Annotated in this window: 43 protein-coding genes and 1 pseudogene (1 of these 44 cut by a window edge); 25 read left to right on the top strand and 19 right to left on the bottom strand. The window is 68.6% G+C overall.

Annotation, left to right across the window (positions count from 1 at the left end):
• Nucleotides 1-104: 104 nt before the first annotated feature.
• Nucleotides 105-908: a hypothetical protein gene (locus Acor_RS17560; protein WP_155337742.1), complete on the top strand. Its 804-nt coding sequence runs from the start codon at nucleotides 105-107 to the stop codon at nucleotides 906-908.
• A complete protein-coding gene (locus tag Acor_RS17555; RefSeq protein ID WP_155337741.1) occupies nucleotides 905-1,978 on the top strand; it encodes a glycosyltransferase in 1,074 nt (357 codons plus the stop codon). The genes Acor_RS17560 and Acor_RS17555 overlap by 4 nt, the downstream gene beginning before the upstream one ends.
• Nucleotides 1,979-2,287: 309 nt before the next feature.
• Here Acor_RS17555 and Acor_RS42250 read toward each other — a convergent pair whose 3' ends face one another.
• Together Acor_RS42250 and Acor_RS17550 are read right to left on the bottom strand one after the other, a co-directional pair.
• Nucleotides 2,288-2,449 carry a hypothetical protein gene (locus Acor_RS42250; RefSeq protein ID WP_170316977.1) on the bottom strand — a complete coding sequence of 54 codons (162 nt, stop codon included), beginning with the start codon at nucleotides 2,447-2,449 and terminating at the stop codon, nucleotides 2,288-2,290.
• A gap of 220 nt (nucleotides 2,450-2,669) precedes the next feature.
• Nucleotides 2,670-4,007 (bottom strand): hypothetical protein, encoded by a 1,338-nt coding sequence (locus tag Acor_RS17550; protein ID WP_174876159.1) that lies wholly within the window; start codon nucleotides 4,005-4,007, stop codon nucleotides 2,670-2,672.
• A gap of 205 nt (nucleotides 4,008-4,212) precedes the next feature.
• Between Acor_RS17550 and Acor_RS17545 the strand changes: the two genes are divergently transcribed.
• Nucleotides 4,213-5,376, top strand: a complete 1,164-nt coding sequence (locus tag Acor_RS17545; protein ID WP_170316976.1) for a mannosyltransferase family protein — start codon at nucleotides 4,213-4,215, stop codon at nucleotides 5,374-5,376.
• Here Acor_RS17545 and Acor_RS17540 read toward each other — a convergent pair.
• Nucleotides 5,351-5,884, bottom strand: coding sequence for a gamma carbonic anhydrase family protein (locus Acor_RS17540; RefSeq protein ID WP_422664814.1), 534 nt, complete (start codon nucleotides 5,882-5,884; stop codon nucleotides 5,351-5,353). The two genes, Acor_RS17545 and Acor_RS17540, sit on opposite strands and share 26 nt — an antisense overlap.
• 188 nt (nucleotides 5,885-6,072) lie before the next feature.
• On the opposite strand from Acor_RS17540, the gene Acor_RS17535 reads away from it, so the two are divergent.
• Nucleotides 6,073-7,065: a hypothetical protein gene (locus Acor_RS17535; protein WP_155337738.1), complete on the top strand. Its 993-nt coding sequence runs from the start codon at nucleotides 6,073-6,075 to the stop codon at nucleotides 7,063-7,065.
• 201 nt (nucleotides 7,066-7,266) lie between these two features.
• On the opposite strand, the gene Acor_RS17530 is transcribed toward Acor_RS17535, so the two are convergent.
• From Acor_RS17530 to Acor_RS17520, 3 genes are all read right to left on the bottom strand, one after another.
• A complete protein-coding gene (locus Acor_RS17530) occupies nucleotides 7,267-7,485 on the bottom strand; it encodes a hypothetical protein (RefSeq protein ID WP_155337737.1) in 219 nt (72 codons plus the stop codon).
• Nucleotides 7,486-7,651: 166 nt separating this feature from the next.
• Nucleotides 7,652-8,404: a GntR family transcriptional regulator gene (locus Acor_RS17525; protein ID WP_155337736.1), complete on the bottom strand. Its 753-nt coding sequence runs from the start codon at nucleotides 8,402-8,404 to the stop codon at nucleotides 7,652-7,654.
• Between the two features lie 151 nt (nucleotides 8,405-8,555).
• Nucleotides 8,556-9,107 (bottom strand): VanZ family protein, encoded by a 552-nt coding sequence (locus Acor_RS17520; protein ID WP_155337735.1) that lies wholly within the window; start codon nucleotides 9,105-9,107, stop codon nucleotides 8,556-8,558.
• Nucleotides 9,108-9,468: 361 nt separating this feature from the next.
• Between Acor_RS17520 and kynU the strand changes: the two genes are divergently transcribed.
• Entirely contained in the window at nucleotides 9,469-10,686 is a 1,218-nt protein-coding gene (gene kynU, locus Acor_RS17515) for a kynureninase (protein WP_155337734.1), read from the top strand.
• Here kynU and Acor_RS17510 read toward each other — a convergent pair whose 3' ends face one another.
• Nucleotides 10,687-11,094: a ClpX C4-type zinc finger protein gene (locus Acor_RS17510; protein ID WP_155337733.1), complete on the bottom strand. Its 408-nt coding sequence runs from the start codon at nucleotides 11,092-11,094 to the stop codon at nucleotides 10,687-10,689.
• A 186-nt stretch (nucleotides 11,095-11,280) separates the two neighbouring features.
• On the opposite strand from Acor_RS17510, the gene Acor_RS17505 reads away from it, so the two are divergent.
• Complete coding sequence (locus Acor_RS17505) at nucleotides 11,281-11,565, top strand: YiaA/YiaB family inner membrane protein (RefSeq protein ID WP_155337732.1); 285 nt, start codon at nucleotides 11,281-11,283, stop codon at nucleotides 11,563-11,565.
• On the opposite strand, the gene Acor_RS17500 is transcribed toward Acor_RS17505, so the two are convergent.
• On the bottom strand, nucleotides 11,562-12,581 hold the full coding sequence (locus Acor_RS17500) for a polysaccharide deacetylase family protein (RefSeq protein ID WP_155337731.1): 1,020 nt from the start codon (nucleotides 12,579-12,581) through the stop codon (nucleotides 11,562-11,564). The two genes, Acor_RS17505 and Acor_RS17500, sit on opposite strands and share 4 nt — an antisense overlap.
• A gap of 456 nt (nucleotides 12,582-13,037) precedes the next feature.
• Here Acor_RS17500 and Acor_RS17495 point away from each other — a divergent pair, with 456 nt between their 5' ends.
• From Acor_RS17495 to Acor_RS17485, 3 genes are read left to right on the top strand one after another with little or no spacing between them, the layout of a single operon-like run.
• Nucleotides 13,038-18,656: a non-ribosomal peptide synthetase/MFS transporter gene (locus Acor_RS17495; RefSeq protein ID WP_155337730.1), complete on the top strand. Its 5,619-nt coding sequence runs from the start codon at nucleotides 13,038-13,040 to the stop codon at nucleotides 18,654-18,656.
• On the top strand, nucleotides 18,657-19,019 hold the full coding sequence (locus Acor_RS17490) for an acyl carrier protein (RefSeq protein WP_155337729.1): 363 nt from the start codon (nucleotides 18,657-18,659) through the stop codon (nucleotides 19,017-19,019).
• Nucleotides 19,007-21,130, top strand: a complete 2,124-nt coding sequence (locus Acor_RS17485) for an AMP-binding protein (protein WP_155337728.1) — start codon at nucleotides 19,007-19,009, stop codon at nucleotides 21,128-21,130. The genes Acor_RS17490 and Acor_RS17485 overlap by 13 nt, the downstream gene beginning before the upstream one ends.
• Before the next feature lie 78 nt (nucleotides 21,131-21,208).
• Here the strand turns inward: Acor_RS17485 and Acor_RS17480 are convergent, their stop codons facing one another.
• Both Acor_RS17480 and Acor_RS17475 read right to left on the bottom strand, forming a co-directional pair.
• The gene (locus Acor_RS17480; RefSeq protein ID WP_155337727.1) at nucleotides 21,209-22,369 is read right to left on the bottom strand and encodes an NAD-dependent formate dehydrogenase; all 1,161 of its coding nucleotides are present in this window, start codon (nucleotides 22,367-22,369) and stop codon (nucleotides 21,209-21,211) included.
• 90 nt (nucleotides 22,370-22,459) lie between these two features.
• Nucleotides 22,460-23,383: a LysR family transcriptional regulator gene (locus Acor_RS17475; RefSeq protein ID WP_155337726.1), complete on the bottom strand. Its 924-nt coding sequence runs from the start codon at nucleotides 23,381-23,383 to the stop codon at nucleotides 22,460-22,462.
• Nucleotides 23,384-23,516: 133 nt separating this feature from the next.
• Between Acor_RS17475 and Acor_RS17470 the strand changes: the two genes are divergently transcribed.
• The 4 genes from Acor_RS17470 (at nucleotide 23,517) to Acor_RS17455 (ending at nucleotide 26,691) form a co-directional block, all read left to right on the top strand.
• On the top strand, nucleotides 23,517-23,915 hold the full coding sequence (locus tag Acor_RS17470) for a TOBE domain-containing protein (RefSeq protein ID WP_155337725.1): 399 nt from the start codon (nucleotides 23,517-23,519) through the stop codon (nucleotides 23,913-23,915).
• Between the two features lie 23 nt (nucleotides 23,916-23,938).
• The gene (modA, locus tag Acor_RS17465) at nucleotides 23,939-24,751 is read left to right on the top strand and encodes a molybdate ABC transporter substrate-binding protein (RefSeq protein ID WP_155337724.1); all 813 of its coding nucleotides are present in this window, start codon (nucleotides 23,939-23,941) and stop codon (nucleotides 24,749-24,751) included.
• 105 nt (nucleotides 24,752-24,856) lie between these two features.
• Nucleotides 24,857-25,663, top strand: coding sequence for an ABC transporter permease (locus tag Acor_RS17460; RefSeq protein WP_155337723.1), 807 nt, complete (start codon nucleotides 24,857-24,859; stop codon nucleotides 25,661-25,663).
• Complete coding sequence (locus Acor_RS17455; RefSeq protein ID WP_155337722.1) at nucleotides 25,660-26,691, top strand: ABC transporter ATP-binding protein; 1,032 nt, start codon at nucleotides 25,660-25,662, stop codon at nucleotides 26,689-26,691. The genes Acor_RS17460 and Acor_RS17455 overlap by 4 nt, the downstream gene beginning before the upstream one ends.
• Before the next feature lie 280 nt (nucleotides 26,692-26,971).
• Here Acor_RS17455 and Acor_RS17450 read toward each other — a convergent pair whose 3' ends face one another.
• Nucleotides 26,972-30,247, bottom strand: a complete 3,276-nt coding sequence (locus Acor_RS17450; RefSeq protein ID WP_155337721.1) for a discoidin domain-containing protein — start codon at nucleotides 30,245-30,247, stop codon at nucleotides 26,972-26,974.
• Between the two features lie 31 nt (nucleotides 30,248-30,278).
• Nucleotides 30,279-32,354 (bottom strand): ThuA domain-containing protein, encoded by a 2,076-nt coding sequence (locus Acor_RS17445; protein WP_246238703.1) that lies wholly within the window; start codon nucleotides 32,352-32,354, stop codon nucleotides 30,279-30,281.
• 278 nt (nucleotides 32,355-32,632) lie between these two features.
• Here Acor_RS17445 and Acor_RS17440 point away from each other — a divergent pair, with 278 nt between their 5' ends.
• On the top strand, nucleotides 32,633-33,823 hold the full coding sequence (locus Acor_RS17440; RefSeq protein ID WP_155337719.1) for a multidrug effflux MFS transporter: 1,191 nt from the start codon (nucleotides 32,633-32,635) through the stop codon (nucleotides 33,821-33,823).
• Nucleotides 33,824-33,828: 5 nt separating this feature from the next.
• Here the strand turns inward: Acor_RS17440 and Acor_RS17435 are convergent.
• Nucleotides 33,829-34,847, bottom strand: a pseudogene (locus tag Acor_RS17435) (LacI family DNA-binding transcriptional regulator).
• A 43-nt stretch (nucleotides 34,848-34,890) separates the two neighbouring features.
• The gene (locus tag Acor_RS17430; RefSeq protein WP_155337718.1) at nucleotides 34,891-37,164 is read right to left on the bottom strand and encodes an alpha-amylase family glycosyl hydrolase; all 2,274 of its coding nucleotides are present in this window, start codon (nucleotides 37,162-37,164) and stop codon (nucleotides 34,891-34,893) included.
• Between the two features lie 211 nt (nucleotides 37,165-37,375).
• Here Acor_RS17430 and Acor_RS17425 point away from each other — a divergent pair, with 211 nt between their 5' ends.
• From Acor_RS17425 to Acor_RS17400, 6 genes are all read left to right on the top strand, one after another.
• Nucleotides 37,376-38,674, top strand: a complete 1,299-nt coding sequence (locus Acor_RS17425) for a sugar ABC transporter substrate-binding protein (RefSeq protein WP_170316975.1) — start codon at nucleotides 37,376-37,378, stop codon at nucleotides 38,672-38,674.
• A gap of 28 nt (nucleotides 38,675-38,702) precedes the next feature.
• Nucleotides 38,703-40,262: an ABC transporter permease subunit gene (locus Acor_RS17420; RefSeq protein WP_246238702.1), complete on the top strand. Its 1,560-nt coding sequence runs from the start codon at nucleotides 38,703-38,705 to the stop codon at nucleotides 40,260-40,262.
• Entirely contained in the window at nucleotides 40,259-41,110 is an 852-nt protein-coding gene (locus Acor_RS17415; protein WP_155337716.1) for a sugar ABC transporter permease, read from the top strand. The genes Acor_RS17420 and Acor_RS17415 overlap by 4 nt, the downstream gene beginning before the upstream one ends.
• Nucleotides 41,107-42,897, top strand: coding sequence for a glycoside hydrolase family 13 protein (locus Acor_RS17410; protein ID WP_155337715.1), 1,791 nt, complete (start codon nucleotides 41,107-41,109; stop codon nucleotides 42,895-42,897). The genes Acor_RS17415 and Acor_RS17410 overlap by 4 nt, the downstream gene beginning before the upstream one ends.
• Nucleotides 42,898-43,019: 122 nt before the next feature.
• Complete coding sequence (locus Acor_RS17405) at nucleotides 43,020-44,102, top strand: amidohydrolase family protein (RefSeq protein ID WP_155337714.1); 1,083 nt, start codon at nucleotides 43,020-43,022, stop codon at nucleotides 44,100-44,102.
• A gap of 126 nt (nucleotides 44,103-44,228) precedes the next feature.
• Nucleotides 44,229-45,119, top strand: a complete 891-nt coding sequence (locus tag Acor_RS17400) for a helix-turn-helix domain-containing protein (RefSeq protein ID WP_155337713.1) — start codon at nucleotides 44,229-44,231, stop codon at nucleotides 45,117-45,119.
• Nucleotides 45,120-45,223: 104 nt separating this feature from the next.
• Here the strand turns inward: Acor_RS17400 and Acor_RS17395 are convergent, their stop codons facing one another.
• Nucleotides 45,224-45,421, bottom strand: a complete 198-nt coding sequence (locus Acor_RS17395) for a DUF397 domain-containing protein (RefSeq protein WP_155337712.1) — start codon at nucleotides 45,419-45,421, stop codon at nucleotides 45,224-45,226.
• Between the two features lie 186 nt (nucleotides 45,422-45,607).
• Between Acor_RS17395 and Acor_RS17390 the strand changes: the two genes are divergently transcribed.
• The 4 genes from Acor_RS17390 to Acor_RS17375 are packed head-to-tail and all read left to right on the top strand — an operon-like array spanning nucleotide 45,608 to nucleotide 49,794.
• Nucleotides 45,608-46,630 (top strand): AfsR/SARP family transcriptional regulator, encoded by a 1,023-nt coding sequence (locus Acor_RS17390; protein ID WP_170316974.1) that lies wholly within the window; start codon nucleotides 45,608-45,610, stop codon nucleotides 46,628-46,630.
• On the top strand, nucleotides 46,627-48,759 hold the full coding sequence (locus tag Acor_RS17385) for a P-loop NTPase family protein (protein ID WP_155337710.1): 2,133 nt from the start codon (nucleotides 46,627-46,629) through the stop codon (nucleotides 48,757-48,759). Before Acor_RS17390 ends, Acor_RS17385 begins: the two co-directional genes overlap by 4 nt.
• 15 nt (nucleotides 48,760-48,774) lie before the next feature.
• Nucleotides 48,775-49,593 (top strand): hypothetical protein, encoded by an 819-nt coding sequence (locus Acor_RS17380; protein WP_155337709.1) that lies wholly within the window; start codon nucleotides 48,775-48,777, stop codon nucleotides 49,591-49,593.
• 6 nt (nucleotides 49,594-49,599) lie between these two features.
• Nucleotides 49,600-49,794 (top strand): hypothetical protein, encoded by a 195-nt coding sequence (locus tag Acor_RS17375; RefSeq protein WP_155337708.1) that lies wholly within the window; start codon nucleotides 49,600-49,602, stop codon nucleotides 49,792-49,794.
• 113 nt (nucleotides 49,795-49,907) lie between these two features.
• Here Acor_RS17375 and Acor_RS17370 read toward each other — a convergent pair whose 3' ends face one another.
• From Acor_RS17370 to Acor_RS17355, 4 genes are all read right to left on the bottom strand, one after another.
• Nucleotides 49,908-51,089 carry a zinc-dependent alcohol dehydrogenase gene (locus tag Acor_RS17370; RefSeq protein ID WP_155337707.1) on the bottom strand — a complete coding sequence of 394 codons (1,182 nt, stop codon included), beginning with the start codon at nucleotides 51,087-51,089 and terminating at the stop codon, nucleotides 49,908-49,910.
• Between the two features lie 48 nt (nucleotides 51,090-51,137).
• Nucleotides 51,138-51,695 carry a hemerythrin domain-containing protein gene (locus Acor_RS17365; protein ID WP_155337706.1) on the bottom strand — a complete coding sequence of 186 codons (558 nt, stop codon included), beginning with the start codon at nucleotides 51,693-51,695 and terminating at the stop codon, nucleotides 51,138-51,140.
• Nucleotides 51,696-51,831: 136 nt separating this feature from the next.
• Nucleotides 51,832-52,602: an AfsR/SARP family transcriptional regulator gene (locus tag Acor_RS17360; protein WP_155337705.1), complete on the bottom strand. Its 771-nt coding sequence runs from the start codon at nucleotides 52,600-52,602 to the stop codon at nucleotides 51,832-51,834.
• Between the two features lie 26 nt (nucleotides 52,603-52,628).
• On the bottom strand, nucleotides 52,629-53,507 hold the full coding sequence (locus Acor_RS17355) for a metallophosphoesterase family protein (protein WP_155337704.1): 879 nt from the start codon (nucleotides 53,505-53,507) through the stop codon (nucleotides 52,629-52,631).
• Between the two features lie 151 nt (nucleotides 53,508-53,658).
• Here Acor_RS17355 and Acor_RS17350 point away from each other — a divergent pair, with 151 nt between their 5' ends.
• Nucleotides 53,659-54,273: the beginning of a WD40 repeat domain-containing serine/threonine protein kinase gene (locus Acor_RS17350; RefSeq protein WP_170316973.1), read on the top strand. It continues 1,395 nt past the right edge of the window; the window shows 615 of its 2,010 coding nt (coding positions 1-615); it begins with the start codon at nucleotides 53,659-53,661; its stop codon lies beyond the right edge, outside the window.

Here is a 54,273-nt window from a genome sequence, read left to right as displayed (position 1 = left end):
CGTGAGACCCAACCCAACACAATCCTCACAAAAACCTTTCTCCACATAACGGAGAAATCACGGTAACCTCAACGTTGGCTCAATCAACGGGGAGGGGGCTACCGGTGGGTGTGGTCGTCACCGATGCTGAAGTGACGCTGGCCGACGTCCTAGCCCTGAAGATGGCGATCGAGGAACCGCTGGCCGCGGGCACCCAGCTGGTGCTGCGGCATCGGGGGAGCGGGGCGGAGCGCCGGGTCATGCTCGGCACGCCGGGCCGCCGGGCCCGGGAGGCCAGTGTGGCCGTCTCGCTCGGGCCGCTCGCGCTGGTGCCCGGCCGCTGGGACGCCTACCTCCAGCAGGACGGGCCGCGCACCCGGATGCAGAGCGTGGACCCGGGCTTCTCACTGGACCGCCTCGACGCGTACGCGCTGGACCGCCGCACGATGGCCTACCGGGCCTACCGGACCCGCAACGGCTTCCTGGCCATCAAGATCGCCGAAGCGGAGCCGGTCGCCGACGTCCGGGCGGTCTGGTTCCGGGAGGGCCGCTTCGAAGTCACCGGGCTGCTCGCGTACACCGGCTTCACCGACGACGACCAGCACCACACCGCCCGCCTGTCGCTGCGCCACAGCGACGCCGAGGTGGTCGCCATCGCGACCGTCCAGGGGGTCAGGTTCCACGCCGCGCTGTCGCTCTGCGACGTGCTGGCCGCCACCCCCGACTCGCAGGGCATCTGGGAGCCCTCGCTGGAGGTCGAGGGCCTGGACGCGCCGCTGGCGCTCGGCGCGAACCTGGACGACGTGGAAGGCAAACGCCGCCGGGTGCACTATCCGGCCACCCGGATCGACGGCGTGCCGATCAAACCCAGTTTCACCGCCGACGACCAGCTCCGCCTCGAAGTCGGACCGGGGATGAGCGCGGCGTGAAGATCACGTTCCTGGTGCCCTCGGCCTACGGGATGCGCGGCGACGTCCGGGCCACGCTCAACCTGGCCGCCGCCCTCGCGGAACGGCAGGACGTCGAGATCATCAGCGTCAAGCGCACCAGGGACACCCCGTTCTTCCCGATCGACGGCCGGATCAAGCTGCGCTGGCTGGTGGACGCCCGCCCCGGCCGCCACCTGCTGCCGCGCGGCCAGGTCCGCACCGACGTCTCCCTCTGGCGGGCCATCCGCGCGGTCCGCGCCGACGTCCTGATCACCGCCCGCCCGGGGCTGAGCGTGCAGTCCGCCCGGTACGCGCCCCGCGAGATCATCAGGATCGCCCGCGAATGGTCCAGGCCGGCCGTCCCTGGACCGGTCCGGCGGTTCTACCCCCGCCTGGACGCCGTGGTCACCAGCACCGAGACCGGCCGCGACGACTGGTCCCGCCTGCTCGACGACGAACTCTCCGTGCACACCATCCCGGACGCCCTCCCGGCGGGCCCCTGGCCACGTTCCAGGATGGACAACCGCATCATCTGCGCGGGTGGCCGCTGGGTCGCCCCCAAGGCCTTCGACCGCCTGGTCCGCGCCTTCGCCGTCGTCGCCGACAAACGCCCGGACTGGCGCCTGCGCCTGTACGGAGCAGGCTCCGAGGAGAAACGCCTGCGCGCCCTCGTCGCCGACCTGAGCCTGCACAATCACGTCTACTTCATGGGCACCACCCCCGACCTGCCCGGCGAGTTCGCCAAGGCGTCGATCGTGGCCGTGCCGTCCCGGCACGAGGTCCTCGGCATGACCGTGGTCGAGGCGCTCGGCTGCGGGGTCCCCGTGGTCGGCTTCGACGGCCCGCGCGGCCCGAGCGAGTTCGTCCGCCCCGGCCGGGACAGCATCCTGGTCCAGGAGGGCGACGGCGAGACGGAGGCTTACGCGGCCGCCCTGCTGTCCCTGGTGGACGACGAGCGCCGCCGGATGACCCTGGCCGCCGGCGCGCTGGAATCGGCCGCCGCGCACGCCGCCCCGGCCGTCGCGGCCCGCTGGCAGGAGCTCATGTACGGGCTGCGCTCGCGCGTGTGATAGGAGCTGTGACATTGGCCGATCCTTCGGATCGGCGGGCTTGGCCGCTGGGGAGCCTGTGTCTTCCCTCGTCACTCCGGGCCGCTCCGCGACCCTGCGTTCCTCAGTCCAGACACAGGCGCGGCCAAGCCGGGATACGACTTATGGTGCGGAGATTGCCTTGGGTGGCCTTCGGGCGGGGTTTGGGGGGGCCTAAGGAGGTCGGAGGGTTCAGATACAGGCGCGGCCGAGCTGGGGACTAGTTCCTGGGGGGCCCAAAAACTATCCCGGACCCCACTAAGGAGTCCGGGATCAGTTCCGTCAATGACTTCAGCGGCTCGCCGAAGTCCGCAACCCGAGCGCGTTGTCGAGCTCGTCCAAGGTCAGTCGGTCATCCGTGTAGTTCACGGCCGCCAGAACCTCGGCGTAGAGCGCGATCTCGTCCAACGCGACACGGTCATGGACCCGAGAGTCCAGGTCGTCGTGCCCCACCGCGTCGTCCTTCCTTCCGCAGCCCACACCCACTTCGAGGTTACGTCCGTGTGTCTTGGCGCGACATGGCCCATCGGGACCATTCCTGACGCCGGGCGTCCCTCCACTGACCATTTCCCGGATTCTGAGATCACAATTCGATGAATTCTCCGAGGTCATCGGGGCAGTATTGCTAAAGGATGAAATATCCGTATTTGTGGGGTAAGAGTGACCTATCCGGTTAGCTGGAGTACAGCCAGTCGGAAGTGGTCTCCGTGACTCGTTTGCGCGGGGTCGTGGTGGGCTCGCGGGGGAGATCGTCGCGGTCGTTGACGAGGCACTGCCCGACCGCTCCGCTGACCGGGAAACCGGTCGGCGGCGGGACCGCTCCGGCCAGCTCACACCAGGCCAGACCGGTCGCGTAGGCCGCGCCGAGCAGGGCGGCCGCGGTGGACCGGTCCGGCGGCGTCAGGCCCGCCGGCAGGCGCCCGTCGACCGGCCAGCAGCCGCGCAGCGGATGATCGGGATCGGCCAGCGTCACGTACAGCGCCTGCCTGATCCCGTCGTCCATCCACGGATACAGATATGTCACCGCATCGGTAGTGACCGAGGCCACATCCGCCGCCAGCAGCGAGGCGGCCACCGCCCGTGGGTCGGCCCCCGTGTCGGCCGTGAACGCCAGCGCCTCCACCAGATCGTAGAAGACGTGCCGGAAGTGGTCGCCAGGCGACACCTCGGCCAGCGCGGCGGCGGCCAGGTTGGGCGGGCAGCGCAGCAGCCAGGTGTGCGCCACCGCCCCCGACTGGAGCGCGGTGTGGTCCAGCCAGGGCTGCGTCAGCAGCGGCTCGATCATGCCGATCAGCGCGCTCGCCCTGGGCCGGAACCGGGGGTCGGCGCGGAGCACGTCGGCCGTCCGCGCCATCAGCTCGGCCAGCCGCAGCCCGGCGTCGTGGGCGCCGGCCCGGCAGCGTTCCGCGTACAGATCGACCAGGTCGGTGAGGCCGACCGGGGGGAGCCAGCGGACGAACTCGTCGCCGGGCAGCGGCCGGGCCAGGAACTCGCCGAACATCGACAGGATGACCTCGTTGCCGTCGAACGCCGGCGCGTACGCGCACCACATCACGGTGCCCCAGACGGTGGCCACCGTGCTGGGCACCTCGGCGGCGAACACCTGCCGGAACGGGCCGCCGGTGAGCGGGAAGTCCTCCCGGCGCAGCCCCCGGTGGGCCACGATCAGGTCCCGGATCCGCTCGGTCACCTCGGCCGGCACGTCGGGCCCGACGAACGCCTGGGTGGAGCCGCGGTCGACCGCGTGGTCCGGCCCGGTCGGCACCACCCAGTACGGGATGGGCACGGTCACCGGCCGGGTGGCCGCCCGGATCGCCGGCGCGGCCGGAGGAGCCGACAGGTGCCACTGTCCGTCCGGATCCAGGCGATACCACCGGGCGTATGCCCCGAAGAGCCAGCAGACCCCGTCAGGGGTCGCCAGGGCGCGCCTGGCGATGGCGTCGGCCCTGCCCTGGGCGGGAGTCAGCGGCCAGCGTGGATCGGCGACCATGGCGCGCACGTCGCGCTCCATGGCAGCGAAACCATCCCACCCCGCCCCGTACTCCACCTGCCAATCGTAGAACTTCCGCCTGACTTTTCCTGTCCCAATATCCGGACCAGACCTGACCGGACGTGTGAAACATTCACCTTAGTGACCTGCGGAAACGCCAGGGATCTGGGATTGGTCGGGCCTACACTCTTGGCATGGTTCGGCGCTATCTACTTGCATGTCCCTCGTGACCGAGATCCAGCAGACCGTGGCCGCACCGAAATCCGAGCCGGCGTCGCCGCGCCCCGAGCCGCGCTGGCTGGGGTCGGCGAGCGACAGGGCGGCGCTGCTGGTCTGGCTCTTCTGGCACGTCGGGACCTACATCTACCTGGTCCTGGCCGCGCCGGGGCGGACCGAGGCCCCGCTGCTCGACCGGCTCACGCCGTGGGACGCGGACAACTTCATCATCATCGCCGAGTGGGGCTACGACGGCTCGCCCGGGATGACCGACGCGCCCAAGCTGGCGGCCTTCTTCCCCGGCCTGCCGTTCGTGCTGCGGATCCTGCATCTGGGGATCGCCGACTGGAGCCTGGCCATCGTGCTGGTCTCGCTGGTGGCCAGCGCGGTGGTGGCGGTGGCGCTGTCGCGGCTCAGCGACTCCTACCGGGAGGGCACCGGCACCTGGACGGTGATCGCGTTCTTCCTCAGCCCGTTCGCGGTGTTCCTGCTGGCCGGCTACTCCGAGGCGCCCTTCCTGGCGCTCGCCATCCCGGCCTGGCTGCTGGCCAGGCGCGGGCGGTGGGAGCAGGCGATGATGGTCGCCGCGCTGGCCTCCTGCATCCGGATCTCCGGGCTGTTCCTGGCGCTGGGGCTGGCCGTGATGTTCCTGACGGCCGAGAACGGGCTGCGGGAGCGCGGGTGGCGCACCCTGCCGTGGCTGGTCGTGCCGGGGCTGCCGGTGGTGGCGTACATGGTGTTCCAGTGGTCGCGGACCGGCGACTGGATGGAGTGGAAGAACGTCGAGGCGGAGTACTGGGGGCGGACCGCCGAGTGGCCCTGGCAGACGCTGATCAACACCTGGAACCGGTCGCTGGAGGAGGGCGCGCTGCAGACCTCCTACCGGGAGGAGATCCTGGCCGCGTTCGTCCTGGTGGTGCTGATCGTCTGGCAGCTGGCGCGCCGCCGGTGGGCGGAGGTCGGGTACCTCGCGCCCCAGGCGGTCGCGCTGCTGGCGATGTCGTCGTTCTACATGTCGGTCGGGCGGGCCTCGCTGCTGTGGTGGCCGCTGTATCTGGCGGTCGGGCTGACGGGTTCCCGCCGACCGTGGGTCTACATGCTGTACGTGGCCATAGCCGCACCGGTGATGGCCATCAATGTCGGAAATTTCACCACCGGGGCATGGGTCGGCTAGCGCGGTGGCGCTCCGCCTTCGCCAGATAGCGCTCGGCGGTTCCGGCGAAGTTCGCCCGGTCGACGTCGGTCAGCTCGCGTACCACCCGGCCGGGGACGCCGGCCACCAGAACGCCGGCCGGGATCTTGGCGCCGGGCGGGATCACCGCGCCGGCGGCCACCACGGTGCCGGCGCTGATCCTGGCCCCGCCCAGGACGATCGCGCCGATGCCGATCAGGGCGCCCGACTCCACGTACGCGCCGTGCACGGTCGCCTTGTGGCCCAGGCTCACCCGGTCCTCCAGGATGGCCGGTTCGCCGGGGTCGGCGTGCAGGCAGCACAGGTCCTGGATGTTGCACTCGGCGCCCACCTCGACCCGTTCGTCGTCGGCGCGCAGCACCGAGCCGTACCAGATGTTGGCGGAGGGGCCGATGCGCACCTGGCCGACCACCACCACACCGGGGGCGAGCCAGGCCGTTGGATCGATTGAAGGAGTGTCGTCGTGGTCAAGCGCGGCGATAAAGGGCATGCCATACATGATTCCACGCCCCGTTACGTAGCCGACACGCCCTGTATCGGATATTTCCCCAAGCAGCATGGGCGTTCAGGTTGCGATGCGAGTCGGATAGCAGGAAAGTCGTGTCCTGACGTGTCGTTCCGCCTTTCGACTCCCCAGGGCCCTCCATGACGAACCAGACCGATAATTTCCCCGACCTCATGAGCGACGACTCTTTCGAAGTCGTCATGCGTGGCTACAGCCGTCGCCAAGTCCACGACTACATGATCCGCACCCGCAACCAGATCCGTGACCTCGAAGAACGCCTGGCCCGGACGATCGACCAGGCTGAGCAGAGCCGGTTGGAGCTGGCCGACGCGCGGCGCAAGCTGACCGAGTCGCCGCAGAACCCGGACGAGCTGGGCGAGCGGTTGAGCCAGATCCTCAAGCTGGCGCACGAGGAGGCCGCCGCCAACAAGGAGGCGTCCCAGACCGACGCCTCCAAGACCAGGGACCAGGCGGCCGCTGAGGCGGACCGGCTGGTGAACGCGGCCCGCGAGCAGGCCGAGTCGATCAGGACCGCCGCCCAGGAGGAGGCCGAGCGCCGCGTCCACGACGCGACCACCTCGGCCGAGCGCCTGCTCTCCCAGGCCGGCGCCGAGGCGGATGAGAAGGTGGCCACCGCCAGCGCCGAGGCCGAGGACACGCTGCGGGACGCCAGGGCCGAGGCCGACCGCCGGGTGACGGCGGCCAAGCTGGAGTCCGAGCGCCTGGTGTCGGACGCGCAGTCGCTGTCCAACTCCACGCTCACCTCGGCGCAGCGCCGGGCGACCACGCTGGACGAGCACACCGGCCGCCGGGTGGTCTACCTGACGGACACCCACACCGAGGTGGTGCGCCGGCTCAACGAGATCGGCGTGGTCCTCGGCGACCTGCTGCAGCGGGAGACCAGCGCCGGCCCGCTGATCGACGAGGCCTCCGTGCTGCCGCCCGCGCCCAAGATCGACGAGGAGTTCAACGAGGCCCTGTCCAGCGAGGGCTTCAACGACGAGGGCTTCAACGAGCAGGAGGACGCCGCCGCGACCAACTCGGTGCGGCAGACCACCCCCGGCTCCGAGCAGCCGGCCGAGGCCGTCCAGCCGGTCCGCTCGCTGGAGGACTCCGCTCGGCTCCGCCCGTCCGGCGACGACGACGCTCCGACGTTCCGCGCCTGATCCTGCGGTCCCGCGGTGACGCACGTCAAAAGAACGCCCGCCGCTTCAAGGAAAGCGGCGGGCGCTCTGGTTTGGTGCCCGTGGAGGCGCCTTTTGGTTGGCACCAGCGGCAGCGCCCCCACGGGGGCTATCGGGAGAACCCTTGAAAGCGGAAGCCCCCGCCCCCGATCGGGTCGGGGGCTTCCGCGCTCAAGGGTTGGGTCAAGGGTCCGCGGACTTGGCACGTTCCTCCTGTTCGCGCAGTTGCTCGCGGAGCCCTTCCGGCTCGTCCGCGTCGATGGTCATCGCGCAGCCGGCTTCCCGCTGAGCGGAGTTGAGGGGGTGGTGCCGGGTGGCCCACCACCGCCCCGCGTCACTCCGCCAGATCGTCCATTCCGGATATTCGCGGGCAATCTCGGCAAGATGCCGGTCAAAGGACATCCGCCCACCTTTCCCTCGCCGAGCCGCCCGGGGTTATTTCTCCCGTGACCCATGCCGATCTGGGCCGCGAGAACTTGACGTCTCAACCTCAAGGTGCGGGACATCTCTAGAGAAATCAATGATCGGGATGGACAGGTCAACCTATCGCCGGACTTGTCTACTTGACCTAGGCATCGAAGTCGTACTGGAGTACATACGCGGCCGCGTCCATGGTCATCTCGTTGAGCTCGACCGGGAGGCCGCCGGAGGTGTAGGCCGTCCGGGCCACGATGAGGATGGGGTTGCCGGCCGGGAGGCGGAGGAGTTCGGATTCGTGCGGGGCGGGCATCCGGGCCCGCACCTCCTCGGTGAAGTGGACCGGCGAGTAGCCGAGATCGCCTAATCGGGCGTAGACGCCGCCGGGACCGGTGTCCGGGAGTGTGATCGCGGTGCCCTCCACGAGATCGGCCGGAAAGTGGGACGCGGCCAGCTGGACGGGACGGCCGTCCACCGAATAGCGCCGCCGCCGGACCCAGACCTCGTCGCTGTCCAGCACCCGCCCGACGTCCTCGGTCGCGGCCAGCCGCTCGATGTGGACCTCGTCCACCGTGTACGCGCGACCCCGGGTGTCCGAATCCCAGATCGCCCGGCCCTGCCCCCACTGTTCGCGGGAGAGCCGTCGTGAACCATGCCGTCTGATCGGCCGAAACAGCCTCACGTAGACCCCCGAACCTCGCCGCGGCACTGCCAAACCCTCATTGATCAGTACGGCCAGCGCCTGCCGTGCGGTGGCGCGCGCGATGCCGTACTCCGACATGAGTGCGTTCTCGCCCGGTAGCCGATCCCCATCTCGGAGTTCGCCGGACAGGATCTGGCTACGCAGACTGTCGGCGATACGCCGATAAATGGGGGGCTCGTGATGCACCGGGGATTCCGTCACGTTTGATCACCCTCTGTCACCAACGGGGAGTTAGCGTCTCCAGAGAACTTGCCCCGTCTTGTCCACGATCGCACAGAGTTGTTGGTAGGTCCCGTGCCTATTTTTAGCGGATCGGGCGCATGGGGCGATCTTGATTGATTAAAGCCGTCCGTTATCCTGGAACGGTCCCCTCCGGTATTGGGCGGGCCCACCAACGCTTAGTCATGATTGCCGCCAGAATCGCACCCGTGGTGTTCAGCAGAACGTCGTCGATCGACGACACACGGTGGAGGCCAAAAGCATACTGAAGCAATTCCACGGTGAGAGACGACCCCGCCGCCACGGCCGCCACGAGGGGCAGCCGGGCCAGTCGCGGGGACCGGATCGGGAGCAGCGCGCCCAGCGCGGCGAACACCAGGAGGTTGCCCCCTACCTGGGCGATCAGAGTGCCAGTAAACCCCTCGGCGAGGGTGGTCAGGTCCCGGAAGGGGGTCAGGCTGAGGCTTCTGGCGGGGGCCGGGACACTACCGGGAGTGAGGATCATCCACAGCCAGGGGAGGGTTCCGGTAACGGAAAGGGCATCAGCGAGGGGTGTCCGGAAGGGGTGTTGGATGCCCGAACTAGCGCGTTGTCTCCCTATCAAGTAGGCGGTCAGAAGCGCGACGGGGATCATTAAAAGGCTGAAAAGAATGATATGTCCCCACATACGCCATGCCAGCAACATGACTGTGTCCTTTTGGCTCGCTGGATGATCGCTCGCCGTGCGTGTCACCCGTCCCTGTTCGGGCGCAGAAGTGACAAGAAGGTGGCTGTTTGGAAAGTGTCCGAACCGATCTTCGCCTGGTCAGGGCTGGGACGCTCGGGAACGGTCTGAACGGTCGAGTCGGGAAAAGATTCACGCGGCTGGCGTGATCGCCGGGAGATGTCACTCTGCGTGGTCTCCGCCGTAGAATGATCTGTGACGCTTTGTGGTCGATTTGGCGGGTCGACCGACGGTGATCATCGGATGCCTCCGGGTTTTTCCTGGAGTGGCCACCCCCCGTCGCACTGGTCGAGTCAGGAAATTTACGGGGATGATGGGGTACATGAGTATCACCCGCGCCGGCTGTGCCGCGCTCGACGCCGCTGATCCAATGAGCGACTACCGCGACGAGTTCGTCCTGCCCGACGGGGTCGTCTATCTGCTCGGCAACTCGCTGGGCGCGCTGCCCCGCAGGACCGCCGCCCGGGTGGCGCACGCGGTCACCGCGGAATGGGGTCAGGACCTGGGCGCCAGCTGGAACACCGCCGGCTGGTGGAACCTGCCGCAGACGACCGGCGACCGGATCGCGCCGTTGATCGGCGCGGGCCCCGGCCAGGTGCTGGCGGGGGACTCCACCTCGATCATGATCTTCAAGGCGCTCGGAGCGGCCCTCGCGCTCCGCCCCGACCGGCCGGTGATCGTCTCGGACGTGGACAACTTCCCCTCCGACCAGTACGTCGTGCAGGGCGCCGCCCAGGCCTTCGGCCGCGAGATCCGGGAGATCGGCGCCGGCACGCCGATGGAGTCAGCCCTCGGCGCGGACGTGGCCGCCGTGCTGCTGTCCCACGTGGACTACCGTACGGGCGCGGTCCGGGACATGGCCACGGTGACCGCGCGGGTCCAGGCGGCCGGGGCGCTGATGATCTGGGACCTCTGCCACAGCGCGGGCGCGCTCCCGGTGGACATCACGGGCGCGGACTTCGCGATCGGGTGCACGTACAAGTACCTGAACGGCGGCCCCGGCGCGCCCGCGTACATCTACGTCGCGCCGAAGCACCAGGAGGCCGCCCGGAACGTGATCTCAGGCTGGCACGGGCACGCCACGCCGTTCACCTTCGAGCCCGCCTACCAGCCGGCCCCCGGCGTCCGCCGCTTCGCCGTCGGCAGCCCCCCGGTGCTCTCCTACGCGGCCCTGAACGCCTCCCTGGAAATCTGGGAGAAGGTGGACATGCGGTCAGTCCGGGCCAAGAGCGTGGCCCTCACCGAGCTGTTCATCGAACTCACCGAGCACCTCGGCCTGGAACTGGCCACCCCGCGCGACCCGGTCGAACGGGGCAGCCAGGTGAGCTACCGCCACCCGGACGGCTATCCGGTGATGCGCGCCCTGATCGACATGGGCGTGCACGGCGACTACCGCGCGCCCGACCTGATGCGCTTCGGCTTCGCCCCGCTCTACCTCCGGTACGTCGACGTCTACGACGCCGCCAACACCCTGGCCGAGGTGCTCGGCAAGGAACTCTGGCGCGAGGACCGCTACCACAGGCGCCTGCCCGTCACCTGATCAGTGTTTGGCCTTGGCCTTCAGGTCGGCCACGATCTCGCCGGCCAGCGCCACGCAGTCGGCGCAGATCCGCCCGGCCTCGCCGTGCACCATGTGCACGCGCGGCCCCGGCGGAGTCCGGCAGAACGAGCAGGCCGCCTCCCGGCGGGTCCGCCGGGTCGCGAACGGATGGGTGAACGGTTTGGCGAACCGCTTCCTGGCCGCCTGCTTCGAGACACCGAGCCGATCCCCGATCGCCGTCCATGACGTTCCGGCCGCCCGGGCGTGATGCACGGCCAGGTCGAGCAGAGCGTCGGCGTCCCGGCTCAGCTCCTGGCTCAGGATGCTCGCGGCGGCGAGGGTTTCCAGCGGGTCAGAGGGATTCGCGGCTCGCGCCCGTGCTTTCGCGAGTAACTCTGATGGCTCCATGCGACAACCTTAAGTTGTCAATCGCCCTATATCAAGTTGTGACTTCCCGGGCGTACAAACGATCATGAGGCCAATCGCGGCCGAGCGCAAACGGCCACGACGCTCATGGCCGTGGTTCTACTACTTATGGGTAACTTGGGTAGTTGAGCTCAGGCCCGGAAGCCGGTGAATCGTCACGCTTGGTCCATGAGCAGACCCGTGCAATCCAAGACAACCGGCGCCTTCTATCTCCAGTCCGTGATCTCCTTCGGCCTCTCGCTCGGCGCGCTCACCATCGGCGTCGCCTACCTTCCGGTGAACGCCTGGATCAGGGCGTTCTTCGCGGTCGGCGTCTTCTACCTGGTCACCGCCTCCTTCACGCTGGCCAAATGCGTACGCGACCGCCAGGAGGAGGACGCAGTGGTGACCCGGGTGGATCAGGCTCGGCTGGACAAACTCCTGGCCGAGCATGACCCCTTCAGGACCGACTAGTACGGCAGCGCACGGGTCGCGAACTTCGCCGACACCATCGGCTGCTGGAACTTCGGCACGGCGACCGTCCGGACGTCGCCGTCCGAGGTGTAACGCTCGGTGGGGTTGGCCTGGAGCCAGTCCAGCCACGCCGTGGAGCAGAACTTGGCGCAGTCGCCCTTCTTGTCCATCGACCTGATCCGCGGGATGCCCACCGGGTCGAACTCCTTGCTGAACGGGGACTGCGCGGGCGTGTACCCGGCCAGGAACACGCCGCCGTAGTTGTAGGCCACCGCGCCCTTCTTGCCCTTGAGCGCCCAGTCCTTGTCGCGCGGCTGGTTGCCGTACGGCAGGGCGATCGTGACCGGCGGGGGCCCCTGCAGGGAGGTGATCAGCGTGTGGCCGGCCACCACCTCGTCGACCACGGCCTCCTTGGGCTTGCCGGCCAGGTTCAGGTGGTCCTTGGTGTGGTTGCCGATGTCGAAGCCGTTGGTCTTGAGCCAGGAGATGAGCTGCTCCTGCTCGATCTTGTCCGGCTTGCCGAACATGTCGCGCGTGACATAGAACGTCCCGATCGGGCGGAAACCGGGGTGTTTGGCGGCGACCTCTCTCATGATCGCCACGGCGGTGTTCGGCAGTGGCGTGCCGTCGTTGCTCAGCGTGAGCTGGGACGGCGAGGAGTCGTCGAAGGTCAGCACCACGGGGTGTTTGCCGGCCGGGATGTCGATCTTCCCGGTGACGTACTCCGCGGCGGTGACCGGGACGTAGTTCTCCTTGGCCAGGCGCTCCAGTTCGGTACGGAACTGGGCGGGCGTGCGGTCATCCTGGGTGCCGGGGTGCTCGATCACCCGGTGGTACATCAGCACCGGGATCTGGCCCAGTTCGTTGGCCTTGACGGCCTTGGCCTTGGCGGCGTTCATCGCCTTGGCGGTGGCGGGGTTCACCGGCGCTTTGGCGGGCTTCGCCTGCGTGGTTGCCCCGTGCGTGCCACAGCCCGCCAGGACGGCCAATCCAGCTATCAGTACTACGGTTCTCATCCGAATCCCCTCACCATGACGACATGTTTAACTACTCCCCGTGAAGTCCCGAGGAGAGTCGACATGGTGGTTAAAATCCGGATCTGGATAGTTCGTCACTCCGGCGTCGGCTCGGGTGCCAACAGCTGCCCTGACCTGCCGTAAAGCCGTGTAAAGCGGTCGGCCGCCGCTCCGGCGTGTCAAGGCTTTTCGCCGCCTCACACTGTTTTCCGGGCAAAAGTGCAGGCCAATTCCTTGACATGACCGATAAGTCATGAATCGTAATGAAATATGTGTGCAAGCTTGACCAATGTATGCGTCGAAACCTAGCCTGCCAGTGGCGTGGGAGCGTTCCCATTCGAACCAGAGAACGGGGAACGCGGGTTCGTGTTGTCCGTGGGGATTACCTCCCTTTTAGGGACCGGCACCCCTGGGAATGACGACGCAGCGCGAAGAACCAACTCACCCGGAGCACTTGTGACCAGTCTCTCCCCCGCCAAGCAGGCTCTCCTCGCCCAGCGTCTCCAGCGCAGAACCGCGGCGACCACCATCACCCCCCGCCCACCTGGCACGACACCGCCGCTCTCGCACGCGCAGGAGCGATTATGGTTCCTGGAGCAGTACCGGCCTGGCAGCACGGCGTACACCATCCCGTTCATGGTCCGGCTCGGTGGCGAGCTGGACGCCGACGCGTTCGAGCGGGCGGTCGCGGAGGTGACGCGGCGGCACGAGAGCCTGCGGATGCGGTTCGTGACCTCCGATGACGGGCTGCCGAGCCTGATCATCGACGACGAGCCGTCCAGCGGGTTCCGGCTGGAGCACGCCGACTCCGACGCGGCCGCGCGGGCCCTGATCAGTGCGGAGCTGGGCAGGACCTTCGACCTGGCCGCCGGTGGGCTGCTGCGGGTGCTGCTGATCCGCCGGGCGGCCGACGACCATGTGCTGCTGCTGGCCGCGCACCACTCGATCACCGACGGGTGGTCGGGGGAGATCCTGCTGCGTGAGCTGATCACGCTGCACGCCGCGTTCCGGGACGGGCGGGAGTCGCCGCTCCGGCCGCTGGCCGTGCAGTACGGCGATCACTCGATCTGGCAGCGGGCGCGCGAGGGCACTCCGGCGTACCAGCGGGATCTGGACTTCTGGCGGGAGCGGCTGGCCGGGGTGCCGCCGCTGGAACTGCCCACCGACTTCCCCCGGCCGGCCGAGCAGACGACCGTCGGGCGGGACTTCAAGTTCCATCTGGACGCGCGGGTCGGCGGGGCGATCAGCGCGTTGAGCGCGAGTCACGGGGCGACGCCGTACATGGTGCTGCTGGCCGCGCTGCAGGTGCTGCTGGCGCGGTGGTCGGGGCAGCGGGACTTCGCCGTCGGGAGTCCGGTGAGCGGGCGCGGGCTGCCCGAGCTGGACGGGATGGCGGGGATGTTCGTCAACACCCTGGCCATGCGGGCGGATCTGTCCGGCGATCCGTCCTTCGCCGAGTTCCTGATCCGGGTACGGGACGCCTGCCTGGACGCGTACGCGCACCAGGAGTTGCCGTTCGACCAGCTGGTCAACGAGCTGAAGGTGGAGCGGGACGTCAGCCGGTCGGCGGTGTTCCAGGTGATGTTCGCGCTGCAGAACTACGTGCCGGACGACGCGGGCACGCTCGGGCTGGACGTGTCGTCGTTCGGGGCCGACATCGCGGTGAGCAGGTTCGATCTGGCGCTGTATCTGTGGGAGGGGAACGAGGAGTTCGACGGGCTTTTCATCTTCAATACGGATCTGTTCCGGGAGGAGACGGTCGCCAGGATGGCGGCGGCGCTGGGGGCGTTGCTGCGGTCGGCGATGGATGATCCGTATACGCGGCTGTCGGAGCTGGAGTGGGTGCCGGCGGAGGAGCGGGCGCATGTGCTCGCGCTGGGGTCGTCGTCGGCGCCGCGGTCGCTGGAGAGCGGGCTGCTGCATGAGGTTCTGGTTCGGCGGGACAGTCCTGCGGTTGTTTTCGACTCGCGGGTGCTGACCTATACCGAACTGGATCGGCGGGGGAATCAGCTCGCGCATCGGCTGCGGGAGCTGGGGGTGCGGCCGGGGGATCGGGTCGCGGTGTGTCTGGAGCAGTCGGCGGAGCTGGCTGTGGCGTTGCTCGGGGTGCTCAAGGCGGGGGCGGCTTATGTGCCGCTGGATCCTGAGCAGCCGGACGATCGGCTCGCTTACATGATCGGTGATGCGGGAATTCGTATCTCGGTTACGGAACGGTCCCTTCCGGGTGGGACGACGGAGATCACGCCGGATGGGGACGGATGGCCGGATACTCCTGTGGAGAGCGGGGCCACGCCAAGTGATCTGGCGTATGTGATCTATACCTCCGGGACGACCGGGCGGCCCAAGGGGGTCGCGGTGCAGCACCGGGAGGTGCTGGTCTACCTGGCGGGCGTGCACGAGCGCTTCGGTGTCGAAGCGGGTGGCGTGTTCGCGTTGCCGCAGTCGCTGGCGTTCGACTTCGGGGTCACGATCTTCTATCTGTCGCTGATGACCGGTGGCACGCTGCATCTGATTCCGCCGAAGACGGCCGCGCCCGATTTATGTGAATATTTCGGGCGGACTAAGCCGGACTATCTGAAGATCACCCCGTCGCATCTGGCCGCACTCCTGGCCGAAGCCGACCCCGCCGACCTGCTACCCGCCAAGCTCCTGATCCTTGGCGGCGAAGCCTCCACCATCGGCTGGGCGAGCGAACTGGCCGCCGCCAGACGCTGCGCGGTCGTCAACCATTACGGCCCCACCGAGACCACGGTCGGCGTCACCACCCACCGGGTCCCCGCCCAACGCGTCGACAGCCAGTCCAGCTTGCCCATCGGCCGCCCACTCCCCGGCGCGCGGGTATATGTCCTCGACGAGCGCATGCGCCCCGTCCCCGCCGGCGTCCCCGGCGAGATCTATCTGGGCGGCGACCGGCTCGCGCGCGGCTACCTCGGCCGTCCCGCGCTCACCGCCGACAAGTTCCTCCCCGACCCGTATGGCTCCGCGGGCGCCCGCATGTACCGCACCGGCGACCTCGGCCGCTGGTCCCACGACGGCGTGCTCGAATTCCTCGGCCGCCGCGACCTCCAGGTCAAGGTCCGCGGCTACCGCGTCGAACTCGCCGAAGTCGAAACCGTCCTGGCCGAACACCCCGCCATCGCCCAGGCCGTCGTCGAACTCCGCGACCAACGCCTGGTCGCCTACCTGGTCGGCGCCGACCCGCTGCCCACCCCCGAGCTACGGACCTGGCTCAAGCAGCGGCTCCCCGACTACATGGTCCCCGTCCGCTACACCTGGCTCGACCAGCTGCCCCTCAAATCCCACGGCAAGGTCGACCGCGCCGCCCTCCCCGACCCCGACGACGCCCGCCCCGACGAGGGCGCGATGACCCCGCCGGGAACCCCCGTCGAAGAGACCATCGCCGCCATCTGGGCCGCCGTCCTCGGCCTGGAACGCGTCGGCGTCCTGGACGACTTCTTCGACCTCGGCGGCCACTCCCTGCTCGCCATGCAGGTCGTCGCCCGGATGCGCAAAGCCGACCATCCGGTCACCCTGATGGAACTCTTCAAGCACCCCACCGTCCGCGAACTTGCCCATCTGGTCGAATCCGGCGGCGACGGCTCAGCCGGCCTCCTGCACCGCCTCACCCCCGCCCGCCCGACCACCGCCTCCGTGATCTGCGCCCCCTACGGCGGCGGCAGCGCCATCATCTACAAACCCCTCGCCGACGCCCTGCCCGCCGACTGGGCCCTGCACTCCATCGCCGTCCCCGGCCACGAGATCGGCGAAGAACCCCAGGCCCTCCTCGACGTCGCCGAAGCCTGCGCCGCCGAAATCCTCACCACCGTCCAGGGCCCGATCGTCCTGTACGGCCACTGCGGCGTCGGCACCACCCTCTGCGCCGAAATCGCCCGCCGCCTCGAATCGGCCGGCCGCCCCGTCGAAGCCATCTACCTGGGCGGCGTCTTTCCCTTCGCCCGCCCGCGCGGCCCCGTCGCCCGCTTCTCCGAATGGCTCGAAGACATCGGCGGCGACCAGGCCCGCATCAACGGCCTCGTCGCCGCCGGCCTGGACGTCTCCGAATTCGAACAAGCCGAACTCCAACTAATCGTCCGCAACCGCCGCCGAGGCACCCGAGAAGCCGAACGCTACTTCGCCCACCTCTTCGAAGAAGGCGCCCCCCTCCTCTCCTCCCCGGTAATCGCGGTAGCCGGCGAACGCGACCCCGTCGTCGAGTTCTACCAAGAGCGCTACCGCGAATGGCACTGCCTCTCCCCAGTAGCCGCCTGCGTAGTCCTCGACGAAGCCGCCCACTACTTCCTCAAATACCGAGCCCAAGAACTAGCCACCATCATCACCACCACCCACCCCGCCCTCTCCACCGGCAACACCGCCCCCCTCGAACACCACTCAGAAACCCAAACCTGGTGGCTAGAGGGCATCTCCAAACTCCACGACACCAACACCGCCGACGGCACTGCGAACTCCGGCCTCGCCGTGGTGAACAACACCGGAACCATTGCCGGGGCTGCGGGTTCTGGGCGCGCGGCGGTGAACGACACCGACACCGTTGACAGAACCGCGGGCTCTGGACAGACCGCGGTGTCTTACTCGGGGACCACTGGAAATCCTGACCTGAATGGTCGCGGGCGCGCCGGTCACTCTTGGCGCCGGTACGGCGAGGAGCGGCGCTTACGCAAACGGCGCCGGATAGCGGCGAGTAACCCGGCGGTGGGGATTCCGGGAGCAGGAGGGCCGGCGCCGAGTATGCGGCGGTTCCTTGTGTTGGCCGTGGGGCAGTTGGTTTCGATGACCGGGTCGGCGTTGACCGAGTTCGCGATTCCGATCTGGATTTATCTGACCACTGGGTCGCTGGCGAACTTCGCGCTGTTCTCGGTGCTGGGGCTGGTGCCGGGGCTGGTGGTGGCGCCGCTGGCGGGGACCGTGGTCGACCGGTTCAACCGGCGGGTGGTTCTGATCGTCAGTGATGTGGCGGCGGGGTCGACGCAGCTCGTGCTGGGGCTGCTGGTGTGGACCGGGAATCTGGAGATCTGGCATATCTATCCGCTGCTGGTGACGCTTTCGATAGCGCTCACGTTCCAGCGGGTGGCGTACAGTTCGGCGATTCCGCAGCTGGTTCCGAAGCGGTATCTCGGGCACGCCAACGGAGTGGTCGGCATGGCCACCGGCGTCGCTCAGCTGGTGGTGCCGCTGGCCGCCGCGGGGCTGCTGTCGGTGGTCGGGCTGGGTGGCATTCTCGCCATCGACGTGGCCAGCTACACGGTCGCCATCCTCGTCGTCCTGTTCATCAAATTCCCGAAGACGATGCCGTGGAAGCGCCGGGAGAGCGTCCTCACCGAGATGGTTGAGGGCTTCCGCTACACCTGGGGACATCTCGGCATCCGCCGCATGCTGCTGTTCTTCGCCGTGGTGAACCTGTTCATGTCGCCGCTGTTCCTGCTGATCTCCCCGCTCATCCTGTCCTTCGCGGAACTGGGCGACGTCGGCAGAGTCACCTTCTTCGGCGGCCTGGGGATCTTCCTCGGCGGCCTGACGATGACCTTCTGGGGCGGCCCCCGCAGAATGCGGATGCGCGGCCAGCTCACCGCGACGCTGGTCCTGGCCTGCTTCGCCTTCGTCGTCGGCCTCCAGGAGCATCTCGCCCCGATCGCCGTCGGCATCTTCGGCATGTTCGCCGCGCTCACCATCCTCAACGGCATCTACGCCACGATCATCCAGGTCAAGGTCCCCCAGCGTTTCCACGGCCGCGTCTTCGCCCTCAACCAGCTGATCGCCTTCTCCACCCTCCCGATCGGCTACGGCCTGGTCGCCCCCTACGGAACCGCCTTGTTCGAGCCGATGTTCCTCCCCGGCGGCCTGCTCGCGGACACCGTCGGCGTCGTGATCGGCACCGGCGAAGGCCGCGGGATCGCGTTCATGTACATCCTCTTCGCCCTGGTGATGGCCGCCACCGTGCTGGTGGGCACCCGGATGAAGGGCCTGTGGAACTTCGACTACGCGGTTCCCGACGCCATCCCGGATGACGTCCTCGGGTTCGAAGTACTTCGTACCAAATCGCGCAGCACGGAGGAATAAGTGAACGAACAGCAGGTCATGCGGCTCTGGAGCGAGATCCTCGGGGTTCCCGTCACTTCGCCGGAGGACGACTTCTTCGACCTGGGCGGGCAGTCGCTCGCGATGGTGCAGTTCCTGGCCCGGGTGGAGAGCGAGTTCGGGGCCGCGCTGCCGATCGAAGTGCTGTTCGCGGGAGACCTGACCGTCGCGGGCGCGGCCCGCGCGATCGAGCAGTCCCTGGAGGACGAGCTGGAGGACGAGCTGGAGGACGAGCTGGAGGACGAGCTGGAGGACGTCGCCGGGCTGCTGGCGGAAGTGGACCGGCTGCCGGGCGGGGAGATCAGGGCGCTGCTGGGCGGGAAGGACCGCACGTGGCAAGGGTGATCATGTCCACCCACGGCAGCCACGGCGACGTGCTGCCGTTCGTGGCCCTCGGCCGGGTGCTCCAGGGCCGCGGCCACGAGGTGGAGATCCTCACCCACGCACCTTTCGCCCCGATCGTCGAACAGTCCGGGATGACGTTCACCCCCATCGACACCGCGGAGGAGTACGACCGCAACCTGGCGGACACCCCGCCACTGCTGGCCTCCGGCCTGGAACGCTGGCGCGCGTACTACGAACGCAACCACCTCTTCGACCAGATCACCTTCGAAACGAACCACCTCATCAACCGATATATCCCAGGAAAGACGGTGTTCGTCGGCCGGCACACCACCGCGATCTCCACGCTGTTCGCCGGCGAGGTCCTGGACGCGCCGACCGCCTGGGTGGCGGTGACCCCGATCCAGTACATGTCGGAACGAGGCATCGCCCACATGTACGCCCGCACGATGAGCGACCACCTGGACGGCCTCCGCGCCGGCCTCGGCCTCCCCCCGGTGGCCGACTGGACGGCCTGGTTCGCATCCGCCCACCTCGACGTCGCCCTCTGGCCCGAGTGGTTCGACCGCGCCGGAACCCCGGCCCCCCGCCGGGTCCGGCTGACCGGCGCACCGCTTGGGGACGACACCGACCTGCCGGAACTCCCTGCCGAAGCGGTCGAACTCCTCGACCGGAACGCGGTGTTGCTCACTGGCGGCACCGGCCGGATGTTGCATGGCCGCTTCTATGAGGTCGCCGTCGAGGCGTGCCGGTTGGTCGGGCGTCCGGCCCTCCTCGCCGTACGGCACCGGGATCTGGTCCCCGAGAAGTTGCCCGACGGCATGCGCTGGTTCCCCAGGCTGCCGTTCCCCCAGGTCATGCCACGGGTGGGGGCGGTGCTGCACCACGGCGGGATCGGCACGCTCATCCGGGCGGCGACGGCCGGAACTCCGCAGGTCGTACTGGCGCACGGCTTCGACCGCTCAGAGAACGGCGCTCGACTGACAGCGGCCAAACTCGGCTCATGGCTCCCAGAAGCCCGATGGACCCCCGAGGAAACCGCGTCACTCCTGACAGACGCGCTGGCGCAGCCCCGAACGTCCGTCCCCGCCGACCATGGCCTGACGGCAGCCGCCGAGGCCATCGAAGAACTCGCCGGGAGCACCGTCGCCTATTCCGCGCGGCATCTGCTCACCCGCGACCTGCGCCCCCGCCTGCACCGCCTGGTCAACGTGTACGGCCCGACCGAGACCACCATCTGGTCCACCACCTGGGAGGTCCCGGCCGAACCCGCGGAACCCCGGATCGGCCGCCCGATCGCCAACACCCAGGTCTACGTCCTGGACCGGCGGGGTGGCGTCACCCCCGCCTTCGTGGCCGGCGAACTCCTGATCGGCGGCGCGGGCGTCGCCGGCGGCTACCACGGCAGGAAGGACCTCACCGCCGACCGCTTCGTCCCCGACCCCTTCGGCCCGCCCGGCGCCCGCCTCTACCGGACCGGCGACCGGGCCCGCTGGCGCCCCGACGGCCAGCTCGAATTCCTCGGCCGCCTGGACAACCAGATCAAGGTCCGCGGCTTCCGCGTCGAACCCGGCGAGGTCGAGGCCGCCATCCTCACCTGCCCCGGCGTCGACCAGGCGGCGGTGGTCGCCCGCGGCGACATCCTGCTCGGCTACGTCGTCGGCGCGGCCGACATCGCCGACCTCCGCGACCATCTGGAACGCATCCTGCCGCAGTACATGATGCCCGCCCTCTGGACCCGCCTCCCTGCCCTGCCGCTCACCATCAGCGGCAAGGTCGACCGCAAGAGCCTCCCCGACCCGGTCCCCGAACGCGCCGCCGCCTACGTCGAACCCCGCACCGACGCGGAGCGCCTGGTCGCCGAGATCTGGGCAGAGGTCCTCGGCCTGGACCGCGTCGGCGCCCACGACGACTTCTTCACCGTCGGCGGCCACTCCCTGATCGCCGTCCGGGTCGCCGCCCGCCTGCGCGCCACCATCGAACTGGACGTCCCGATCCGCAACCTGTTCACCCGCCGTACGGTCGCCGACCTGGCCCGCGCGATCGAGGAGCTGATCACCGCGGAACTCGGCGACCTGTCCGAGGAGGAGGCGGGCCGGCTGGCCGCGCCCTGAAAATGATGGCCGGAAACGACGGCCCGAAAACGAGGGCCGGGCGTTTCGCCGGAATCGGCGCCACGCCCGGCCACGCATTTATTTGTTCACCGAATAGGAATGGGCGCCGACGCCCGCGAGGTGGCCGCCGTCGACGATCAGGTATTCGTCGCGAATAGGGGTTCCGTCCAGCCAGGATTCGAGGATTTCCCGGGTGCCGGCGGCGTACCTGGCCTGGGCGGACAGGGACGAGCCGGAGATGTGCGGGGTCATGCCGTGGTGCGGCATGGTCCGCCACGGGTGGTCGGCGGGGGCGGGCTGCGGGAACCAGACGTCCCCGGCGTAACCGGCCAGGTGGCCGCTCTCCAGGGCGCGGACGACGGCGTCCCGGTCGGCGATCTTCGCGCGGGCGGTGTTGATGAGGTACGCGCCGCGCTTCATGGTGGCGATCAGGTCGTCGTTGAACATGCCCTCGGTCTCCGGGTGGAGCGGGGCGTTGACGGTGACCACGTCGCAGTGCGGGACCATCGCGGCCGTGCTCTCGTGGAAGGTCAGGTTGAGCTCCTCCTCGATCTCGCGGGGCAGCCGGTGCCGGTCGGTGTAGTGCAGGTGCACGTCGAACGGGTGCAGGCGGCGCAGCACCGCGAGGCCGATCCGGCCGGCGGCGACCGTGCCGACGTGCATGCCCTCCAGGTCGTAGGAGCGGGCCACGCAGTCGGCGATGTTCCAGCCGCCCTTCAGGACGATCTGGTTGGAGGGCAGGTAGTTCCGTACCAGGGAGAGGATCATCATGGCGACGTGCTCGGCCACCGAGATGCTGTTGCAGTAGGTGACCTCGGCGACCGTGATGTTGTTGGCGATGGCCGCGTCCAGGTCGACGTGGTCGGAGCCGATGCCGGCGGTGATGGCCAGCTTCAGGTTCGGGGCCTTGGCGATGCGTTCCGCGGTCAGGTACGCGGGCCAGAACGGCTGCGAGATGACCACGTCCGCGTCGGCGAGCTCCTGGTCGAACACCGAGCCGTCCCGGTCCTTGTCGGAGGTGACGACCAGGGTGTGGCCCTGGCTCTCCAGGAACGACCGCAGGCCCAGCTCACCGGAGACGCTGCCGAGCAGCTGGCCGGGGGTGAAGTCGGTTCCCTTCGGCGTCGGGAGGGTCTGGCCGCCCGGGTAGTGGTCGATGTTCGGGAGTCCGTCGCGGGCGTACGTGGTGGGGTATCCGTCGACCGGGTCGTCGTACAGAACGCACAGGATTTTCGCCATGGGTTTGACTCCTTTATCGGATATTTCCACTTTCCCGGTGGTGTGGATAAAGAGTCAAAACGAATTCTCCTATTTATTGATAGATATAAACTATCGAAGGTAATCGTGGACCAGGCGGTCGAGTGTGCCGCGCACGTCGATCTGGGCGGCCACGTCCAGCAGGGCGCGGGCCAGCACCGGCTCGGGGGTGCGGTCGGCCACCACCAGGCCGACGCGGGGGGCCTGGCGGGGGCTTTCCAGTGGAATCACCCGCATGCCGTCGGGGACGCCGAACATGTGCAGCCAGGCGTGCGCGATCACGCTGGACCAGCGGTGGGTGGCGACATGGGCGTACAGGGCGGAGACGGTGTCGGTCTCGACGGCGGGGAGGGCGACGACGCCGGCCCACTCGAAGATGCCGTCCAGGATGCGGCGGTTGCGCATCTCGGGGGCGAGCAGGCAGAGCGGGAGGGCGGCGACCTCGGTCCAGCGGACGAACGTCCGGGCGGCGAGCGCGCCGTCGTCGGGGGTGAGCAGCAGGTAGCGCTCCTCGTAGAGGGGGGTCGTGCGGACGTGTCCCAACGGCTCTCCGTCCAGGTACGTCATGGCGACGTCCAGTTCGAACTCGGCCAGGCGGCGGGTGATCTCGCGGGAGGACAGGGAGGCCAGGGACACCCGGGCGTGCGGGTGGCGTTCGCAGAACGGGGTGGTCAGCAGCGAGGCGGCGGTCAGCGCGGTCGGGATCGCGCCCATCCGCAGGGTGCCGGACAGGCTGCTGCGCATCAGCGACAGGTCGTGGCGGAGGGCGTCCGCCTCGGCCAGGATGCGCTGCGCCCACAGGAGCACCCGTTCGCCCTCGGGGGTGAGGCCGTCGAACTTGCGGCCGCGGCGGACGATGGGGACGTCCAGTTCGCGTTCGAGTTTGCGGATCGCGGCGGACAGGGACGGCTGGGAGACGTGACAGGCCGCCGCCGCGCGGGCGAAATGTCGCTCTCGGGCCAGCGCGACCAGATACTCCAACTGACGCAGCAGCATGCCACAGCATGACCAGTTAACTCCCGATTGGTCTAGAACCTCTCATCTGCGATGGGTAACCAGTGGATCACGATGCGGTTGCTAAGCAACGCGGCAGTATTGGCCCGAAAGTGCAAGGGTAAGGTGATAAATCGTGACGACGTTCAGGATCAGCGAGGCAGCCGGGCTGCTCGGAGTGAGCTCCGACACCGTGCGTCGCTGGGTGGACGCCGGCCGGCTTCCGGCTCGCCGGGATGACAACGGTCATCGGCTGGTCGACGGCTCTGATCTGGCCGCGTTCGCGCGGTCGCAGATCGAGAGCGGGAACGGCTCGGGGCAGTCGTCGGCGCGGAACCGGTTCCGGGGAATCGTGACCGACGTGATCAAGGATGCGGTGATGGCCCAGGTGGAGATCGCCGCGGGTCCGTTCCGGGTGGTGTCGTTGCTGAGCCGTCAGGCCGCCGACGAGCTGGGTCTGGAGCCCGGCGTGGTGGCGGTCGCCGTGATCAAATCCACCAACGTCGTCGTGGAGATCCCCGACCAGAGTCAGTAGCACGTAGTCAGTAGGAGGCTCCCTTGTTCAGGCGCGTATCCGGATTGCTCATCGCCGTCGTCTTAGCCGCGTCCGCGTGCGGCACCAGCGACACCAGCGACACCAGCGGCACTGCGGCCGCCCCTTCGGCCTCCTCCGGCGCACCGGCGGCCAGCGCGCCCGCGGCCACCGAGCTGATCGTGTTCGCCGCCGCCTCCCTGACGGGGACCTTCACCGAGCTGGGCAAGACCTTCGAGGCCGCCCACCCCGGCATCACCGTGAAGTTCAACTTCGGCTCCAGCGCGACGCTGGCCACCCAGATCACCCAGGGCGCGCCCGCGGACGTGTTCGCCGCCGCCAGCCCGGCGACGATGAAGACCGTCACCGATGCCGGTCTGGCCGCGAGCCCGACCGTGTTCGTGAAGAACAAGCTGCAGATCGCGGTGCCGCCGGACAACCCGGCCAAGGTCGAGTCGCTCAAGGACCTGACGGACCCGAAGGTCAAGGTCGCGCTCTGCGCCGAGCAGGTGCCGTGCGGGGCCGCCGCGATCAAGGCGCTGGACGCGGCCGGGATCAAGGTCACGCCGGTGACGCTGGAGCAGGACGTCAAGGCCACGCTGACCAAGGTCGAGCTGGGCGAGGTGGACGCGGCGCTGGTCTACCAGACCGACGTGATCGCCTCGGACGGCAAGGTCACCGGCATCGCCTTCCCCGAGGCCGACCAGGCCATCAACGACTACCCGATCGCCGTCCTCAGCAAGGCCCCGGCGGGCCCGCTGGCCCAGCAGTTCGTCGAATTGATCCTGTCCCAGCAGGGCAAGGATGTCCTGACGAAGGCCGGCTTCCAGGCACCATGATCGTGGCACTCTGGCCGTGGGCCGTGGGCCGTGGCGTCGGGATCTTTCGGGTTTTGGGTCCCGATGCTGTGATCACGTCAAATGAGTGAAGGCGAAACCGACTGAATGCGCGAAACCGAGCGAATGCCGGTAGCCGGGCGGCTGCCGTGGGTTCTCGTGCTGCCCGCGGTGCTCGGGCTGGTGTTCCTGGTGTTGCCGCTGGCCGGGCTGCTGGTCCGGGCGCCCTGGTCCACGCTCGGGCAGCGGCTCACCGAGCCCCAGGTGCTGGAGGCGTTGCGGTTGTCGCTGGTCACGGCGACGATCGCGACGCTGATCTGCCTGGTGCTCGGGGTGCCGCTGGCCTGGTGCCTGGCCCGGCTGTCCTTTCCTGGCCGCCGGGTGGTGCGGGCGCTGGTGACCGTGCCGCTGGTGCTGCCGCCGGTGGTGGGGGGTGTCGCGCTACTGCTGGCGCTCGGGCGGCGCGGGCTGGTCGGGCAGTGGCTGGACAGCACGTTCGGCATCACGCTGCCGTTCACGACCGCCGGGGTCGTGGTCGCGGAGGCGTTCGTCGCGATGCCGTTCCTGGTGATCAGCGTGGAGGGCGCTCTTCGCGCCGCCGACCTGCGGTTCGAGGACGCGGCCGCGACGCTGGGCGCGTCCCGGTGGGTGGTGTTCCGGCGGGTGACCCTGCCGCTGATCGCGCCGGGCATCGTCGCCGGGTCGGTGCTCTGCTGGGCGCGGGCGCTGGGTGAGTTCGGCGCCACGATCACCTTCGCCGGGAACTTCCCCGGCCAGACCCAGACCATGCCGCTCGCCGTCTACCTGGCCCTGGAGACCGAACCCGAAGCGGCGATCGTGCTCAGCCTGGTCCTGCTGGCGGTGTCCGTGATCATTCTGGCCAGCCTCCGGGACCGGTGGGTGAACAGCCCATGACCCTGACCGCGCAACTCCGCATCACCAGAGCGGCCTTCCGTCTCGACCTCGATCTCGACGTGGCTCCGGGGGAGGTCGTCGCCCTGCTGGGCCCCAACGGCGCGGGCAAAACCACCGCGCTCCGGCTGCTGGCGGGCCTGACCCGCCTGACGGACGGCCACATCATCCTGGATGGCCTCCCACTGCACCACCAGGCCACCGAGAAACGCCCAATCGGCATGGTCTTCCAGGATTACCTGCTATTTCCGCATCTGTCCGCGTTGGACAATGTCGCTTTCGGGCTCCGCTGCCACGGTACGGGCAAAGCCGAATCCCGCCGCCAAGCCGCCGAATGGCTCGCCCGCGTCGGCCTCACCGACCACGCTGGCGCACGCCCCCGCCAACTGTCCGGCGGCCAGGCCCAGCGCGTCGCCCTGGCCCGAGCCCTCGCGATCCGCCCCCGCCTGCTCCTGCTCGACGAACCCCTCGCCGCCCTGGACGCACACACCCGCCTGGAGATCCGCTCCCAGCTCCGCCGTCACCTCGCCGACTTCGACGGCGCGACCGTCCTGGTCACCCACGACCCCCTGGACGCGATGGTTCTCGCCGACCGCCTGATCGTCATCGAACACGGCGGCGTCGTCCAGACCGGCGCCCCCGTCGAGGTCGCCCGTCGCCCCCGCACCGACTACGTCGCCCGCCTGGTCGGCCTCAACCTCTACCGCGGCGTCGCCACCGGCAACCAGATCAAAATCGACGACGTCCTGTTCACCGTCGCCGAACGCCTGGACGGCCCCGCCTTCCTCGCCTTCGCCCCCAGCGCCGTCGCCCTCTACCGCACCCGCCCCGACGGCAGCCCCCGCAACCTCTGGCAGGCCAGAATCGACGGCGTCGAACGCCACGGCGACAACGTCCGCATCCACCTGGACGGCCCCCTCCCCGCCGCCGCCGACATCACCCCGGCCGCAGTCGCCGAACTCGACCTCACCCCAGGCCAAAACATATGGGCTTCCGTCAAAGCGACGGAGACCCACATATATCCGGCTTAGCGCCGTTATCCGGCGCCGTTAACGACCGCTCCACTTCTCGCCGCACCGGCGCCAGTAGGGACCAGTGGTCGGTGCCGCGTCCTTCGAGTAGAAGAAGGCGGCCTTCGGAGTTATCGGAGTTAGGCGTGTGGTCAGGCGAAACGCCTCGAATGGCCTCCCGGTCAGGTGGAACGCCCGCGAGGGCGGTCTTTACTGGGCGGGTGGAACACCTGAAAGGGGGCCTCCACGGCGTCGGTCTTGGGGGGATGACTGGACGCCGTGGAGGCCATGGGGGGATGGATTAGGAGCCGAAGACCTCGAATTCCCAGAGGGAGTAGCCGTACTGGGTGAGGGCTCTTTGGGTGCCGTTTACGCGGACGTAGCGGCCGGTGCCGTTGACGGTGACGTCGTCGATGCCGCCGTCGCTGGTGGTGGTGGAGTGGATGTCGGTCCAGGTGGTGGCGTTGGGGGAGGTCTGGATCTGGTAGGCGCGGCCGTAGGCGGCTTCCCAGTTGAGGCGGACCCGGCTGATGGTGCGGCTGTTGCCCAGGTCGACGTAGATCCACTGGGGGTCGGCGTAGAGGCTGCTCCAGCGGGTGGCGGTGTTGCCGTCCACTACGTTGGCGGCCACGTTCGCGCCCGCTTCGGTGCTGGACGCCGTCACCGGGCGGCCCTGGGAGAGCAGCGACGTGGTGCCGCCGGACGGGGTGCCGTAGACGTTCAGGTCGAAGAGCGAGTAGCCCCACGCGGTGGCGCGCGCGGTGCCGTTCACCCGCAGGTACCTGCCGGTGCCGGAGACCGTGAGGTCGTCGACGCCGCCGTCGCCGGCCGTGGTGGAGAAGACGTTCGTCCAGCTCGTGCCGTTGGGTGAGGTCTGGACCTGGTAGGCGCTGCCGTAGGCGGCCTCCCAGTTCAGCCGGACCCGGTTGATCGCGTACGACTGGCCGAGGTCCACCTGGATCCACTGCGGGTCGGTGTACAGGCTGCTCCAGCGGGTGGCGGAGTTGCCGTCGACCGCGTTGGCGGCCACGTTCGCGCCCGCCTCGGTGCTGGAGGCCGTCACCGGCTTGCCCTGCGCGATGTCCGTGCCGCCGGGGTTGCCGGTGCCGGGGACGCTGACGCCGGCGCCGATGAAGGTGTAGCTGTCCAGGTCGTACAGGGCGGTTCCGGCGGCGCCGGTGAACACCAGGTAGAGGTCGTGGGTGTTGTCGTCGGGCTTGGTGACCGGTGCGGTGACCTCGGTGTAGTTGTCCCAGCCGCCGGTGTTGCCGACGGTGATCCTGGCCACCTCGGGGCCGGTCGGGGAGTCGAACCGGAAGGACAGGGTGCCGCCGGCGTTGGCCGAGCTCACCCGGGCCCTGACGCTGGTGATGCCCTTGAGGCTGACGGCGTGGTGCCGTACCGACTCGCCGGTCTGGATGTCGCCGAGGCGCTTGCCGCCCTCGGCGGCGGCCTGGTCGACCACGCGCGGGCCGTTCAGGGTGACGAAGTGCTCGGCCTGCCACTGCTTCGGCCAGACGGTGATCTCACGCTCGCCGGTCAGCGGGACCGTGCCGGTCGCGCCCCTGTCGGTGTAGCTGCCGCGCAGCACGAAGAACTGCACCGCGTCCAGACCGGCGTGGATCGGGCCGGTGTTGAACGAGGAGCCGCAGCCGGTGCCCTCGCCCTCCTCGTGGGCGTGCTCCTGGTGTCCCAGGGCGGCCCGGACGATGACCGAACCGCAGGCGATCGTGCCGTCCTGCGCGTCGGTGGCGCTGGCGGTCAGGTTGAGGTTCTCGCTCCAGCTGTACATGCCGCCGGCCGGGATGCCGTTCAGCGTCACGACCGGCCGGTTGTTGCCGACCACGATCGGAAGCACCACCGTGCCGGTACGCCCACCGGGGTCCCGCACGGTCAGCCGGGCCCGCTTGTCGCCCACCGTGGTGTAGGTGAACGTCGGGTTGGCCGCCGTCGAGTCGGTGGTGCCGTTGTTGTCGAAGTCCCACGCGTAGGTGATGGCTTCGCCGTCGGGGTCGGAGCTGCCCGCGCTGGAGAAGTTGACCGCCAGCGGCGCCAGGCCGTTGTTCACGTTCGAGGTGGCCTGCGCGACCGGCGACCGGCCGCCCTGGACATAGTTGATCTTGTAGAGGCCGGCGTCGGCCGCGCCGGAGAAGTAGCCGCTGCCGTACTCCAGCAGGTAGAGCGAGCCGTCAGGCCCGAACTCCATGTCGATCGGGTGCACCAGGTTCATGCCCGCCAGCACCGGCTCGATGATGGTCGGCGTCCCGGTCGACGGGTTGCCGTTGTTGAACTGGACTTCCTTGATCCAGTTACGGCAGTACTCGGAGATCAGCCACTTGTTGTCGTAGTACTGCGGCCACTTCACGTCCGACACCAGGTTCGGGTCGTAGTGGTAGACCTCGGTGTGGTTGGGCGAGCCGCAGCCGCCCGGGTTGTCCAGCGCCGGCCACTGCACGCTGCCGCCGTGCTGCTCCCAGACCAGCGCCGGCTTGGTCGCCGGGAGCTGCTGCTGGCCGGTGTTGCGCGGCGAGTTGTTCACCGGTCCGGTGGCGCCGCCGCACGGGAACCAGCCGCGCGGCGCGTTGGCCGCGAAGTCCCAGTCGTTGTAGGCCACGTTCGGCCCGCCGCAGTACGGCCAGCCGTAGTTGCCCGGCGTGGTCGCCCGGTTGAACTCGTCGTAGGCCGCCGGCCCCCGGTTGGCGAGCGTCGCGCCCGCGTCGGGCCCGACCTCGCCCCAGTACAGGGTGTTGTTGGCCTTCTTGTCGACCCAGATCCGGTACGGGTTGCGCACCCCCATGATGTAGATCTCCGGCTTGGTCTGCGCCGTCCCCTGCGCGAACAGGTTGCCCGCCGGGATCGTGTAGGTGCCGTTGTTCTCCGGGTGGATCCGGTTGATCTTGCCCCGCAGGTCGTTGGTGCTGCCCGAGGTGCGCTGCGCGTCGTACTGCGGGTCGCGGCTGGTCCGCTCGTCGATCGGCGCCATGCCGGCCGAGTCGCCGCCCGAGTTGGTGTTGTCGCCCACCGCGAAGTAAAGGTTGCCGTTGGTGTCCCAGCTCATCGAGCCGGCCGAGTGGCAGCACAGGTTACGCTCGGTCGGCCACTCGATGATCATGTCTTCGCTGGCGGGGTCCAGCAGGTTGGTGGTCGGGTTGAAGGTGAACCGGGAGATCCGGTTGACCAGCGGGGTCACCTTCGGCGAATAAAAGAGGAACACCCAGCGGTTGGTGGCGAACTGCGGGTGCAGGGTGATGCCGATCAGGCCGTCCTCGAACCGGGCGTCCAGCTGCACGGTCAGCGCGACCGTGGTGGTCTGGGCGGCCGGGTTGTAGACCCTCACCTGGCCGCCGCCGGCCGAGGTGCCCCGGTTGATGTAGAGGACCTTGCCGTCGGGCAGCACGGACAGCTCGATCGGCTCGCCCATGGAGAGGCCGCCGTCCAGCTTGACCTTCTCGAAGCCGCTGGTCGGGGGCGGGGCCGCGGCCGCCGGGGGAGCGGCGATGGCGGCCAGTGCCGTACCGGCCAGGACGGGTAACAGCAGGGCGGATAGAGCGCGACGCAGGCGCGCGGAACTGAACACGAGTACTCCAGAGAAAGTGAGGTGGGGGGTGTCAGGAGCCGTAGACGTCGAATTCCCAGAGGGAGTAGCCGTACTGGGTGAGGGAGCGCTGGGTGCCGTTGACGCGGACGTAACGGCCGGTCCCGGTCAGCGTGACGTCGTCGACGCCGCCGTCACTGGTCGTGGTCGAGTAGACGTTCGTCCAGGTGGTGCCGTTGGACGAGGTCTGGATCTGGTACGCGCGACCGTAGGCCGCCTCCCAGCTGAGCCGGACCCGGCTGATGTTGTAGCTCTGGCCGAGGTCCACCGAGATCCACTGCGGGTCGGCGTACGCGCTGCCCCAGCGGGTGGCGGTGTTGCCGTCCACGGCGTTGGCGCCCACGTGCGCGCTGCCCGTCTCCACGCTGGAGGTCGTGGTCGGGCGGTTGCGGGAGAGCAGGCCCGGGGTGGGGTTGGTGGTGCCCGGGGTGCCGTACACGTTGAAGTCCCACAGCGAGTAGCCCCACGCGGTGGCGCGCTGGGTGCCGTTGACGCGGACGTAACGGCCTGATCCGGTCAGGGTGACGTCGTCCACGCCGCCGTCTCCGGTGGTGGTGGAGTAGACGTTCGTCCAGGTGGTGCCGTTGGGCGAGGTCTGGATCTGGTACGCGCGACCGTAGGCCGCCTCCCAGTTCAGCCGGACCCTGGTCAGGTTGTAGGACTGGCCGAGGTCGACCTGGATCCACTGCGGGTCGGTGTAGAGGCTGCTCCACCGGGTGCCGGAGTTGCCGTCCACGGCGTTGGCGGCCACGTTCGCGCCCGCCTCGGTGCTGGAGGCCGTCGCCGGCTTGCCCTGCGCGACGTCGGTGCCCGGCTGCGGGGGCTGGGCGCCGTCGCCCTTGATCCGGATGTTGCGGTAGTTGATGTCGGCGCCGTCGCCGTCGTTCTGCACGCCGATGTAGCCGTTGGCGATGTTCCTGGTGCTGGTGTAGTCGTTGATCTTGACGCCGTTCAGCCAGATCTCGACCCGCTGACCGTGCACGCCGATCTCGTACGCGTTCCACTGGCCGGGCGGGTTGAGCGCGGCGGCCCTGGCGGCGGTGTCCGGCGCCTTGAAGCTGTACACGCTGCCGGTGGTCCTGGTCACGTCGGCGTCGGTCGCGTCGATCTGGATCTCATGGCCGGTGTTCACCGGGCCCCACGGATCGTTGGCCGGGTCGGTGAAGCCGATGAAGACGCCGCCGTTGTCGTCGCCCGGCATCATCCAGTCGAGCCTGAGCGAGTAGTTGCTGAAGGTGGAGACCGGGTACCAGAGCAGGCCCATGCCGCCGAACGAGGTCAGCGTGCCGTTGGCCAGGGTGAACCCGCCGGGGCCCGCCATCCGCCACTGGCTGAAGGTGTTCTGGTTGCCGTCGAACAGCTGGGTGTAGCCGACCTCGGGCCGGCAGTCGGCGGGGACGGCCTTGGCCGCGACCCGGATGCCGCCGAGCAGCATGGTGCGGAAGTTGGCGTCCGCGTAGCTCTCCTCGGTGTGGCCGAGGCCGGTGTACCAGGAGCGTCCGCCCTGGTAGTCCTGGCACCAGGTGATCGGGTGGTCGCCCATGGTGCCGCCGGAGTAGGACGACTCGGTGAGGCTGGCCAGCACCCGGACGGTGTTGCGCGGGTTGGCCTGGTAGTTGTACCACTCGTCGGTCCTGGTCCAGGTCGGCGCCAGGTGTGAGGTGGACGGGTTGCCCCGGTCCTCGACCTTGATGGTGGCCTGCTGGGTGGCGGGGTGGGAGGCGAAGTAGCCGCCGACCAGGCCGCCGTACCAGGCCCAGTCGTATTCGGTGTCGGCCGCCGCGTGCACGCCGACGTAGCCGCCACCGGCGGCGATGTAGGACTGGAAGGCGGTCTGCTGGGCGGCGTTGAGCACGTCGCCGGTGGTGGAGAGCCAGATCACGGCCTGGTACTGGGCCAGGTTGGCGGTGGTGAACGCGGCCGCGTCCTCGGTGGCCACCACGGTGAAGCCGTTGGCCGCGCCGAGCTGCTGGACGGCGGTGATGCCGTTGGGGATGGACGAGTGCCGGAACCCGGCGGTCTTGGAGAAGACCAGGACCCGAGTCAGCGGCGCGGCTTCCGCGCTACTCGGCAGAACGGCGAGACCCACCGTCATAAGGACGAGTGATAATAAGGCGCGAAATAAGGTAGAAATCGGTCGTTTGGGCAGCAACATGCGCCACTCCTTGTGTTGAAGAGGGGCGCGCCGCCGCACCTGCATCGAAATTAATGATTACTGATGAACCGACTTATGATTTCTTCCGTCCGAAGGTTCACATGGGACGCGCAGAAGTGTCAATGCTCTGTGCGCTAATTGGGCCCTGAGCAGGGGCGCTCTGTAGGGGTTCATTACCCTTTGGTGGCGTGTCCTCCGCTCCACCCCGTCCGGTGATCCTTCTTCCCTCCCTCGCCTCCCTCACGGCAGCGGCTCCGCTCGCCATCGACATGTACGTCCCGGCCTTCCCCGACATGGTCAGCACCCTGGAGACGACCAGCTCCGGCGTGCAGCTGTCGATGACCGCCTTCCTGGCCGGGCTGGTGCTCGGCCAGTTCCTGCTCGGCCCGGTCAGCGACACTCTCGGCCGCCGCCGGCTGCTGCTCGGCGGCACCGCGCTGTTCGCCCTCTTCTCGCTGCTCTGCGCGCTCTCCCCGACCGTGCACTTCCTGATCGGCGCGCGTTTCCTGCAAGGCGCGGCCGGCGCGTGCGGCGCGGTGCTGGCTCGGGCGGTGATCGTCGACTGGTACCGGGGACCGAGCGTGGCCCGCTACTTCTCCACCCTGGCCATGATCACTGGCGTCGCCCCGGTGGCCGCGCCGCTGCTCGGCGCCGTCATCCTGCTGTTCGCCCCCTGGCAGGCCGTCTTCGTGGTGCTCGCCGTGGTCGGCCTGGCCCAGTGCGCCACGGTCTGGTGGCGGGTGCCGGAATCCCTCCCCCCGGAGGACCGCAACCCCGGCGGCCTCAAGGACTCCTTCCGCGCCATGGGCACGCTGCTGCGCACCCGCGCCTTCGTCGGCTACGCGGTCGCCCTGTCCTGCGCCGCCGCCGCCCTCTTCGCGTACGTGTCCGGCTCGTCGTTCGTCTTCCAGATCGTGTACGGTATGAGCCCCCTCGGCTACGGCGTCGTCTTCGCCGTCAACGCGATCAGCATGACCGCCGCCGCGGCCCTGTTCGGCGCGCTCTCCCAGCGGGTCCGCCTCAACACCCTGCTGATGACGGCCCTCTCGGTGTCGTTCCTGGCCACCCTCGGGCACGTCGTCATCGACCTCGGCACCGGCGGCAACGTGATCACCACCTGGGTCTGCCTGGTGCTCACCATCGCCGGCATGGGCATGGCCTTCCCCGCCATCATGACCATCGGCCAGGGCGTGGCCGGTCACTCGGCCGGCAGCGCCTCGGCCCTGCTCGGCGGCGGCCAGTTCCTGCTGGGCGCGGTGGCCGCGCCCATCGTCGGCGTCTTCGGCGAGAGCAGCGGCACCCCGATGGCGGTGATCATGCTGGTCGCCCTGTCCTGCGCGGTGCTGGCGCTGGCCGTGCTGGCCCGGCCGTGGCGAGGCCACGGCGAGCACTCACGAGGATGACGCTTTTACGAGGATGACGGTGCCGGTCCCGTGGACGATCGGGCCAGCAACTCGGTCCGGAAGATGAACTCGCCCCGGGGCGGGGACAGCGAGTTGATCTCGTCGATCAGGCCGCGGACCGCCGCCGTGCCCATCGCCTGCACGGGCTGGCGGAGCGTGGTCAGCGGCGGATCGGAGAACACGGTCACCGAGGAGTCGTCGAACCCGACCACCGACACGTCGTGCGGCACGCTCAGCCCGAGGCCGCGCACCGCCCGGACCGCGCCGAAGGCCATGATGTCGGACCCGCAGACGATCGCGGTCGCCCCCGGTTGATCAGCCGGGACGCCGCGACCTGCCCGCCTTCCACGGTGAAGGTGGTGTGCTCGACCAGGTCCGACAGGTCCAGGCTCAGGGTGGACTTGGCCGCCTCCAGGAACCCGGCCACCTTCCTGATCACCGGCACGTAGCGCTCCGGCCCGATCGCCATCCCGATCCGGGTGTGGCCGAGCGAGGCCAGGTGCTCGACCGCCAGATACATGGCCGACTTCTCGTCCACCGAGATGGACAGCACGTCGAGGCCCGGCAGGAAGCCGTTGATCAGCACGATCGGCAGCCCCCGGTCGACCAGTCGCCGGTAGCGGGACGGGTCGGCGTGGGTGTCGGCGTGCATGCCGGAGACGAAGATGATGCCCGCCGTGTTGTGCTCCAGCAGCATTTCCACGTACTCGTCCTCGCTGACCCCGCCCGGGGTCTGGGTGCACAGCACCGGCGTGTACCGCTGCTGGGCCAGCAGGGTGCCGATCACCTGGGCGAACGAGGGGAAGATCGGGTTCTCCAGTTCGGGCACCACCAAGCCCACCAGCCCCGCGCTCTTGCGCGGGGCCTCGGGTTTGAACGGGCGCTCGTAGCCGAGTTCGCCGACGACGGCCAGAACCAGTTCCCGGGTCTCCTCCGCCACGCCTGCTTTGGCGTTCAGGACCCGGCTGACAGTGGCCTCGCTGACACCGGCACGAGCGGCGACTTCCGTCAAGGTCACTTTCATGCTGAAAGTCTAACAGTCCTTACAGCAGGGATTCATTGAGCTTTCATGGCTGCCAGGTGTAGACGGGCGTGTCCGTCGACCCCTGGGTGTCGGCCGGCACGGTGAAACTCCGGTTCGAACCGCCTTCGAAAGTAGGCGCCGCGGCCCCCACCTTGCGCATGAACTTGAACTGGATGGTCGTCCCGGCCGGCACCGACACCGGCAGGAACCACACCGGGTAGTTCGGGTTGTGCAGGGCCTCGGTGATCTTCGTGGTGTCCCAGGAACCCAGCTCCGGGATGTTCCCCAGGATGTGGATGTTCTCCCCGGGCACCGTGGTGGTGTTGATCTTGAAGATCACCTGGACCTGGTTGCCGGACAGCACCTCATAACGGAAGGTGTTGCTGACGTTGGCGCCCTTGGTGACCGTGATGTTCTGCACCCCGGCGACCGCGCCCGCCGGCACGGTGGTGGTGATCTGGCCGTCCGAGTTCGACGTCACCGTGGCGGTGACCGTGCCGAACTTGACAGTGACCGCGCCGCCCAGGCCGGTGCCGTAGATGTAGACGGTGTTCCCGGCCCGGCCCGAGGTGGACACGACGTCGCCGATCCGCGGGATCGTGGTGCCCAGCGACGGGTTGTAGGACCAGACGTTCACCTCGCCGCCGGACAGCGAGAAGCTCGGCAGCAGGCCGCCCGCGACCGTGGTGGACGCGCCGCCGAGCAGGCCGGTCAGCTGGTCGGTGTAGGTGCCGGCCGGGATCGTGGTGGCCAGGGCCGGCACGGTGAACGCCGTGGCCGGCTGCCGGTTCACCGAGACGATGACCTGCTTGTCGTAGAACTGCCGCTTGAAGACCAGCACGTCGTTGGTGCTGTGCAGGATCTGCGTCTCGCCGTACGCCACCGCGTCGTTGGTCTTGCGCAGCGCGGCCAGCGCCTGGATCACCTTGTACGCCGTGGTGGTCTGGCTGAACGCCGGACCCGCCGTCTGCAGGAACTGGCGACCGGCCACGTCACTGGCGTTCACCGAGCTCACGTACTGCTCGGTGCCGTAGTAGATGTTCGGGGTGCCGCGCGCGGTGAGCAGCGTGGCCAGCGCCGCGTGGTACGGCTTGTCGTTGGGCTGGATGAACCGGAACCGGGTCACGTCATGGTTGTCCAGGAACGTCACGGCCTGGTTCTCGTAGATGTAGTCGGTGCTGGTCTGGGTGAGCATCGAGCCGAAGTTGGCCATCGTCTCGGAGAAGTTGCCGAAGGCGTTGGTCGAGGCGCGGAAGTACTCGAAGTCCAGGTTGTTGACGCCGGTGCGGTCCGGGAAGGTGCGGTACTCGTCGTACTTGGGGTCCGGGCGGCCGATGAAGAACTCGCCGAAGTGCGCCATCGGGCCCTGCGGGGCCGAGTCGATGGCGTCCTTGAGGCCCTTGGTGAACGCCGGGTTCATGTGCAGGGTGGCGTCGTGGCGGAAGCCGTCCACGCCCTCGGCCTTCCAGAACAGGGCGGCCTTCTCAAGGTGCTTGACCACGTTCGCGTTCTCCTGGGAGAAGTCGGCGAGCGAGCCCAGCTCCTTGTTCCGGTAGCCGAACCGGCTGGAGTCGCCGCCCCGGTCGCCCAGGCCGTGGAACCAGCCGTTGACGTCCGCGTGCGGGTTGGCCAGCAGGTTCTCGGTGATGCCGTCGGCGTTGTTGTCGATCGGCTCGCCGGCGCCGTTGAAGACGTAGTTGCCCAGGCCGTCCTTGTCCGGCTCGTACAGCTTGCCGTCCTCGGCGGCGTTGCCGAGCGTCGGGTTCTGCCAGCGGCTGGTGTGGTTGGTCACGAAGTCGATGACCAGCTTGATGCCCTGCGCGTGCAGCGCGTCGCGCAGCGAGCGGAACTCCGCCAGGGTGCCGAAGTGCTTGTTGGTGGCGAAGTAGTTGCGCACGTGGTAGCCGTGGAAGCTGGTCCACCGGTCCAGCCCGCCGCCGGGCTGGTGGTCCTCGATGACAGTGTCCCTGTTCCGGTACGGCGCCGAGATCCAGACCGCCGAGATGCCCATGTTCTTCAGGTACGGGATCTTGGCAATGATGCCGTCCCAGTCGCCGCCCTGGTAGAGCTTGAGGTCGCTGCCGTTGCCGACGTTGTTGGCGTCCGGGTCATCGAACAGGGTGGGGTCGAATCCGGCGGGCCTGTTGTTGGCGGTGTCCCCGTCGAAGAACCGGTCGGTGATGATCTGGTAGACGACGTCTTTGGGAGTCAGCGGTCCGATTGGAGCTCCCGCGGCCAGAGCGGGGGCCTGAGCTGGGAGCAGGGCGAGAAGTACCGCTCCCGCCGCGATCGTGGCGAGCTTGCGTAAGGCGGCCATCTGCGTTCTCCAGAACACTTGACGGTAGGTCCTGCCCGACTGGGGGTCGGGATGAGCGCGACGGTATCAAGTCGATTGCAACATGTCAGTAACCGTCTAGAAACTTGCCGAAATCCGTGGTTAGCTTTCGCAAGACGGCAGCGCAAGTGTTGCCATGATTTCGCAAGAAGGGCGGCGTTCAGGCCGCCTGAGAATCCCCCTAGGAGCCACCATGCGTTTGAGCAAGGTCTCAACGTTGGCCGCGGGTGTCACCCTCCTGCTCACCGCCGGTTGCGGGGGAGGCGGCGAAGCCGCCGCTCCCTCGGCCGCGGCCACCCCTTCAGCACCGGCGCCTGGCGCCACCACCATCGTCGAGCCCACCGACGGCCCGGTGAAGCGGGCCCAGGCCGACCTGGTGATCTGGGCGGACGACACGCGCTCGCCGATCATTCAGAAGATCGCCCAGAAGTTCGCGACCGAGAAGGGCGTGCAGGTCGCCGTCCAGCAGCTGGAGTTCGGCGACATCCGCGACAACCTGGTCACCGCCGGTCAGGCCGGCGAGGGCCCCGATGTCGTCATCGGCGCGCACGACTGGCTGGGCAAGCTGGTCACCAACGGCGCGGTCGCGCCGATCGAGCTCGGCGACAAGGCGTCCCTGTTCAAGGACGTCGCGTTGAAGGCGCTCTCGTATGACGGGCAGCTCTACGGCCTGCCGTACGCGATCGAGAACATCGCGCTGTTCCGCAACACCGCCCTGGCGCCCGAGGCGCCCAAGGACTGGAACGCGCTGATGGACAACGCGCTCAAACTGGTCAAGGAGAAGAAGGCCACCGTGCCGCTCGGCCTCCAGGTCGGGCCGGAGGGCGACCCGTACCACTTCTATCCGGTGCACACCTCGTTCGGCGGCGGCATCTTCGCCACCAAGCCGGACGGCAGTTACGACCCGGCCCAGCTGACCATCGACGACGCGGGCGGCCTGGAGTTCGCCAAGGCGCTCGACTCGTGGAGCAAGAAGAAGCTGCTCTCGGCCGACCTGACCTTGGACATCGCCAAGGAGGCGTTCAACACCGGCAAGTCGCCGTACATGATCACCGGGCCGTGGAGCACGGAGGAGGCCCAGAAGGCGGGCATCAACCTGGCGGTCGACCCGATCCCGTCCGCGGGCGGCAAGCCGGCCGCGCCCTTCGTCGGCGTGCAGGGCTTCATGATCTCCGCGAACGCGAAGAACAAGATTGTCGCCAACGATTTCGTGGTCAACTACCTCGGCACCGCCGAAGTCATGACCGAGCTGTACAACACCGGCAAGCGTCCCCCGGCCATGATCTCGGTCTACGACCAGGTCAAGAGCGACCCGATCATCGCCGGTTTCGGCGCGGCCGGCGACGTCGGCCAGCCGCTCCCCAGCATCCCGGCCATGGACGCGGTCTGGACCGAGTACGGCCACGCCGAGCGCGACATCCTGCTCGGCAAGGGCGACCCCGAGAAGCTGATGAAGCAGGCCGCGGAGAAGATCCGCGCGAAGATCGGCTGATCTTGTGCCATTGACCACCACGGGCGGTGTGCGTCTCGGCGCTCACCGCCCACGTCTGGCCACCGGCCGGCCCACCTCCACCACGGCGCTGATCGGCAAGATCCTGCTGCTCGGCGCCATCAACGCCCTGGGCGTGTTCGGGCTGCTGACGGCCTTCGCCGTCGGCGACTGGGGTGTCTTCGGCTTCGTCGCGCTGGCCACCGTGGCCGCCGACTACGTCTACTTCAGCAAGCGGATCGAGGCCGGCAAGTATCTGCTGCCCGGCCTGCTGTTCCTGCTGGTCTTCCAGGTCTACATCGTCTTCCACACCGTCACGGCCGCCTTCACCAACGTCGGCGACGGCCACAACCTGGACAAGCCGCGCGCCCTGGAGCACCTGCTCGCCATCTCCGAGAAGCGGGTGCCCGACAGCCCGCTCTACCAGATCGTGGTGGTCACCGGCAGCGACGGCACGCTGGAACTGCTCGCCACCGACCCGCAGGGCGCGGTCACCCTCAACGGCGAGCCCGTCACCAAGGGCGTCACCCGGGACTCCACCGGCAAGGCCACCGCCGTGGACGGCTACCGCACGCTTCAGCTGCGCGACCTCACCACCCGCCAGGAGGAGGTCTTCGACCTGCGGGTTCCGCTCGGCGCGCAGGGCGCGCTGCGGACCCAGGACGGGGTGACCGGATTCCTGGCCCGGCCCACGCTGCGGCACGACGCGGCGGCGGACACGCTGACGGACGTGGCCAGCGGCAAGGTCTACCGGGCTTCGTCGTCCGGGTATTACGTGGCTTCTGACGGCACCAACCTCACGCCGGGGTGGACGGAGAACGTTGGGTTCGGGAACTTCGCCCGGGTGCTGACGGATACCCGGCTGCGCGGGCCGTTCGTGTCGGTGTTCATCTGGACGTTCGTGTTCGCGGCGCTGTCGGTGGTGTTCAACTTCGCGATCGGGTTGTTGCTGGCGTTGGCGCTGAACAAGCCGGGGATGAAGGGGCGCAATATCTACCGGTCGTTGCTGGTGTTGCCGTACGCGGTGCCGTCGTTCCTGTCGGCGCTGGTGTGGACCGGGATGCTGAACCAGACGTTCGGGTTCGTGAACCAGACGTTGCTGGGCGGGGCGGATGTGCCCTGGCTGAACGATCCCTGGCTGGCGAAGGGCAGTGTGCTGCTGGTCAATCTGTGGCTGGGGTTCCCGTACATGTTCCTGGTGTGCACGGGGGCGTTGCAGGCGATTCCGTCCGAGTTGAACGAGGCCGCGAAGATCGACGGCGCGTCGGCGTGGCAGCATTTCCGGCGGATCACGCTGCCGCTGCTTCTGGTCTCGACCGCGCCGCTCCTCATCGCCGCGTTCGCGTTCAACTTCAACAATTTCACGGTGATCTATTTTGTCACCGGCGGCGGCCCGAACCTGCCCGAGGCGCCGATCACGCTGGGCAGCACCGATCTGCTCATTTCGATGGTGTACAAGCTCGCGTTCGGCGGGGCCGGGCGGGAGTGGGGGTTCGCCTCCGCGATGTCCGCGATGATCTTCGTCATCGTGGCCGCCATCTCGGCGTTCGGGCTGCGCAGGACTCGGTCGCTTGAGGAGACGTACTCATGAGGCGCTGGCTGGCCGACACCGGATGGCGGCACCTGGTCGGAATCGCCATGCTGGCGTTCGCGCTGTTCCCGCTGATCTTCGTGATCAGCGCGTCGGTCAACCCGCGCGGCACGCTGACCGCCTCGGCGACCCTGTTCGACGGGGCCTCCCTGGACAACTACCTGAAGCTGTTCACCACGCCGACGCTGCCGTACACGCGCTGGTTCGCCAACACCATGATCATCGCGGGGGCGACCGCGGTGCTGACCGTGCTGCTGGCGGCGAGCGCGGCCTACGCCTTCTCCCGGTTCCGGTTCAAAGGCCGCCGGTTGGGGCTGCTCGGGCTGCTGCTGGTGCAGATGTTCCCGCAGGTCCTCGGCGCGGTCGCGATCTTCCTGCTGATGGCGCGGATCAAGGGCGTCTTCCCCGGCATCGGCCTGGGCACCCAGTGGGGGCTGGTGATGGTCTACCTGGGTGGCGCGATGGGCGTGAACACCTACCTGATCAAGGGCTTCTTCGACTCCATCCCGCACGAACTCGACGACGCCGCCAAAGTCGACGGCGCCAGCCACACCCGGATCTTCTTCACCATCATCCTGCGCCTCGGCGCGCCCGTACTCGCCGTGATCGGCCTGCTGGCCTTCATCAACACCGTCAACGAGTTCCTGGTCGCCAGCGTGATCCTGCAATCCCCGTCCGAGCACACCCTCGCCGTCGGCCTCTACACCCTCATCTCCGAACGCCTCTCCGCCAACTGGGGCGTCTTCGCCGCGGGCGCCCTCATCGGGGCGATTCCCAGCGTGCTGCTGTTCCGTTTCCTACAGCGCTACATCGTGTCCGGTCTGCTCAGGGGGTCTGTCAAAGGATGAAACTCGCGCTCGTGCCGCACCACGACGGTTCGGCCCTGCACGTGCCGGAGCAACGCCCCACATTGGGCGACACCGTCCCGGTCTTTGTACGGCTTCCGCATGGATACCCGGTCGACGCCGTCTACCTGCGCTCGGGCTATGACGGCGAACCCCGTTACGCGCGGGCGGTCGTCGACCGTCAGGACGCGCTGGAGGTGTGGTGGCGCGCCGACCTGCTGGTGCACAACCCGGACACGCGTTATCGGTTCCTGCTCGATCGCGGTGACTACGGGCACACCTGGCTGCACGCGGGCGGATTGAGCGACCACGACCCGGCTGACGCCACCGATTTCCGGTTGACCACGTTCGGCGGGCCGCCCGCGTGGGTGGACGACGCGGTGATCTACCAGATCTTCCCGGATCGGTTCGCCAAGTCCGGGCGGGTGGAGCTGCCCGCGCCGGACTGGGCGATGCCCGCGCAGTGGACCGACAAGGTCATCGACCGGGGGCCGCAGGCCGGGGTGCAGTTCTATGGTGGCGATCTCTACGGGATCGCCGATCGGCTGGACTACCTGGTCAAGCTGGGGGTGGACGTCGTCTATCTGACGCCGTTCTTTCCTGCGGCGTCCAACCATCGGTACAACGCGACCTCCTTCGATCAGGTGGATCCGCAGCTGGGCGGGGACGCCGCGCTGGCCGCGCTCACGGCCGCCGCGCATCGGCGGGGGATGCGGGTCATCGGGGATCTGACGACCAACCATTCCGGGGACACGCATGAGTGGTTCCGGCGGGCGATGGCTGATCCGTCCGCGCCGGAGGCGTCGTATTACTACCTGGATGGGGATGGGGGGTATGTCGCCTGGTTCGATGTGCCTTCGCTGCCGAAGCTCAACTGGGGGTCGCCCGAGTTGCGGGAGCGGGTGCTGGAGGTGGCCGGGCGGTGGTTGCGGCAGCCGTACGGGCTGGACGGGTGGCGGATCGACGTCGCCAACATGACCGGGCGGCAGGGCGCGGAAGATCACTACCATGACGCGGCGCGGGCCATCCGGGGCGTCATGGGCCAGGAGAAGTACCTGTTCGCGGAGCATTTCCACGACTACACGGCCGACCTGCCCGGCGACGGCTGGCAGGGTGTCATGAACTACGCCGGTTTCGCCAAGCCGGTGTGGTCATGGCTGACGCCGTACCACCGGGGGCCGGTCATCCCCGGGATCCCGTTGCCGCTGCGGGCACTGCCCGGCGAGCGGACCGCCGCCACCATGCGCGCCTTCGCGGCCGGCGTCCCATGGTCGGCGACCAACGCCAACGTCACCCTGCTCAGCTCCCACGACAGCCCGCGCATCCGCACCTTCCTCGGCACCGCCGAGCGGGTCGCGGTCGCCGCCGGCCTGCTGTTCACCTATCCCGGCACCCCAATGATGTTCATGGGCGACGAAATCGGCCTGGAAGGCGCCAACGGCGAAGACGCCCGCATCCCGATGCCGTGGGACGACCCGGTACGTTTCGCCGAACCCACCTACGACGTCTACCGCGAACTCATCGCCCTGCGCCGCGCCCACCCCGCCCTGCGCACCGGCGGCCTACGCTGGCTGCACGCGGCCCCCGACACCCTGCTCTACCTGCGCGAATCCCCAGAAGAACGCCTCCTCATCCTGGCCTCCCGCGCCCCCCACACCCCGCTCCAACTTCCCGCCGCACTCGCCCGCGACATCCCCCACAACGTGTACGGCGGAGCCCAGACCACCCTGGACGGCGACACCCTCACCCTCCCCGGCGACGGACCCGCCTTCCAGGTCTGGTCCCTCTGACTCCCGGCTCGGATCAGGCGCGAGCCGATCCGAGCCGGGCCATTCTCACGTGTCACCCAGGTCCACGAGCACGTCCCTGAGGATGTCGGCGAGCGCGCGCATCCTGTCATCCGGGAACGGAGGTGATCGACGCGACCGGGCTGATCGTGCTCCCCGGCCTGGTGGACACCCACCGGCACCTCTGGCAGAGCCTGCTGCGCTCCTACGACGTGAACGCCACCCTCGGCGACTACCTGAACTTGATCATCGGCCGCCTCGCCCCCGCCTTCACCGCCCCCGACGTGCACACCGCGAACCTCTTCGGCGCCCTGGACGCACTGGACGCCCTCGACGCCGGAATCACCACCGTCTACGACTGGTCGCACATCCAGAACACCCCCGAGCACACCGACGCCGCCCTCGACGGCCTCCGCGAATCAGGCATCCGCGCGGTGTTCGGCTACGCCCACCCCGCCGTACGCCGCGAAGACGAACTGCGCAGATTACGCCCCGCCGGCCTGATCGCCCTCGCGCTCGCCGCCACCGGCCCCGTCTACGGCCCGATCCCCGACGCCATCGCCGACTGGCGCCTCGCCCGCGAACTCGGCCTGCCCATCAGTCTGCACGGCACCGGCTCGGGCCCCGTCGAACTCCTGCACGCCCACGGCCTCCTCGGCCCCGACGTCCTGTTCGCCCACGGCAACGGCTTCTCCGACGACGCCGTCAAACTGATGGCCGACTCCGGCGCCACCGCCTCCATCGCCCCCGCCGTCGAATCCCAAATGGGCCACGGCACCCCGGAAACCGGCCGCTTCCGAAACGCCGGCATCCCCACCGGCTTGGGCGTCGACACCGTGGTCACCGTCCCAGGCGACCTCTTCAACGTGATGCGCGCCGCCTACACCCTCGAACGCGCCCGCACCCCCATCACCCCCGCCGCCATCCTCAGCATGGCCACCATCGAAGGCGCCACCGCCCTCGGCCTCGCCGACCGAATCGGCTCCCTACGCCCCGGCAAACAGGCCGACGTCCTCCTCCTCCGCCCGAACACCCCCACCCACGACCCGATCGGCGCGGTGCTCACGGCCGACCGCGCCGACGTGCACACGGTTCTGGTCGCCGGGGTCGCAATGAAGAAGGAGGGCCGTCTGCCCGGTTTGGACCACGCCCGAGCCAGGGCCGTCCTGGCGACGGAGCATCTGACGCATCGTGCTAGATCGCTCTGAATCATATCGAATCGATTACATCGCAATGTATTGAGCCGTCAAGATCCTCCCGGTATGCCTACATTTGATATGCGTGACAGGGGCCTGACTCAATCTGGGTCAGAACGCATCACCGGGAGGGCTGGCGTGGCCGACGTGTCGGAAGGCGGGGCGATTGAGTCGCGCGCGCGCCGATTGCGGCTCGCGGCCACGCTGCGCCGCCTCCGGGACCTCTCCGGGCTGTCGGGACGAGAACTCGCCCAGCGGATCCAGATCAGCCAGTCCAAAGTGTCGCGCATCGAATCCGGGGCGACGATGCCCTCCCTGCCGGAAGTCCAGCGCTGGGCCTCTGCTGTGGAAGCACCACTCGACACCAGGGAACGGCTCTTCGACCTGACGCAGGCGGCGATGTACGAGACGCACGCCTGGCGCAGCGCCCTCCAGTCCCGTCCGCACCTTCAGGACGACTTCTACGAGCGGGAGTCCGCGGTCCGGCTGATCCGCAACTTCCAGTGCGCGGTCGTCCCCGGGCTGCTCCAGACCGCCGCGTACGCGCGAGCGGTCTTTTCGCTGGCCAACCAGCCGTACGAGAAGGAAGCTCTCGCCGGCGCGACGGCGAGCCGCCTGTTCCGTCAAGAAGCCCTGTACGAGGGCGACCGCCGATTCGACTTCCTGATCACGGAGGCGGCACTGCGCTGGCGCCCAGGATCGCTTCCGCTGTCGCTCGCCCAGCTGGATCGCATCACCTCGGTGAGCACCCTGGACAACGTCTCCATCGGCCTGATCCCGCACGGCCGCCAGTCGGTCGTCCTGCCACTCCACGGCTTCGTCCTCTACGGGGACGTGTACGCCGACGACGAGGACGCCGACACCTTCGTCGAGGTGGAGACCAGCCACGCCAAACTGACCATCACCGACGCCGACATCACGCTGTACGAGAAGCAATGGTCGCTGCTCACCAATATGGCGATCTTTGACGATGCCGCACGAGGGTTCCTCACCGAACTCGCCACCGAGGTACGTCATGAGATGAGCTAGCCATGTCCGAGCCCGCAACGGCTCACCGGCCGGTTCCTGATCGTCTCCACGAAAAGGGCCGCGACCCTCCGGCCGCGGCCCTCGATCTCCGTTCCGCGGCGCCGTCAGGCGAACGAGCCCGCCAGAACGTCGAACTCCCCGTCGCGAACTCCGGCGCAGAAAGCGGCCCACTCGCCGGGCGTGAACGAGAGGACGGGCCCATCCGGGTCCTTGGAGTCGCGGACCAGGATCGCGCTCACGACGGCGACCTCGACGCACTCTCCGACGGTCCCGCTGTGGATGCTCTTCTTGAAGTTCTTCATGGTGCTCTCCTTTTCGGATTTCCGGGCGGCTCTTCCGCCCACAGCACCAAGCATCGAGAACCTGGTTCGCCGGGTAGTTCGCCGATTTGTGCTGCGGACACCTCGAAAATCCCTCCTATTACCTCGCACGACCTCGCACGACTCGGATGAAGGAGTGACGTGACACGGTCCGACGGAGGAGCGCTCTTGGAGATCGAGCTGCTGGGACGCGTCAAGGTGCGCGTCCGCGGCACACCGGTCGACCTGACGCCCAAGCTGCAATTGGTGCTGGCCTGCCTGGTAGAGCGGCGGGGCGATCCGCTCTCCGCGCAGAGACTGGCCGAACAGGTCGCCGCTGAAAGCGATCCCTACGACCCGGTCAAGTATGCCCACTCGAATATCGACAGGCTGCGCTCGAAGCTGAAGGCCGTAGATCCGTCAATCGACACATTGATACCGGACAACCACGTGCGGGCCGGATATCGCCTGTCGGTCGACGGTCTCGATGTGGATGTCCATCGGTTCCAGGATGCGCTCAAACAAACACGGGCAGCCGGTGACGACGCCGAATTCGTCAGGCTTTCCGAAGCGGCGCTGAAGGAGTGGGGCGACATCCCGCAAGGTCTCCGTGGCGGTGAGCCTCTCACCGGCCTGCCGGGCCTCTGGGCGGAGGGGTATCGCGGCGAACTCCAGATGAGCTATCAGAACGCGCTGCTCGCCTGGATAGAAGCCAAGATCAAGCTGGCGCAGTTCCGCGAACTGCTCCCCATGCTGAAGAAGCTGTCCAGCGATCCCGAGCCCGACGAGAAGATCGCGGAACTGCTCATGGTTTCGCTCTATCGAGCCGGTCGTTCCAGCGAAGCCGTCCGTGTATTCGAGCGCATCAGCGACCGGATCCAAGCCGAACGGGGAGTGGCGGCGTCTCCCCGTCTCGAAGAGCTGCACCTGCGGATCAAAGCCCGGGACCCGAGCATCGACCTGCCGCCGCTCTCCGTGACGACCCTGGTCAACCAATCCAAGGAGCCCTTGATGAACGACGACGAACAGCAGCCGATCACCGAAACCGTGCGCGAGGAGATTCACCCGAAGATCGACAAGGTCGGCGCGCTCGCCACCGGCCCGCACGGGCTCGCCATCGGGGCCCAGTGGAACGTGTCCGGAACCAACGCCCGGATCTTCCACAGCGACGGCGACATGAAGATCGCGGATAACCCCGAGGACGAGACATGAGCGAGGAGGACCCGCACCGTCTCGAAGCCGAGGACGACGAGATCGCGCAGCCGGACGATCAACTGGCCCTGGAGAACCGGGAACGGATGCTCCGGCAGGAGGGACTGTCTCGCCTGTATCCGGCCTCGATCGGAGCAGCCGCCTTCGGCGACGGAACCGCCATCAAGACCCAGCTCAACGGCCCAGGGAACGGCCGGATCTACCACGCCGACGGCGACATCCACTTCGGCGGACCACCGGATGAGCGACCAGCACCGATACCGCTGAACCAGGACGAACTCACACGTCTCACCCGGCGATACATCGTCTCCACCGAGGCCCTGTCGACCCTGCTCGACGCCACCAGACCCGGACGAGTCCAAGCCCTGATCGGACCTCCCGGCACGGGCCGGACCACAGTGGCCCTGGCCGCCCTCACCCGTTTCGGAACCGACGCCCAGGTCGCCATCCTGGACGGAGCCGACCCGCGCCGCCTGCGTCCCTCCGACCTCAAGCCGATGACCGGCTATCTGCTGAACCCCGGCGACGCCGACTGGACCCGCGGCAAGACCCAGGTGGTCTTCCAGCACCTGGTCCACCTCGCCACCCAGACGAACTCCACGTTCGTGGTGCTGCTGGACGAGCGGGCGCTTCTCACCCCCGGCCAGCGCACCCAGTTCGCCATCCACGTCCCGCCGCCCGCGCCGCACGTGTTCGAGCGATGCCTGGCCTTCGGCCTCCGCGACCGGGGCATCGAACTCGCCGAGACGCAGGCCCGCCACTGGGCCGGCCACGTCCGGATGCGCGAGGAACTGAACACCGTCACGCGGCCCTCGGACGCGCAGGCGCTCGCCGCGCTGATCCTCTCGCGCGTCCGGCACGGACGAGCCCCCGACGAGGTCATCGCGGAGGTCTGCGCCGAACGCCCCTGGCGGCTCCGCGGTCAGGCCGAGAAACTGCTGGCCCCCGACCAGGGGACCAATGCTCCCGGAACGCCATGGGAAGCAGCCAAGGAGGCGAAGGCACGCCTCTACCGCCTCAGTTTCCTCCTGGCTCTCGCCGTCCTGGACGGCAAGCCGATGGTCACCATCACCACGGCCGCGCTGGCCCTGGCCGACGACGTCGAAGCCGTCCGTGATGGTTCGGACGCCCCCCAATCCACCTGGTCGGCCTTCGACGAGACGTTGACCGGATGGCTCGACTACGCCGAAGCCGAGAACGATCACCAGCGTGACGGCACAGAACGGCGCATCCGGATGAGGGTTCCGGCCCTGATCCCGATGCTCCTGGACGTGGCCTGGCACAACCATCCGACCCTGCGCACGCCGCTCACCACCTGGCTGGAGCGGCTCACCCAGGACCGGAACCCCGAGATCCGGATGGCCGCCGCGCAGGCCATCGGCAAGCTCGCGACCTACGACTACTCGGCGATCGAGAGCCATTTCTTCCGTCCGTGGGTGAGTTCGTACCGGATCGGCGCGCACCGCCTGGCGGCCTGGGCGCTGGAGACCGCAGCGCAGGAACCGCGCTGCACCGAACGCGTACGGATGCTCCTGAACGCGTGGGCGCGCGGCACCCTGGCCCAGCGCTCGGTGGCCGTCCGGGCCTACGCCACCTCGCTCGGCCTGCGATACGTCGGTGACACGCTGATCGGGCTGCGGCGGATCGCGCCCTCGACCCGGGCCGACCTGCGGGCGGAGGTGGCGCGCGCGATGGCCGAACTCTCGCGGGGCGGGCTGCATCGCGAGATCGTCGGCGAACTCGCCCAGTGGGCTCGGTCCGAGAACGACGGCGTGCGGACGGTCGCCGTCGAAGCGATGCGGCGGCTCGCCGTGATCGCGCCCGACCGGGAGCCGGACCAGCTGTTGCTGCTCGGGATGCTCGCGGCGGGCGACCGGGCCGTCCGCACCCAGATCATCGACCTGTGGCGCAACGCGCTGGCCGACAAGAAGGGCCGGGCCTGGTCGGCGCTCGCGCGCTGGGTCCGGCAGGTCGAGCTGGAGCCGTCGCTGGTGGCTCCGGTCGGTCACCTGCTCAACCGGCTCGGGTCAGAACCCTGGCTGCGCGAACGCCTGTTCTTCTACCTGAAGTGGTGGCGCAGCCAGGCCGGATCCACCCAGACGTTCGACAACCTCCTCGCCTACCTCTGATCGGAGGAACCCTCGATGACCAAGACCCGCCCCCCACTGAGAAGCGGTTTCCGCTCGTGGTTCCGGTCAGCGCCGGCCCAGCGGATGTACACCCACGTGATCGACCAGCCGTTCCTGTTCCCGGCGCCGACGAAGGACGACGCCTACCAGTTCGATGTGGTGGTCCGGCTCCAGTGGACGGGGACCGGCCACTGCTCCCTGCTCGCGCTGAACGCCGAGATCGACCGGAGCCGGGAGCGGTTCCGCTGGTTCGTGAACGACACCGTCCGGCAGATCGCGCGCGGCTTCAAGCCGTACCGTCCCGAGGAGGCCGAGGCGGCGGTCAACGCCAGGCTGCACGGCGTCCGGGTGGTCGAGAACGGCATTCACCTGGAGTGCACCGCGGTGACCAGGGTCGTTCCGCCGCAGGCGGTGGTTCAGCAGTTGCAGCAGGTCTGGCAGCAGCGGCTGGAGCGTGAGGCCGGGCACGAATCGGCGGTCCGGGAGATCGGCACGCTGATCGAACTGCGCACCCACTGGCGGCAGTTCCTGTCGGATGGAATGGAGGACTGGATCACGCCGTACGCGGTCCGGCTGGCGGGTCACGAAAACCTCGCCAAGGTCACGGACGCGATGCTGGCCGACCGGCACAAGGCGGCGCAGGAACTCCTTGAGCGGATCAACCGGCTGGTGGACGCGCAGCAGGCCGCCAACGTCTTCGACTTCGTCCAGGGCAGCGACACGGTCCTGCGCAGGACGCTGGAAATGCTGGGACTCCCCGTCCCCGAATCGGCCCGTGGATCGATGTTCGGCCCGGACGACGTACCGCCTCAGAACGGACGAGGAAGGGGTTGAGCCGAGATGGCCATCCCGGGATGGTTGTGCGGGCAGTGCGGCTCGGCCGCCCGTGAATGGGCGCAGTGCCCGGACTGTGGCGCGAGCCTCGTCGCCGATCACCTGCCCGCGTTGCGCCGCCGCGCCCCGGCTCTCCGGGCACTCGCGGTCACCACTCTTGTCGGGATCGTTCTCGTGGCGGCTCTGCTGATGGGCTACTGAACCGGTGTCGTGTCAGGGGCCGACCCGACCGTCGTCCAGCAGCAGGCCAAAGTGATCGACGACCTGCTCCGGGCGAGCCAGCCCGGCGCTGTGGAACCCGATCGCCACCCGAATCACGGCCTGAGAAGGATCTTGATGGCGCCGTCTTGTTTCTTTTGGAACATTTCGTAGCCGTGGGGGGCCTGGTCGAGGGGGAGGCGGTGGGTGGTTAGGTCCATTACGCCTAGAGGGTCGGTTTCGTCGTTGACGAGGGGGAGGAGGGCGTCGGTCCAGCGTTTGACGTTGGCCTGGCCCATGCGGAGGGTGATGGCCTTGTCGAACATGCGGAACATGGGGAGTGGGTCGGCGGCGCCGGCGTAGAGGCCGGCGATGGAGATGGCGCCGCCGCGGCGGACGAGGTCGATGGCCATGGTCAGGGCGGCGAGGCGGTCGACGCCGGCGTTGGTCATCAGGGTGGCGGCGAGTTTGTCGGGGAGCAGGCCGGTCAGGGATTGGGCGAACTTGGCGGCGGGGGAGCCGTGGGCTTCCATGCCGACCGCGTCGATGACCGCGTCGGTGCCGCGGCCGTTGGTGAGTTCGCGGATCGCGGCGGGGACGTTGTCGGTTTCGATGGTGTCGACGGTTTCCGCGCCGTGGCGGCGGGCCATGGCGAGGCGTTCGATGAGGTCGTCGACGGCGATGACGCGGTAGCCGAGGTGGCGGGCGATCCGGCACGACATCTGGCCGATCGGGCCGAGGCCGAGGACGGTGACGCTGCCTCCGGCGGGGATGTCGGCGTACTGGACGGCCTGCCAGGCGGTGGGCAGGACGTCGGAAAGGTAGAGATAGCGCTCGTCCGCGGGACCGGCGGGGACCTTGATCGGGCCGAACTGGGCCTGCGGGACGCGCAGGTATTCGGCCTGGCCGCCGGGGACCTGGCCGTAGAGCTTGGTGAAGCCGAACAGGGCGGCGCCGGTGCCGTATTCGGGGCTCTGGGTGGTCTCGCACTGGGCGTACAGGTGCTGGCCGCACATGAAGCAGTGGCCGCAGGAGATGTTGAACGGGATGACCACCCGGTCGCCGGGTTTGAGGTTGGTGATGTCGGAGCCGACGTCGGTCACGATGCCCATGGCCTCGTGACCGAGGATGTCGCCTTCCGCCATGAACGGGCCGAGCACCTCGTACATGTGCAGGTCTGAGCCGCAGATGCCGCTGGAGGTCACGTTGATGATCGCGTCGTTCGGCTCCTTGATCGCCGGGTCGGGGACCTCGTCGATTCGGACGTCGCGTTTTCCGTGCCAGGTGAGCGCTTTCATGTCTCCTCCTCGGAGCGTGCGGAAGGGCGGCGGGCTCAGGCGGGCCGGTCAGTCTTTGCCCATGGCGGCGCGGATCGCGTCGCGGGCGCGGTCCATGATGGCCGCCGGGGGTCCCAGCAGCATGTGCTTGGTGGCGGATTCGACGCCGGGGTGCGGGCGGGTCGGAGCCAGCGCCTCGGCGGCCTTGACGCCTGCCGTCATCGCGCGCAGTTGCGGGCCGGTGGCCTTCTCGCGCAGCTTGGCGAACTCGTACTTCTCCTCGGCTTCGGCGTGGGCGAGCACGTCGGTGCGGAGCTCGTCGAAGTACTTGAGGAAGTCCGGGTTTTCTGTGCCCATCTCGTCGAGCTGGATCAGCAGCTCCTTCGCGGAGTTCTCCTCCTGGAGCCGCTGGTCCACGATCCGCTCGCCGCCGGCGATGGTCTTGCGGACGTACGGGTGGACGAGTTCCTCTTCGGCGGTCTCGTGGATGGCGAGCAGGCGGACGAGGTGGTGGAACACGTCCTGCTGGGCGGCGCCCTTGCTGGTGACGACCTCGTCCATGAGCTGGCGGATCTCGGCGTGCTGGCGGGTCAGGAACGTGATGACATCCATGTCGGTGTCTTTCATGAGTCTTCTTCCTGTTTCGTAGTTAAACGTCACGCATGCCCATGAAAGTCGGATTGAACCGGGATGGCATAGCCCGTACGCCCGAATTGGCGTGCCGATGGGAGAGAACGCATCGTTTGTTGGGGCGAGCTTGGGGCTAAGAACTGTCGCGCGAAATCGCGTTGTGCAGATCCCGGGTCCTGGACGAGGGGAGCGCGCCGAGTTCGCTGGCGAGCGTGGCGCGCAGGCGCTGGTAGGCCGTCAGCGCCCTGGCCGGCTGCCGGAGCAGGTGATAGGCGACCATCAGCGACCGGTAGGCCGCCTCGTCGAGCGGATCGGTCCGCACGGCCGCTTCCGCCGTCGCGGCGGCGGTGGCCGCGTCCCCCACCCGCAGCGCCGCCTCGGCCCGCGCGTGCCGCGCCTGCCTGAGCAGCTGGGCGTGCAGCGCGTGCGCCGGCTGGGCCCAGGCCGAATCCAGCGCCACGGCGCCATCGAGCAGAGCCAGCGCGTGTACGGCTGCCGCCACCGCGGACGCCAACTGCCCGCTGGACAGGTACGCCTCCGCGTCCCCCACGCACCCGGCGGCGTCGTGAAGATCGACCCGCACCGCGTCTCCGAGCCGGTAACCACTGCTCCGGGCACCGCTGATCACCTCGGCGCCGAGCCTGGAACGCAGCCGGCTGACCAGGGTGGCCACGTTCTCGGCGGCCTGCCGGGGCGCTTCGCCGTCCCACACCACCTCGATGATCCGATCGACCGAGACCAGACGCCCCCGCCGCACCGCCAGCAACGCCAGCAGGGTGCGGGCCTTAAGGCTGCCGATCTTCGTGGCGGGCAGCTGGAGTCCGTCCCGGTACGGCGAACCCGCCGACCAGTCGCAGCCGCAATCCCAGCCCACCCACAGGACACACAAAGGGTGGCGTTCCAACCGGTTCCACGCCGTTCCATCAGAGATCAGGACGCGCGCGCGGCGGTCACCAGCGCGGCCAGGTCGAGATCGTCGCCGCTGACCTCGGCCAGCCAGGGGTCACCGATGTACTCGAACGTGTCCGTGTCGGTGTCGAGAAGGGCGACGCCGCCGGCGGCTACGCTCTGGCCGGGATTGACCGGCTCGGGACTCCACCTGGTGATCTTTGGGGGGACCAGCTGGGCGAGAGCGTACGAGCGGGTCCGGCCATACTGCCGGGGGCCGCTCTCATGGTGATAATGGCCGCTGACGTGCAGGCGAGGCTGCAAATGCTCGATGAGAGCGGTCAACTTGGCGGACCCCTGCGTCACGCCGTGGACGTTGCGGGACATCCCATGCGGGCCATCGTGCGTGATCAGGATGTCCACGCTGCCCGGGACGGCGGCGCGGAACTGCGCGTAGGCGTCGGGGTCGAAGTCCAGCCTGCCCGGCATGTCGGCCAGACCGAGAAAGCCCACCCGCTGCCCGGCGACGTCTACGACCTGCCCACAGGCGACGTGCCGGTATGCGCCGAGCGGGTCGACCGGCGTCACGGCGGCCTCCCCATGCAGGGTGGCCAACCAGTCATGATCTTCATGATTGCCACTGACGAACAGAAACGCAGGCACTTCTTCGAGCGCGAGCCGCACCCCTTCGGCGAGCCGGGGCGCGGGGTCCAGCAGCCGGAAGAAGTCACCCTGGGCAGGGCTGTCCGCGGCGAAACGGCGGCTGGGTTCGTCCCAGCGCTCGGGAGAGGGAAACGCGCCCAGGTCACCGACCTGAATCAAGGCATCGAGCTTGATCCCGCGCCGATGCCGGAGCATGACCGCCGCACCGAGCGCGTGCAGCACATACCCATGAACATCTCCAAAAAATGCGATCTTCATCGCAGCCAAGTCTAGGACTGGCCCTCGATTAACGGGCCGGGAATTCCGCGCCAACCGGAGATGAATTGCCGAGTCGGCGTCTGACGAATGCGTAATGGGCGGTGCGTATCATTGGGCGGGCCGATTGACCGGATTCATGAAGAGGTGGCCCTTGCCGAGTGCCGTGGGTGACTATCGGCTGGTCAGCCGCATCGGGCAGGGTGGCCAGGGCGAGGTTCATCGCGCGGTCACACCGGCGGGGGCCGAGGTCGCGGTCAAGTTATTGCACGCCACGCTTTCCGACGACGACGGCGCGCGCCGCCGATTCTTCCGGGAAGTGGAGCTGGCCCGCCGGGTGGCGCCTTTCTGTACGGCCCGGGTGCTGGACGTGGGCGTCCAGGACAATCAGCCGTACATTGTGAGCGAATTCGTGCCGGGCGCTTCACTGCACCACGTCGTGCGGCAGGAGGGCCCGCGGACCGGCGGCGGCCTGGCCCGGCTCGCCGTGGCCACCGCGACCGCGCTGGCCGCGATCCACCGGGCGGGAGTCGTGCACCGGGACTTCAAGCCGGGCAACGTCATCATGGGCCCGGAAGGCCCGGTGGTCATCGATTTCGGCATCTCCCGGGCGCTCGACCACACCGTCACCCACACCGGCTCGATGGGCACGCCCGGCTACATGGCACCGGAACAGGTCGCCTCCGGACAGGTCGGCCCGGCCGCCGACGTCTTCAGCTGGGGCGCCACGATGGTGTACGCGGCGACCGGCCAGGTCGCGTTCCGCGGC

It is taken from the genome of Acrocarpospora corrugata (assembly GCF_009687845.1).
GTDB lineage: Bacteria > Actinomycetota > Actinomycetes > Streptosporangiales > Streptosporangiaceae > Acrocarpospora > Acrocarpospora corrugata.
Note: the sequence above shows the minus strand (reverse complement) of the source record. Positions and strands in the feature narration are given on the sequence as shown.

What these genes read in the sequence shown, in the direction of transcription:
- Acor_RS17550 (WP_174876159.1), bottom strand. Translation starts at nt 4,007, where the DNA reads ATGGAGCGCGACGTGCGCGCCATGGTCGCCGATCCACGCTGGCCGCTG.
- Acor_RS17540 (WP_422664814.1), bottom strand. Translation starts at nt 5,884, where the DNA reads ATGCCCTTTATCGCCGCGCTTGACCACGACGACACTCCTTCAATCGAT.
- Acor_RS17535 (WP_155337738.1), top strand. Translation starts at nt 6,073, where the DNA reads ATGAGCGACGACTCTTTCGAAGTCGTCATGCGTGGCTACAGCCGTCGC.
- Acor_RS17530 (WP_155337737.1), bottom strand. Translation starts at nt 7,485, where the DNA reads ATGTCCTTTGACCGGCATCTTGCCGAGATTGCCCGCGAATATCCGGAA.
- Acor_RS17520 (WP_155337735.1), bottom strand. Translation starts at nt 9,107, where the DNA reads ATGTTGCTGGCATGGCGTATGTGGGGACATATCATTCTTTTCAGCCTT.
- kynU (WP_155337734.1), top strand. Translation starts at nt 9,469, where the DNA reads ATGAGTATCACCCGCGCCGGCTGTGCCGCGCTCGACGCCGCTGATCCA.
- Acor_RS17510 (WP_155337733.1), bottom strand. Translation starts at nt 11,094, where the DNA reads ATGGAGCCATCAGAGTTACTCGCGAAAGCACGGGCGCGAGCCGCGAAT.
- Acor_RS17505 (WP_155337732.1), top strand. Translation starts at nt 11,281, where the DNA reads ATGAGCAGACCCGTGCAATCCAAGACAACCGGCGCCTTCTATCTCCAG.
- Acor_RS17500 (WP_155337731.1), bottom strand. Translation starts at nt 12,581, where the DNA reads ATGAGAACCGTAGTACTGATAGCTGGATTGGCCGTCCTGGCGGGCTGT.
- Acor_RS17480 (WP_155337727.1), bottom strand. Translation starts at nt 22,369, where the DNA reads ATGGCGAAAATCCTGTGCGTTCTGTACGACGACCCGGTCGACGGATAC.
- Acor_RS17475 (WP_155337726.1), bottom strand. Translation starts at nt 23,383, where the DNA reads ATGCTGCTGCGTCAGTTGGAGTATCTGGTCGCGCTGGCCCGAGAGCGA.
- Acor_RS17460 (WP_155337723.1), top strand. Translation starts at nt 24,857, where the DNA reads ATGCGCGAAACCGAGCGAATGCCGGTAGCCGGGCGGCTGCCGTGGGTT.
- Acor_RS17455 (WP_155337722.1), top strand. Translation starts at nt 25,660, where the DNA reads ATGACCCTGACCGCGCAACTCCGCATCACCAGAGCGGCCTTCCGTCTC.
- Acor_RS17430 (WP_155337718.1), bottom strand. Translation starts at nt 37,164, where the DNA reads ATGGCCGCCTTACGCAAGCTCGCCACGATCGCGGCGGGAGCGGTACTT.
- Acor_RS17425 (WP_170316975.1), top strand. Translation starts at nt 37,376, where the DNA reads ATGCGTTTGAGCAAGGTCTCAACGTTGGCCGCGGGTGTCACCCTCCTG.
- Acor_RS17415 (WP_155337716.1), top strand. Translation starts at nt 40,259, where the DNA reads ATGAGGCGCTGGCTGGCCGACACCGGATGGCGGCACCTGGTCGGAATC.
- Acor_RS17410 (WP_155337715.1), top strand. Translation starts at nt 41,107, where the DNA reads ATGAAACTCGCGCTCGTGCCGCACCACGACGGTTCGGCCCTGCACGTG.
- Acor_RS17395 (WP_155337712.1), bottom strand. Translation starts at nt 45,421, where the DNA reads ATGAAGAACTTCAAGAAGAGCATCCACAGCGGGACCGTCGGAGAGTGC.
- Acor_RS17385 (WP_155337710.1), top strand. Translation starts at nt 46,627, where the DNA reads ATGAGCGAGGAGGACCCGCACCGTCTCGAAGCCGAGGACGACGAGATC.
- Acor_RS17380 (WP_155337709.1), top strand. Translation starts at nt 48,775, where the DNA reads ATGACCAAGACCCGCCCCCCACTGAGAAGCGGTTTCCGCTCGTGGTTC.
- Acor_RS17375 (WP_155337708.1), top strand. Translation starts at nt 49,600, where the DNA reads ATGGCCATCCCGGGATGGTTGTGCGGGCAGTGCGGCTCGGCCGCCCGT.
- Acor_RS17370 (WP_155337707.1), bottom strand. Translation starts at nt 51,089, where the DNA reads ATGAAAGCGCTCACCTGGCACGGAAAACGCGACGTCCGAATCGACGAG.
- Acor_RS17365 (WP_155337706.1), bottom strand. Translation starts at nt 51,695, where the DNA reads ATGAAAGACACCGACATGGATGTCATCACGTTCCTGACCCGCCAGCAC.
- Acor_RS17355 (WP_155337704.1), bottom strand. Translation starts at nt 53,507, where the DNA reads ATGAAGATCGCATTTTTTGGAGATGTTCATGGGTATGTGCTGCACGCG.